At 64.9% G+C, this 55,712-nt stretch carries 54 protein-coding genes; 26 read left to right on the forward strand and 28 right to left on the reverse strand.

The features are described 5' to 3' along the window. Window positions 1–23: 23 nt before the first annotated feature. On the reverse strand, window positions 24–539 hold the full coding sequence (gene tsaE, locus AC07ZH_RS01520) for a tRNA (adenosine(37)-N6)-threonylcarbamoyltransferase complex ATPase subunit type 1 TsaE (RefSeq protein WP_119108039.1): 516 nt from the start codon (window positions 537–539) through the stop codon (window positions 24–26). Window positions 540–551: 12 nt separating this feature from the next. Here tsaE and queG point away from each other — a divergent pair, with 12 nt between their 5' ends. Beyond that, a complete protein-coding gene (queG, locus tag AC07ZH_RS01525) occupies window positions 552–1,598 on the forward strand; it encodes a tRNA epoxyqueuosine(34) reductase QueG (protein WP_495198476.1) in 1,047 nt (348 codons plus the stop codon). A gap of 46 nt (window positions 1,599–1,644) precedes the next feature. Here queG and AC07ZH_RS01530 read toward each other — a convergent pair whose 3' ends face one another. Continuing rightward, window positions 1,645–2,565, reverse strand: a complete 921-nt coding sequence (locus tag AC07ZH_RS01530) for an AEC family transporter (protein WP_495198258.1) — start codon at window positions 2,563–2,565, stop codon at window positions 1,645–1,647. Window positions 2,566–2,655: 90 nt separating this feature from the next. Between AC07ZH_RS01530 and xerD the strand changes: the two genes are divergently transcribed. Then, window positions 2,656–3,561: a site-specific tyrosine recombinase XerD gene (gene xerD / locus AC07ZH_RS01535; protein ID WP_495198259.1), complete on the forward strand. Its 906-nt coding sequence runs from the start codon at window positions 2,656–2,658 to the stop codon at window positions 3,559–3,561. A gap of 22 nt (window positions 3,562–3,583) precedes the next feature. Here xerD and AC07ZH_RS01540 read toward each other — a convergent pair whose 3' ends face one another. The 3 genes from AC07ZH_RS01540 to AC07ZH_RS01550 all read right to left on the reverse strand — a co-directional run bounded on the left by AC07ZH_RS01540 (window position 3,584) and on the right by AC07ZH_RS01550 (window position 7,107). Next, entirely contained in the window at window positions 3,584–4,861 is a 1,278-nt protein-coding gene (locus tag AC07ZH_RS01540) for an EAL and HDOD domain-containing protein (protein WP_495198260.1), read from the reverse strand. 78 nt (window positions 4,862–4,939) lie between these two features. Further along, window positions 4,940–6,202: an EAL and HDOD domain-containing protein gene (locus tag AC07ZH_RS01545; protein ID WP_119108035.1), complete on the reverse strand. Its 1,263-nt coding sequence runs from the start codon at window positions 6,200–6,202 to the stop codon at window positions 4,940–4,942. Window positions 6,203–6,276: 74 nt separating this feature from the next. After that, window positions 6,277–7,107 (reverse strand): ferritin-like domain-containing protein, encoded by an 831-nt coding sequence (locus AC07ZH_RS01550; RefSeq protein ID WP_495198261.1) that lies wholly within the window; start codon window positions 7,105–7,107, stop codon window positions 6,277–6,279. A 59-nt stretch (window positions 7,108–7,166) separates the two neighbouring features. Here AC07ZH_RS01550 and AC07ZH_RS01555 point away from each other — a divergent pair, with 59 nt between their 5' ends. Further along, window positions 7,167–7,697, forward strand: coding sequence for a gamma carbonic anhydrase family protein (locus AC07ZH_RS01555; protein ID WP_119108033.1), 531 nt, complete (start codon window positions 7,167–7,169; stop codon window positions 7,695–7,697). A 12-nt stretch (window positions 7,698–7,709) separates the two neighbouring features. After that, window positions 7,710–8,693, forward strand: a complete 984-nt coding sequence (gene hslO, locus AC07ZH_RS01560) for an Hsp33 family molecular chaperone HslO (protein WP_495198262.1) — start codon at window positions 7,710–7,712, stop codon at window positions 8,691–8,693. A gap of 22 nt (window positions 8,694–8,715) precedes the next feature. Here the strand turns inward: hslO and AC07ZH_RS01565 are convergent, their stop codons facing one another. The 7 genes from AC07ZH_RS01565 to pyrG all read right to left on the reverse strand — a co-directional run bounded on the left by AC07ZH_RS01565 (window position 8,716) and on the right by pyrG (window position 14,976). Next, on the reverse strand, window positions 8,716–9,558 hold the full coding sequence (locus AC07ZH_RS01565) for a lysophospholipid acyltransferase family protein (RefSeq protein ID WP_495198263.1): 843 nt from the start codon (window positions 9,556–9,558) through the stop codon (window positions 8,716–8,718). Continuing rightward, window positions 9,555–10,310 carry a GNAT family N-acetyltransferase gene (locus AC07ZH_RS01570; RefSeq protein ID WP_495198264.1) on the reverse strand — a complete coding sequence of 252 codons (756 nt, stop codon included), beginning with the start codon at window positions 10,308–10,310 and terminating at the stop codon, window positions 9,555–9,557. The genes AC07ZH_RS01565 and AC07ZH_RS01570 overlap by 4 nt, the downstream gene beginning before the upstream one ends. A gap of 130 nt (window positions 10,311–10,440) precedes the next feature. Then, window positions 10,441–10,716, reverse strand: coding sequence for a cell division protein FtsB (ftsB, locus tag AC07ZH_RS01575; protein ID WP_495198265.1), 276 nt, complete (start codon window positions 10,714–10,716; stop codon window positions 10,441–10,443). Window positions 10,717–10,745: 29 nt separating this feature from the next. Next, entirely contained in the window at window positions 10,746–12,029 is a 1,284-nt protein-coding gene (gene eno / locus AC07ZH_RS01580; RefSeq protein ID WP_119108029.1) for a phosphopyruvate hydratase, read from the reverse strand. A 114-nt stretch (window positions 12,030–12,143) separates the two neighbouring features. Further along, the gene (locus AC07ZH_RS01585; RefSeq protein ID WP_119108028.1) at window positions 12,144–12,434 is read right to left on the reverse strand and encodes a DUF1330 domain-containing protein; all 291 of its coding nucleotides are present in this window, start codon (window positions 12,432–12,434) and stop codon (window positions 12,144–12,146) included. A 2-nt stretch (window positions 12,435–12,436) separates the two neighbouring features. Continuing rightward, window positions 12,437–13,294, reverse strand: coding sequence for a 3-deoxy-8-phosphooctulonate synthase (gene kdsA / locus AC07ZH_RS01590; RefSeq protein ID WP_495198266.1), 858 nt, complete (start codon window positions 13,292–13,294; stop codon window positions 12,437–12,439). Further along, window positions 13,291–14,976, reverse strand: a complete 1,686-nt coding sequence (pyrG, locus tag AC07ZH_RS01595) for a CTP synthase (RefSeq protein WP_495198267.1) — start codon at window positions 14,974–14,976, stop codon at window positions 13,291–13,293. Before pyrG ends, kdsA begins: the two co-directional genes overlap by 4 nt. Before the next feature lie 85 nt (window positions 14,977–15,061). Between pyrG and coaBC the strand changes: the two genes are divergently transcribed. The 4 genes from coaBC (at window position 15,062) to AC07ZH_RS01615 (ending at window position 17,886) form a co-directional block, all read left to right on the forward strand. Continuing rightward, window positions 15,062–16,288, forward strand: a complete 1,227-nt coding sequence (gene coaBC / locus AC07ZH_RS01600) for a bifunctional phosphopantothenoylcysteine decarboxylase/phosphopantothenate--cysteine ligase CoaBC (protein ID WP_495198268.1) — start codon at window positions 15,062–15,064, stop codon at window positions 16,286–16,288. Next, window positions 16,285–16,767: a hypothetical protein gene (locus AC07ZH_RS01605; protein ID WP_495198269.1), complete on the forward strand. Its 483-nt coding sequence runs from the start codon at window positions 16,285–16,287 to the stop codon at window positions 16,765–16,767. The genes coaBC and AC07ZH_RS01605 overlap by 4 nt, the downstream gene beginning before the upstream one ends. Further along, complete coding sequence (gene dut / locus AC07ZH_RS01610; protein ID WP_495198270.1) at window positions 16,764–17,210, forward strand: dUTP diphosphatase; 447 nt, start codon at window positions 16,764–16,766, stop codon at window positions 17,208–17,210. Before AC07ZH_RS01605 ends, dut begins: the two co-directional genes overlap by 4 nt. 175 nt (window positions 17,211–17,385) lie before the next feature. After that, a complete protein-coding gene (locus tag AC07ZH_RS01615) occupies window positions 17,386–17,886 on the forward strand; it encodes an outer membrane lipoprotein (RefSeq protein ID WP_119108023.1) in 501 nt (166 codons plus the stop codon). 27 nt (window positions 17,887–17,913) lie between these two features. Here AC07ZH_RS01615 and AC07ZH_RS01620 read toward each other — a convergent pair whose 3' ends face one another. Continuing rightward, on the reverse strand, window positions 17,914–18,438 hold the full coding sequence (locus AC07ZH_RS01620) for an FKBP-type peptidyl-prolyl cis-trans isomerase (protein WP_495198271.1): 525 nt from the start codon (window positions 18,436–18,438) through the stop codon (window positions 17,914–17,916). 51 nt (window positions 18,439–18,489) lie between these two features. Here AC07ZH_RS01620 and AC07ZH_RS01625 point away from each other — a divergent pair, with 51 nt between their 5' ends. The 3 genes from AC07ZH_RS01625 (at window position 18,490) to AC07ZH_RS01635 (ending at window position 20,741) form a co-directional block, all read left to right on the forward strand. Continuing rightward, window positions 18,490–19,617, forward strand: coding sequence for a JmjC domain-containing protein (locus AC07ZH_RS01625; protein WP_495198272.1), 1,128 nt, complete (start codon window positions 18,490–18,492; stop codon window positions 19,615–19,617). Window positions 19,618–19,619: 2 nt separating this feature from the next. Next, window positions 19,620–20,132 (forward strand): hypothetical protein, encoded by a 513-nt coding sequence (locus AC07ZH_RS01630; RefSeq protein WP_495198273.1) that lies wholly within the window; start codon window positions 19,620–19,622, stop codon window positions 20,130–20,132. A gap of 339 nt (window positions 20,133–20,471) precedes the next feature. Then, a complete protein-coding gene (locus AC07ZH_RS01635) occupies window positions 20,472–20,741 on the forward strand; it encodes a hypothetical protein (protein WP_495198274.1) in 270 nt (89 codons plus the stop codon). Window positions 20,742–20,832: 91 nt separating this feature from the next. Here AC07ZH_RS01635 and AC07ZH_RS01640 read toward each other — a convergent pair whose 3' ends face one another. From AC07ZH_RS01640 to AC07ZH_RS01665, 6 genes are all read right to left on the reverse strand, one after another. Further along, a complete protein-coding gene (locus AC07ZH_RS01640) occupies window positions 20,833–21,612 on the reverse strand; it encodes an MBL fold metallo-hydrolase (RefSeq protein WP_495198275.1) in 780 nt (259 codons plus the stop codon). An 11-nt stretch (window positions 21,613–21,623) separates the two neighbouring features. Beyond that, window positions 21,624–22,718, reverse strand: a complete 1,095-nt coding sequence (gene bamC, locus AC07ZH_RS01645) for an NlpB/DapX family lipoprotein (protein ID WP_495198276.1) — start codon at window positions 22,716–22,718, stop codon at window positions 21,624–21,626. A 32-nt stretch (window positions 22,719–22,750) separates the two neighbouring features. Continuing rightward, window positions 22,751–23,647: a 4-hydroxy-tetrahydrodipicolinate synthase gene (dapA, locus tag AC07ZH_RS01650; protein ID WP_495198277.1), complete on the reverse strand. Its 897-nt coding sequence runs from the start codon at window positions 23,645–23,647 to the stop codon at window positions 22,751–22,753. Window positions 23,648–23,712: 65 nt separating this feature from the next. Beyond that, complete coding sequence (locus AC07ZH_RS01655) at window positions 23,713–24,261, reverse strand: class I SAM-dependent methyltransferase (protein ID WP_495198278.1); 549 nt, start codon at window positions 24,259–24,261, stop codon at window positions 23,713–23,715. A gap of 63 nt (window positions 24,262–24,324) precedes the next feature. Further along, complete coding sequence (locus AC07ZH_RS01660) at window positions 24,325–24,486, reverse strand: hypothetical protein (RefSeq protein WP_495198279.1); 162 nt, start codon at window positions 24,484–24,486, stop codon at window positions 24,325–24,327. Continuing rightward, a complete protein-coding gene (locus AC07ZH_RS01665; protein WP_119108014.1) occupies window positions 24,483–25,700 on the reverse strand; it encodes an MFS transporter in 1,218 nt (405 codons plus the stop codon). Before AC07ZH_RS01665 ends, AC07ZH_RS01660 begins: the two co-directional genes overlap by 4 nt. A 99-nt stretch (window positions 25,701–25,799) precedes the next feature. On the opposite strand from AC07ZH_RS01665, the gene AC07ZH_RS01670 reads away from it, so the two are divergent. The 5 genes from AC07ZH_RS01670 to AC07ZH_RS01690 all read left to right on the forward strand — a co-directional run bounded on the left by AC07ZH_RS01670 (window position 25,800) and on the right by AC07ZH_RS01690 (window position 35,380). Continuing rightward, entirely contained in the window at window positions 25,800–27,782 is a 1,983-nt protein-coding gene (locus AC07ZH_RS01670; protein WP_495198280.1) for a DNA topoisomerase IV subunit B, read from the forward strand. 73 nt (window positions 27,783–27,855) lie between these two features. Further along, window positions 27,856–30,207: a DNA topoisomerase IV subunit A gene (gene parC / locus AC07ZH_RS01675; RefSeq protein WP_495198281.1), complete on the forward strand. Its 2,352-nt coding sequence runs from the start codon at window positions 27,856–27,858 to the stop codon at window positions 30,205–30,207. Between the two features lie 92 nt (window positions 30,208–30,299). Beyond that, the gene (locus AC07ZH_RS01680) at window positions 30,300–32,099 is read left to right on the forward strand and encodes a methyl-accepting chemotaxis protein (protein ID WP_495198282.1); all 1,800 of its coding nucleotides are present in this window, start codon (window positions 30,300–30,302) and stop codon (window positions 32,097–32,099) included. A gap of 44 nt (window positions 32,100–32,143) precedes the next feature. After that, window positions 32,144–32,725: a prepilin-type cleavage/methylation domain-containing protein gene (locus tag AC07ZH_RS01685; protein ID WP_495198283.1), complete on the forward strand. Its 582-nt coding sequence runs from the start codon at window positions 32,144–32,146 to the stop codon at window positions 32,723–32,725. Next, entirely contained in the window at window positions 32,726–35,380 is a 2,655-nt protein-coding gene (locus AC07ZH_RS01690) for a putative bifunctional diguanylate cyclase/phosphodiesterase (RefSeq protein WP_495198284.1), read from the forward strand. A gap of 157 nt (window positions 35,381–35,537) precedes the next feature. On the opposite strand, the gene AC07ZH_RS01695 is transcribed toward AC07ZH_RS01690, so the two are convergent. Continuing rightward, window positions 35,538–35,996, reverse strand: a complete 459-nt coding sequence (locus AC07ZH_RS01695) for a RidA family protein (RefSeq protein WP_495198285.1) — start codon at window positions 35,994–35,996, stop codon at window positions 35,538–35,540. 163 nt (window positions 35,997–36,159) lie between these two features. Here AC07ZH_RS01695 and AC07ZH_RS01700 point away from each other — a divergent pair, with 163 nt between their 5' ends. Then, window positions 36,160–38,586: a DNA internalization-related competence protein ComEC/Rec2 gene (locus AC07ZH_RS01700; RefSeq protein ID WP_495198477.1), complete on the forward strand. Its 2,427-nt coding sequence runs from the start codon at window positions 36,160–36,162 to the stop codon at window positions 38,584–38,586. Window positions 38,587–38,594: 8 nt separating this feature from the next. Here AC07ZH_RS01700 and AC07ZH_RS01705 read toward each other — a convergent pair whose 3' ends face one another. Together AC07ZH_RS01705 and bfr are read right to left on the reverse strand one after the other, a co-directional pair. Further along, window positions 38,595–38,867, reverse strand: coding sequence for a VF530 family protein (locus tag AC07ZH_RS01705; RefSeq protein WP_495198286.1), 273 nt, complete (start codon window positions 38,865–38,867; stop codon window positions 38,595–38,597). A gap of 124 nt (window positions 38,868–38,991) precedes the next feature. Further along, window positions 38,992–39,468 (reverse strand): bacterioferritin, encoded by a 477-nt coding sequence (bfr, locus tag AC07ZH_RS01710; protein WP_119108007.1) that lies wholly within the window; start codon window positions 39,466–39,468, stop codon window positions 38,992–38,994. A 189-nt stretch (window positions 39,469–39,657) separates the two neighbouring features. Between bfr and ahpC the strand changes: the two genes are divergently transcribed. The 5 genes from ahpC to AC07ZH_RS01735 all read left to right on the forward strand — a co-directional run bounded on the left by ahpC (window position 39,658) and on the right by AC07ZH_RS01735 (window position 46,981). Further along, the gene (gene ahpC, locus AC07ZH_RS01715) at window positions 39,658–40,221 is read left to right on the forward strand and encodes an alkyl hydroperoxide reductase subunit C (RefSeq protein ID WP_119108006.1); all 564 of its coding nucleotides are present in this window, start codon (window positions 39,658–39,660) and stop codon (window positions 40,219–40,221) included. 87 nt (window positions 40,222–40,308) lie between these two features. Beyond that, window positions 40,309–41,877, forward strand: coding sequence for an alkyl hydroperoxide reductase subunit F (gene ahpF / locus AC07ZH_RS01720; RefSeq protein WP_495198287.1), 1,569 nt, complete (start codon window positions 40,309–40,311; stop codon window positions 41,875–41,877). Between the two features lie 156 nt (window positions 41,878–42,033). Next, on the forward strand, window positions 42,034–43,104 hold the full coding sequence (locus AC07ZH_RS01725; protein WP_495198288.1) for an HlyD family secretion protein: 1,071 nt from the start codon (window positions 42,034–42,036) through the stop codon (window positions 43,102–43,104). Then, entirely contained in the window at window positions 43,068–45,842 is a 2,775-nt protein-coding gene (rbbA, locus tag AC07ZH_RS01730; protein ID WP_495198289.1) for a ribosome-associated ATPase/putative transporter RbbA, read from the forward strand. Before AC07ZH_RS01725 ends, rbbA begins: the two co-directional genes overlap by 37 nt. A 2-nt stretch (window positions 45,843–45,844) precedes the next feature. After that, on the forward strand, window positions 45,845–46,981 hold the full coding sequence (locus AC07ZH_RS01735; protein ID WP_495198290.1) for an ABC transporter permease: 1,137 nt from the start codon (window positions 45,845–45,847) through the stop codon (window positions 46,979–46,981). Window positions 46,982–47,108: 127 nt separating this feature from the next. Here the strand turns inward: AC07ZH_RS01735 and AC07ZH_RS01740 are convergent, their stop codons facing one another. The 5 genes from AC07ZH_RS01740 to pqqE form a co-directional block, all read right to left on the reverse strand. Next, on the reverse strand, window positions 47,109–47,297 hold the full coding sequence (locus AC07ZH_RS01740; RefSeq protein WP_495198291.1) for a hypothetical protein: 189 nt from the start codon (window positions 47,295–47,297) through the stop codon (window positions 47,109–47,111). Between the two features lie 21 nt (window positions 47,298–47,318). Then, window positions 47,319–48,074, reverse strand: a complete 756-nt coding sequence (locus tag AC07ZH_RS01745; RefSeq protein WP_495198292.1) for a dihydroorotate dehydrogenase — start codon at window positions 48,072–48,074, stop codon at window positions 47,319–47,321. Next, complete coding sequence (gene serC, locus AC07ZH_RS01750; protein ID WP_495198293.1) at window positions 48,071–49,216, reverse strand: 3-phosphoserine/phosphohydroxythreonine transaminase; 1,146 nt, start codon at window positions 49,214–49,216, stop codon at window positions 48,071–48,073. Before serC ends, AC07ZH_RS01745 begins: the two co-directional genes overlap by 4 nt. Then, window positions 49,194–49,700: a urate hydroxylase PuuD gene (locus tag AC07ZH_RS01755; RefSeq protein ID WP_495198294.1), complete on the reverse strand. Its 507-nt coding sequence runs from the start codon at window positions 49,698–49,700 to the stop codon at window positions 49,194–49,196. Before AC07ZH_RS01755 ends, serC begins: the two co-directional genes overlap by 23 nt. 107 nt (window positions 49,701–49,807) lie before the next feature. Continuing rightward, complete coding sequence (gene pqqE, locus AC07ZH_RS01760; protein WP_495198295.1) at window positions 49,808–50,953, reverse strand: pyrroloquinoline quinone biosynthesis protein PqqE; 1,146 nt, start codon at window positions 50,951–50,953, stop codon at window positions 49,808–49,810. A 388-nt stretch (window positions 50,954–51,341) separates the two neighbouring features. Here pqqE and pqqB point away from each other — a divergent pair, with 388 nt between their 5' ends. From pqqB to pqqD, 4 genes are all read left to right on the forward strand, one after another. After that, window positions 51,342–52,268, forward strand: coding sequence for a pyrroloquinoline quinone biosynthesis protein PqqB (gene pqqB / locus AC07ZH_RS01765; protein ID WP_495198296.1), 927 nt, complete (start codon window positions 51,342–51,344; stop codon window positions 52,266–52,268). Next, the gene (gene pqqC / locus AC07ZH_RS01770; RefSeq protein WP_495198297.1) at window positions 52,265–53,050 is read left to right on the forward strand and encodes a pyrroloquinoline-quinone synthase PqqC; all 786 of its coding nucleotides are present in this window, start codon (window positions 52,265–52,267) and stop codon (window positions 53,048–53,050) included. The genes pqqB and pqqC overlap by 4 nt, the downstream gene beginning before the upstream one ends. A 73-nt stretch (window positions 53,051–53,123) precedes the next feature. After that, complete coding sequence (gene pqqA / locus AC07ZH_RS01775; protein ID WP_081455968.1) at window positions 53,124–53,198, forward strand: pyrroloquinoline quinone precursor peptide PqqA; 75 nt, start codon at window positions 53,124–53,126, stop codon at window positions 53,196–53,198. Window positions 53,199–53,260: 62 nt separating this feature from the next. After that, window positions 53,261–53,542 (forward strand): pyrroloquinoline quinone biosynthesis peptide chaperone PqqD, encoded by a 282-nt coding sequence (gene pqqD, locus AC07ZH_RS01780; protein ID WP_495198298.1) that lies wholly within the window; start codon window positions 53,261–53,263, stop codon window positions 53,540–53,542. 500 nt (window positions 53,543–54,042) lie between these two features. On the opposite strand, the gene AC07ZH_RS01785 is transcribed toward pqqD, so the two are convergent. Beyond that, a complete protein-coding gene (locus tag AC07ZH_RS01785) occupies window positions 54,043–55,476 on the reverse strand; it encodes an IS4 family transposase (protein WP_495198299.1) in 1,434 nt (477 codons plus the stop codon). Window positions 55,477–55,712 lie beyond the last annotated feature (236 nt).

Below are 55,712 nucleotides of genomic sequence, written 5' to 3' on the forward strand. Positions count from 1 at the left end.
GGGCTCGGGGGGGATGGTGGGCTTCATGGGTGCAGTCCTTGCAGCAGTTGCTCGCCAAGCGCGGTGCCTGCCGCCAAAGAGGCGCGGCGCTCGGTGTCGTTCGTTGCTTCAATGTGGATAGCAAGATCCGCAGGCGGGAGCAGGCCTGCAGCCTTTTCCGGCCATTCTGCCAGTTTTAGGCCGGGGTTGGCAAACAGCTCTCGAAAACCCGCGTCTTCCCACTCGCGCGGGTCGCTGAATCGGTAGAAGTCAAAGTGCCAGATGGCCAGCGCCCCGGCCTCGTGGGGTTCCACCACCGCGTAGGTCGGGCTCTTGATGCGGCCCTGCACCCCGAGCGCACGCAGCAGATGGCGCACCAGCGTGGTCTTGCCGGCGCCCAGGTCGCCGTGCAGGCTGATGAAGGCGTTGGCAATTTCCGGCCGCGCGGCGAGTTGTTGCGCGAACGCCTCAGTGTCGGCTTCGTTCGTCCACACCAGTGAGCGGGTCTTGTGCGCAAGGGGCGTTTCTACAATCGGGCGATGGTGGTCAGCGGCAGTCAACTCATTCCTCAAATTACGCAATGGGCGCGCGAGTTGGGATTTTCCCAAATCGGCGTGGCCGGTGTGGATCTTTCGTCTGCCGAACCGGGTTTGCAGGGCTGGCTGGCGCAGGGCTTTCACGGCGACATGCACTACATGGAAGCGCACGGCATGAAGCGCGCGCGCCCGGCCGAGCTGGTGCCGGGCACGGTGAGCGTGATCACCGTGCGCATGGATTACCTGCCGCGTGACACGCCGGCTGGCTGGCAGGCCATCGAGTTTGCGCGCCTGGCCGACCCAGAGCAGGGCGCCGTCTCGGTCTATGCCCGAGGGCGCGACTACCACAAGGTGCTGCGTGCGCGCCTGCAAAAGCTCTGCGACCGCATTGCCGAGGCCGTCGGGCCGACGGGCTACCGCGTCTTCACCGATTCGGCGCCGGTGCTCGAAGCCGAGCTGGCCGCGCGCAGTGGCCAGGGCTGGCGCGGCAAGCACACCTTGGTGCTCAACCGCGAGGCCGGGTCGATGGCCTTCCTGGGCGAGATTTATATCGACATGGAACTGCCGGAGAGCACGCCGGTGACGGCGCACTGCGGCAGTTGCCAGGCCTGCATCGACGTCTGCCCGACGCAGGCCATCGTCGCGCCGTACCGGCTCGATGCGCGGCGCTGCATCTCGTACCTGACGATTGAAAACGCCGGGCCGATCCCGGTCGAGTTTCGCCGCCCCATTGGCAACCGCATTTACGGCTGCGACGACTGCCAGCTCATTTGCCCGTGGAACAAATACGCGCGTACCAGCCCCCTGGCAGACTTTGACGCGCGTGCCGGTCTCAGTGGTCAGCAACTGGTGGATTTGTTTGCCTGGGACGAGGCAACGTTCCTGCGCATGACCGAAGGCGGCCCGATCCGCCGCATTGGCCACGAGCGCTGGCTGCGCAACGTCGCGGTGGCGCTGGGCAATGCGCTGGCGAAGACGCACGCGCCCGAACTGCGCGCCGCCCTGCAAACCCGCGCTGCGCACGAGAGTGCGCTGGTGCGCGAGCATGTTGCCTGGGCACTGGAAAACGAAAATATTAAATGAAATAGGCCTCTAGCGCTTATCCCTAAAGCGCTGGCAGCTACCAAAATCATAGTTTCAAGGCGGGCCCCAGAACCCCCAGTGCCAGCGACAGGCTAACCGGTCCCAGCAGGGTGGAGAGCGTCACCAGCCCCGCCACATACGGTCCGTTGTAGCCCATGCGGGCGGCCAGCACGTAGCAGCTTGATGAGGTGGGCAGAGCCGAGAAAATCAGCAGCACCGTGGTTTGCAAGGCGTCCAGTCCCAGCAGGCGCGAAGCCAGCCAGGCAATCAGCGGCTGCAGCAAGTGGCGAATGGAGAGCACCGACACCGTCAGCACCCCGTCGCGCCGGAGCGAGCCGAATTCGAGCCCTGCGCCAGCCGCCATCAACCCCAGCGCGATGGCGGCGGCCCCGATACGCGAGACGCTGGGCACCAAAATATCCGGAATGTGCAGCCCCGCCAGATTCGCGGCCAGGCCGGCGGTGGTCGCCAGAATCAAGGGGTTTTGCAGCAGCTCGCGGGCAAAGTGGTGTTCCCCCTTCCGCGCCATGGGCCAGACGGCCGCCACGTTGAAGAGCGGCACTGAAATACCGATCAGCACGGCGATCAGTTGCAGGCCGGGAGTGCCCGCCAGTCGCTGCGCCATGGCAAGGCCAATGAACGAGTTGAAGCGAAACGCCACCTGCGCTGCGCCGGCATGCGCACGTGGTTCGATGCGACTGCGCAGTCCGGGCAGACAGGGCAGGCCATAGGCCAGCGCGATGCCAGAGACGCCGCTGAGCAAGCCAGCGGCCATCAGCCCCGAGGTGGCGCCCAGTTCGATGGGGCTGCGCACAATCGACTGGAACAGCAGCACCGGAAACAGCAGGTAGTACACCAGCGCTTCCACCGGCTGCCACACCGAGCGGTTGAGCGCGGTGAAGCGGCACACCAGGTAGCCGAGCAGGATGAGGGAAAAATCGGGAAACAGAATTTGCGCGTACACCACGGCGTGCAGAATACCTGCGCTGGCCTGGTTGCGCTGCCATGTCCCGTGTCGCCCCGTGTCACCGAGCGCATCGCTCTGCTATCGTTTCGCATGCCCTTTTTTGAAACCAGCCAGACAGCCATCGACCAGTTCGCCGATGCCTTGTGGCTCGAAGACGGTCTGTCGCGCAACACGCTGGCCGCCTACCGCAGCGACCTGCGGCATTTCGCCGCGTGGCTGGCAGTGCAGCAGCCGCCCCTGGCGTTGGACGCAGCGGCCGAGCACCACATCCAGGCCTGGTTTTCCGCGCGCCACCAGGGCACGCGCGCCACCACCGCCAACCGGCGCCTCACCGTGCTGCGGCGCTACTTTCACTGGGCGCTGCGCGAGCGCCGCATCACCGCCGACCCCAGCGTGCGCCTGCAGGCGGCCCGCCAGCCACTGCGCGTGCCCAAGACGCTCTCGCAGGGTCAGGTCGAGGCACTGCTCGCGGCCCCCGATGTGCGCACGCCGCTCGGCCTGCGCGAGCGCAGCATGTTGGAGCTGATGTACGCCAGCGGCCTGCGCGTCTCTGAGCTGGTGCAGCTCAAGACCTGGAACCTGGACCTGGGCGCCGGCGTGCTGCGCGTGCTGGGCAAAGGGAACAAGGAGCGGCTGGTGCCGTTTGGCGAAGAGGCCGGCGCCTGGCTCACGCGCTACCTGGGCGAGGCACGCCCGCTCATTTTGGCGGGCCGGCAGAGCGAGGATTTGTTTGTGACCGCGCGCGGCAGCGGCATGACGCGCGTGCGCTTCTGGGGCATCGTGCGCGAGCATGCGCTGCGCGCGGGCATCACCGCGCCGCTCTCGCCGCACACCTTGCGCCATGCGTTTGCCACCCATCTGCTCAACCATGGCGCCGATCTGCGCGTGGTGCAGCTGCTGCTCGGCCATGCCGACATTTCGACGACCACCATTTACACGCACGTGGCGCGCGAGCGCCTGCGCGAGCTGCACGCGCGCCACCATCCGCGCGGATAGCTTGCTTTTGGGTGTTGGTGGCTTACTCGCCCAGACTCTCGGCCCAGGCAAGGGCCTGAAGGTGTGCCCAGTTGACCTGGTGGTTGGAGAGCTGCAGTTGCCCGGCGTTGTAGGCAAATGCGGCTTCGTCGCCACTTTCGCAGGCCTTGGTGAGCGCCAGGAAGGGTGCAAACACCCCGCGGTCGTGCAGCAGTGCGTCGACCACGGATTCCGGCAATGCCACCGAGCTGAGCGCGCTCTCCAGCGGCATGCCCAGCATGGTGTCGAGCATGGAAAAAACGCCGACCACGAAGGCGTTGTCGCACTCTTCCTGTGGCAGCAGTTCCTGGGCAAGCAGTTCCATCAGCCGCCCGCGCACCACGGCCATGGTGCCCACGGCCGGTGGCGAGCCGCCGGCGCGCGAAGTGGTGAGCAAGAGCGCTGCCCAGCGGAACAGCTTCTTGAGCCCCAGGATCATCACCGCATGGCGGAACGAGGTGATCTCGCATTGCAAGCCGAACCCCGACGAGTTGATGAAGCGCAGCAGGTTGAAGGAGAGCGTCGGGTCTTTTTTGAGCAGATCTTCAATCTCCGCGCTGCTGGCCTGGCGCCGCACCAGGTTGATGAGCTGGATGATGATGGCCTGCGAGGGCCGGACTGTCTTGGCCTGCACCATCGACGGCTTGGCAAACCAGTAGCCCTGGAACAGCTTTACGCCCAGGTCGGACATGCGCTGAAACTGCTCGGCCGTCTCGACCTTTTCGGCAACGAGTTCGGCCTGGCTGTAGTTGCGCGCGAACTGCACCAGCGGGGCCGCCAGTTCGGGCTTGAAAGCCGACATGTCGAACTTGATGTACGAGGCCATGGGCAGCCAGCCCGCGTACGGCCGGCGCAGCACCTGCTGGTCAAAGGCCAGTTTGAAGCCGCGTGTCTTGAGGCCTTCAAAGGTGCCGATGCAGGCATCGATGGCTTCTGGTGTCGCACCCTCGGGCAAGGTCGGCACTTCCAGTACGACCTTGTCGGGGTGGACCAGTTCCAGGTGGCCCCCTGCGAGGCTCTCGTGGGTGCAGTTGATGAACACCGTGAGCTTGCCCACCAGCGCTTCGGCGCCGCCGTAGGACAGCGCGTTGAACAGCAGGGCTGCATCGCTGGCAGCCGTGTGGGCGTCGTGCGCGGTCGAGCGGTCAAACAGTTCGTAGCCCACAACCACGCGCTTGGCGTCAACGATGGCCTGGCGGGCGATCACCGCCATATCGCTGGCGGCTACCGCTTCCGGGGAGGCTGTAGCGTCTTCTGGGGCATTGTCTGGTGGCTGGGACATGGGCGATAAGGAAGAGGGGAAAAAGGCGTGCGCGGGATGCGTGTTCCCAGCGATTCTAGGCGCGAGGCCGCCCTTTTCTCAGTCTTCTACCTGGTCGGCCCAAGCCAGGGCCTGCAGGTGCGCGCCGTTGATCTGCGAGCTGGAGAGCCCCAGCGCGTGCGCTGCGTGGTCGAACGCCCCGTCGTCACTGCTCTCGCAGGCCTGCGCCAGCAGGAGCAGCTTGCCCAGCGGGCCTTCGCGCCGCAAGAGCGCAGCCGAGACCGGTTCGGGCACGGTGATGAGCTGCAGCGCCGATTCCATGGGCATGCCCAGCATGGTGTCGAGCAGCGAGAAGATGCCGGCGACGAAAGCTTCGTCGGCCAGTTCCTGGTCGAAAATCTCCAGTGCCAGCAGCTCCATCAACCGCCCACGTACCACGGCCGTGCTGCCCACCGAAGGGGGTGGCCCGCCGTTGCGCGAGAGGGTGAGCAGCAGCGCGGCCCAGCGAAAGAGCTTTTTGAGGCCCATCAGCATCACCGCCTGGCGGAACGAGGTGATCTCGCGTGTCATGCCAAAGCCAGAAGAGTTGATGAGGCGCATGAGGTTGAAGGCCAGCCCAGCGTCCTTTTTGAGCACTTCTTCAATGGCGTCTGTGCTGGCCTGCTTGCGCACCAGGCTTATCAGTTCCAGGATCGCTGTCTGTGAGGGCGTGACCAGCCGTGCCTGCACCAGCGAAGGTCGGGCAAACCAGTAGCCCTGGAACAGGGCAATGCCATGGCTCGACGCCATGTCGTACTGCTGCGCTGTTTCCACTTTCTCTGCCACCAGCTCGGCCTGTGAGTGCCGCCCGGCGTAGCTGATGAGCACCGCCAACTGGTCCGGCGCCAGCACCGAGAGGTCGAGCTTGATGTAGTCCGCCAGGGGAAGCCAGGCCGCGTAGGCGGACTGCAGCACAGTGTGGTTGAAGGCCAAATGGAAGCCGCGCTCACGTAATACAGCGAGCATGGGCAGCCGGGTGCCGACCTCGTCGGTGGCCACGTGGCCGAGTGGTGGAATCTCCAGCACCACCTTGTCCGGGTCGATCAGCTCCAGGTGACCTCCTGCCAGGCTTTCGTGCGTGCAGTTCACGAAAAGCAGCTTCTTTCCCACCAGGTCTTCGGTGCCGGCATGCGAGAGGGCGCTGAACACCAGCGCAACGTCAGTGGCTGCCGTGTGTCCGGGTCCGGTGCGCGAACGGTTGAACAGCTCATAGCCTATGACGGCCTGCTGGGAATTGACAATCGCCTGGCGCGCAATCATGGCCACCGACGGCTGGGGCGTTGGCGGCGGGCTGAGGGGGTCAAGCGAATCAGAACTGGACATCGGATTGGGTCATAAAACTACAACATCAGGCTGGCGGGCCCGTGTGGGCATGCAGCAGCGCGTTGGGCACCATTCTAGAAAGCATCGTCCCTACTTGGCTCTGTATCTCCATACGCAAGCCAGGCCAACTCGGATTCGGTGAATCCGGCGCGCCGCCGGGCCTCGGTATTCAGCGGCGGCCTGGGGCGCGGCGCCGCGTAGCGCTCTGCCAAATGTGCATAGTGCACGTGTGGATCGAGTTGCGCGCGCTCGCACAGCCACCGATACCAAAAATTACCAATGGCCACATGGCCGATCTCCTCGCGCAGGATGGTGTCCAGAATATTGGCGGCGGCCAGGGCGTCGGCCGCACCCGTCTGGCGGAGTTTGCGCTGAATCAGCGGTGTGGCGTCCAGGCCGCGCGCCTCCAGCGTGCGCGGTACCAGGGCCATGCGTGCGATGGCATCGTGGGCCGTTTTTTCGCACATGGTCCACAGGCCTTGGTGGGCCGGAAAATCGCCGTAGTCGTGGCCCAGCGTGCGCAGGTGCTCGCGCAGCAGGCTGAAATGCCGTGCTTCTTCTCCGGCAACTTTGAGCCAATCGAGGTAGTAGGCGCGCGGCATGTCCGAGAAACGCCAGATGGCATCCAGCGCCAGGTTGATGGCGTTGAACTCGATATGTGCGATGGCGTGCAGCAGTACGGCCCGGCCCCCGGGTGTGGCAGGCGAGCGGCGTGCCACTGCGCTGTGGGCAAGCAACTCGGGCCGATCAGGCCGGCCAGGCAAATCGACGGGTTCGGGTGGTGCCGCTTCCGCTTCCGCTATGGAAAGCGAAGCTGCTTGGGCATGCAGTTCGAGTGTTTCCGCCACCTTCTGGTCTACATCGGCGAGGCAAAGCACCTCCAGGGCGCGGTGTCGGAGTTCCATCCCTACAATTGTAAAAAGTCCCCGCCTTGCGTTGGGAAACACTGAACTTAAGGACGAATATGGCCCTGTATGCATTGGACGACAAAGCCCCGCAGATCGCTCCCAGCGCCTGGGTGGCCGACAGCGCGCAGGTGATGGGTGCCGTGGTGCTGCACGACGACACAAGTGTGTGGTTTGGCACGGTGGTGCGCGGCGACACCGAATCCATCACCATTGGTGCTGGCTCCAACGTGCAGGATGCGAGCGTGCTGCACGCCGATTTCGGCCAGCCGCTGGTCATTGGCGAGCGCGTTACCGTGGGCCACAAGGTGATGCTGCACGGCTGCACCATTGGCGACGAGAGCCTGATCGGCATTGGCGCCGTGGTGCTCAATGGCGCGAAGATTGGCAAGAACTGTCTGGTCGGTGCCGGCGCCTTGGTCACCGAAGGCAAGGAATTCCCCGATGGCTCGATGATCATCGGCAGCCCGGCGCGCGTGGTGCGCCAGCTCACACCCGAGCAGATGGACGGACTGCGTGCCAGCGCGCAGCATTACGTGGAGAACGCCCGGCGTTTTCGCGGCGGCTTGCGCCGTATCGACCAAGATTAAGGGAACGTGCACGTGTCTGAACTGCACAAATTTATTTTTGAAGGCATACCGGTACGCGGCGCCATCGTGCGCTTGGACGGTGCCTGGCGCGAGATGTTGGCGCGCCGTGCCGCCAACACCACGAGCGGCGCCTACCCGGTGCCCGTGCGCGAATTGCTTGGCGAGATGGCGGCGGCCGGCGTGTTGATGCAGTCGTCCATCAAATTCAACGGCACGCTGGTGCTGCAGATTTTTGGCGACGGGCCGCTGCGCCTGGCCGTGGCGGAGGTGCAGTCTGACCTGGCATTGCGCGCCACGGCGGCTCTTACGGGCGAGGTGCCGGAAGGGGCACGGTTGGCGGAGATGGTCAACGTCGCCGGCGGCGGGCGCTGCGCGATCACGCTTGACCCGAAAGACAAGCTACCGGGCCAGCAACCCTACCAGGGTGTGGTGCCGCTGGTAGACGCACAGGAGCGGCCGCTTTCCAGTATGAGTGAAGTGCTGGCGCATTACATGCGCCAGTCGGAGCAGCTCGAAGCCATGCTGGTGCTGGCGGCCGACGATCAGGTGGCGGCAGGCCTGCTGATCCAGCGCATGCCGATGCAAGGCGTTGCCAACCTGGGCGGTAGCCAGGACGAATTGGTGGGGCAAGGTGCCGATGAGGAATACAACCGCATCGCCACGCTGGCCGCCAGCCTGACGCGCGAGGAGCTGCTGGCGCTGGATGTGGATACCGTGCTGCGTCGCCTGTTCTGGCAGGAAAACCTGGCGCGCTTTGCGCCGCAGCAGGGTGCGCTGGGCCCGCGCTTTGCCTGCACCTGCAGCCGCGAGCGCGTGGGTCGCATGCTGGAAACCCTGGGGCGAGAAGAGGCCGAAAGCATCCTGGCCGAGCAAGGGCAGATCGAAGTGGGCTGCGAATACTGCGGCCAGCAGTACCGCTTCGACGCGGTGGATGCCGCCCAAATTTTTGCTGCCCCCAGTGTCTTCCAGCCTCCCCCGCCCAAGGGTGCACAGTAAGCAACGCAGGAACGCAGGCGACTCAGGTGGTCGCGACGTCGGCTTGGAGAGGGTGCTCCCCAGCGGGCATCCGGTGCGGTGGGTTCGGTTGCGGGTGGGGCGAAAGCGCCATGTGTGCCGCCACGGCTTGGCGCGCGGCCAGCGCCAGCACGCGCCGGTGCCCAGATTGGGTGGGCAGCGGCGGCGCCGCTCTGACGCGAACGACAAGGCTGCGGCAGGCGAGGATCGCCGCCAGGCACTCACGCAGGCTCGTATCCCCCGCATACGCGGCCGCGCCACTGCGCCGGCCGTGGCGGTCGTGGTACGTGATGGCGACGGGTTGGATGGGGCGACCGGTGGCGATTGCCGGCTGCAGCAGGGCGGCATGAAAGTCCAGCAGCGTGCTGCCATCGGTGGTGGTGCCTTCTGGAAACACGGCTACGTCCTGGCCGGCTTGCAGCAGGGCCGCAATACGGGCGTTGGCGTCGCGCGCGTCGGCGCGCAGGCCGCGTCGCAGGAAAACAGTGTCCGTACGCGCCGCAAGCCAGCCCACCAAGGGCCAGGCGCGCACGTCCGCCTTGGCCACGAAGGCCATCGCATGCGTGGCATTGAGGGCATAGATGTCCAGCCACGACACATGGTTGGCCACCACCAGACTGCCTGCTGGCGCGTTGTTCCAGCACACGTCCAGCCGTATGCCCAGCATGCGCAGCAACTGGCGCGACCAACGGCGCTTGAGTTGCAGACGCACCGAGGTGCTGGCAAGTGGGTAAACGCTGGCAATGGTGGCCGCCCCCCACAACAGGTGCAGCCCCAGCCGCACGCAGCGCAGCACCTGCAGTGCACGTGGAGCGGGCGTCTCGTTCACGCGGGTCGGCGGGTTCATCCCAGGAAGTGTTTGGCGTAGCGGCTGTCCAGGCGCGCGATCGGCATCAGGAGGGGCAGGTCGGCGGTGTTGAAATCAGGGTCCCAGGCGGGGTCTCCACACACCCAGGCGCCGGCGCGCAGATAGCCCTTGATGAGCGGCGGCAGCGTGCCGGGCAAGTTCTGGTCCAACGCCTCCAGCGGTAGCCTGCAACGGGGAAACACACGGTATTCCAGCGGGCTCATGTGCTCGTGCAGCCCTCGGTAGGCGCTGGCAGCGGCATGCCCACCATCTGCCATGCTCATGCTGGCGCAGCCTATCAGGTAGTCATAGCGGCGCTGCAGCATGTAGCGTGCCAGGCCCGCCCACAGCAGGGTGATGGTGGCGCCGCTGCGGTAATCGGCGTGCACACAAGACCGCCCGATTTCCACCATCCGCGGACGCAGGTGCTGCAGACGTGTGAGGTCAAACTCGCCTTCCGAGTAGTAGCCGCCAATCTTGACGGCCTGCTCCGGCGACAGGATGCGGTAGGTGCCGACTACCGCTCCGGTATTTTCGTCGCGCACCACCAGGTGCTCGCAATAGGGGTCGAAGATGTCGTGGTCAACCTGCGGCATGCGGGTGCGCAGCCGGGCGCCGAGTTCGCCTGCGAACACGCTGTAGCGCAGCTTTTGCGCTTCCAGAATTTCGCGCGGGGTTTCGGCGAGGCCCACCGACATGTTGCGATGGACAGAACGCGCCGCGATACGGGCGCTGGTGGAGGCAGTGGTCATCGTGTGTTCCAGAGTTACCCTGAAACACAATTTAGGCAGCGTCCATGTCAGCGCCGTGACGGCTCTGTGAAAGTTTCAAGTGCGCGGGTTGGCGCGCACCACCCGCTGGTTGGACCCGACTGCGGGCGGGTTATGGCAGGTACTGCACGAAGATCTCGTTGGGCTTGACCATGCCCAATTCGCTGCGCGCCTTTTCTTCCACCATGTCCAGGCCCTCGCGCAGGTCTTGCACCTCGGAGGTCAGCCGCTGGTTCGATTCTGCCGCTGCCTCGTTGGCGTCCTGCTGCGAGCGCAGTTGCTGCTGCATGCTGGCCACGCGCGGCACGCTGCCGCGTCCTAACCACAGCTGGCCCTGAAGCGAGGCCAGCAATACAAGCAGCACCACGGTGACGATGCGTGAGCCCATGGCGGGAAGCTTCGCGGCCCAGGTGGGGATTAGCGCAGGTTGTAGAACGCGCGGCGGCCGGGGTAGTGGGCGATGTCGCCCAGGTCTTCCTCGATGCGCAGCAGTTGGTTGTACTTGGCCATGCGGTCCGAGCGGCTCAGGCTGCCGGTCTTGATCTGCCCGGCGTTGGTGCCCACGGCGATGTCGGCAATGGTGCTGTCTTCGGTCTCGCCCGAGCGGTGGCTGATCACGGCGGTGTAGCCCGCGCGCTTGGCCATCTCGATGGCGGCAAACGTCTCGGTCAACGTGCCGATCTGGTTGATCTTGATGAGGATCGAGTTGGCAATGCCCTTGTCGATGCCTTCCTGCAGGATCTTGGTGTTGGTGACGAACAGATCGTCGCCCACCAACTGCACGTTCTTGCCCAGGCGGTCCGACAGGATCTTCCAGCCGTCCCAGTCGCCCTCGGCCATGGCGTCTTCAATGCTGATGATGGGGTATTTGTCGACCCAAGTGGCCAGCATGTCGGTCCAGGCCTGCGCGCTCAGTGCCAGGCCTTCGCCGGCCAGGTGGTACTGGCCATCCTTGAAAAACTCGCTGGCGGCGCAATCGAGGCCAAGCGCAATCTGCTCGCCTGCGGTGTACCCGGCGGCATCGATGGCTTGCAGGATCAGTTCAATCGCCGCTTCGTGGTTGGCCACGCTGGGGGCAAAGCCGCCTTCGTCGCCCACGGCCGTGCTCATGCCTTTGTCGTTGATGATCTTCTTGAGCGCGTGGAATACCTCGGCGCCCCAGCGCAGCGCTTCGCGAAAGCTCGGCGCGCCCACCGGGATGATCATGAATTCCTGGATGTCGAGCGTGTTGTTGGCGTGTGCGCCGCCGTTGATCACGTTCATCATCGGCACTGGCAATTGCATGCCGCCCATGCCGCCCAAATACCGGTACAGCGGCAGGCCCGATTCTTCGGCCGCGGCGCGGGCCACGGCCATCGAGACAGCCAGAATGGCATTGGCGCCCAGACGGCTCTTGTTGTCGGTGCCGTCGAGGTCGATCAGGGTCTTGTCGAGGAAGGCCTGCTCGGAAGCATCCAGGCCGAGCACGGCTTCGGAGATTTCGGTGTTGATGTGTTCGACGGCCTTGAGCACGCCCTTGCCAGCATAGCGGCTCTTGTCGCCATCGCGCAGCTCAATGGCTTCGCGCGAGCCGGTGGAGGCGCCGGACGGCACGGCCGCACGGCCCATCACGCCCGATTCGAGCAGCACGTCGCATTCGACGGTGGGGTTGCCGCGGCTGTCGAGAATTTCACGGCCTACGATGTCAACAATGGCACTCATGGGGTTCCTTGCAGGGTTTCAATCCGGGGTGGGGCGCCAGGGCGCAAAATTCAAGCAAAATTGGCTTCCAGCGCTTATTGGATATGCGCAGGCAGCTATTCTATTCAGAGCGAATCACACGCCTTCCACGCAGACCATGCGCATGATGGCAGCGCCTTCACGCGCGGCGCGGGCCTTGCGGTACTCGGGCGAATCGTGGAAGGCGCGTGCGGCATCAAAGCTGGGGAACTTGAGGACCACGGTGCGCCCTGGGGTCCAGTCGCCTTCCAGCACGTCCACCTTGCCGCCGCGGATGCAGACTTCGGCGCCGTGCACCCGCATGGCTTCACTGCTCCATTTTTTGTATTCTTCGTACTGCTCGGGGTGGGTGACTTCGACCGAGGCAATGATGTATCCACTGGCCATGCTCAGGCTCCAAAGTTGTTTTCGAGAAAACCGTTCTTCTTCGTGACGGTGTCCAGCGCCAGCAGCGTCTCCAGCAGCGCGCGCATGTGCTTGAGCGGCACCGCGTTGGGGCCGTCGGAGAGGGCATTCGCTGGGTCCGGGTGCGTTTCCATGAACAAACCCGCCACGCCCACGGCCACGGCAGCGCGCGCCAGCACCGGCACCATCTCGCGCTGACCGCCGCTGCTGGTGCCGTTGCCGCCCGGCAGTTGCACGCTGTGCGTGGCGTCGAACACCACCGGCGCATTTGTCTCACGCATGATGGCCAGGCTGCGCATGTCGCTCACCAAGTTGTTGTAGCCGAAGCTGGCGCCGCGCTCGCAGGCCATGAAGTTGTCTTCGTTCAGCCCCGCCTCTTTGGCGGCGGCGCGCGCCTTGTCGATCACGTTCTTCATGTCGTGTGGCGCGAGGAACTGGCCTTTCTTGATGTTCACCGGCTTGCCCGACTGGGCGACGGCGCGGATGAAATCGGTCTGGCGGCACAGGAAGGCCGGTGTTTGAAGCACATCGACGACAGCCGCCGCCTCGCGGATGTCGTCCTCGCTGTGCACGTCCGTCAGCACCGGCACGCCAAGCTCGCTGCGGATGCGGCCGAGAATCTCCAGGCCTTTTTCACGCCCAGGGCCGCGAAAGCTGGTGCCAGACGAGCGGTTGGCCTTGTCGAAGCTGCTTTTGAAGATGAAGGGAATGCCCAGGGCTGAGGTGATCTCCTTGAGCTGGCCTGCCACATCCATTTGCAGCTGGGCCGACTCGATCACGCAGGGCCCGGCAATCAGGAAAAAGGGCCGGTCCAGGCCGACGTCAAAACCGCACAACTTCATGCCGTGGTCTCCTCGGGGGCGGGCGCAGCGGATGCGGCCGTTTCGCCGTGGCGCGCGATGGCAGCGCGGATGAAGGCGTTGAACAGCGGGTGGCCGGCCCAGGGTGTGGATTTGAACTCCGGGTGGAACTGCACACCCACAAACCAGGGGTGCACGCTGCGCGGCAGCTCGACGATTTCCGTCAGGTGCTCGCGCTGGGTCAACGCCGAAATCACCAGGCCGGCAGCTCGCAGGCGGTCCAAGTAGTGCTTGTTGGCCTCGTAGCGGTGGCGGTGGCGCTCGGTGACCACATCGCCGTAAATCTCGTGCGCCAGCGTGCCGGGCGCGACGTCCGAGCTTTGTGCCCCCAGGCGCATGGTGCCGCCCAGGTCGGAGCCCGCATCGCGTTTCTGGATGCTGCCGTCCTTGTCCTGCCACTCGTTGATGAGGGCGATCACGGGGTGCGGCGTGGCCGGGTCGAATTCGGTGCTGTTGGCGCCGGTCAGGCCTGCCACGTGGCGCGCGTATTCGATGGTGGCCACTTGCATGCCCAGGCAGATGCCCAGGTAGGGGAGCTTGTGCTCGCGGGCGTACTGTGCCGTGCTGATCTTGCCCTCCACACCGCGCTGGCCAAAGCCTCCGGGCACCAGGATGCCGTCAAAGCGCCCCAGGTTCTCGACCTCGGCCGGGGTCAGCGTCTCGGAATCGAGGTACTCGATCTTCACGCGCACATGGTTCTGCATGCCGGCGTGGCGCAGCGCCTCGTTGACCGACTTGTAGCTGTCGGACAGATCGACGTACTTGCCCACCATGGCAATCGTCACCTCGCCCTGCGGGTTGGCGGTTTCGTGCACCAGCGCGTCCCAGCGCTTGAGGCTGGTGGGCGGGGTGTTCAGGCGCAGCTTGTCACAGATCAGGCCGTCCAGCCCCTGCTCGTGCAGCATGCGCGGCACCTTGTAGATGGTGTCCACATCCCACATGCTGATCACGCCCCATTCGGGCACATTGGTGAACAGCGAGATCTTGGCGCGCTCTTCGTCGGGAATGGCGCGGTCGGCGCGGCACAGCAGGGCGTCGGGCTGGATGCCGATCTTGCGCAGCTCCTGCACCGTGTGCTGGGTGGGCTTGGTCTTGAGCTCGCCCGCTGCTGCTATGAAGGGCACGTAGGTCAGGTGCACAAATGCCGCGTTGTTCGGGCCGAGTTTCAGGCTGAGCTGGCGCACGGCTTCAAGGAAGGGAAGCGACTCGATGTCGCCCACGGTGCCGCCGATCTCGACGATGGCCACGTCCACGGCGTCGGGCGTGCCCACGCCAGCGCCGCGCTTGATGTATTCCTGGATTTCGTTGGTGACGTGCGGGATGACCTGCACCGTCTTGCCGAGGTAGTCGCCGCGGCGTTCTTTCTCCAGCACGCTCTGGTAGATACGCCCTGTGGTGAAGTTGTTAGTCTTCTTCATCCGCGTTTCAATGAAACGCTCGTAGTGGCCCAGGTCGAGGTCGGTTTCTGCGCCGTCGTCGGTGACGAAGACTTCACCGTGCTGGAACGGTGACATGGTGCCCGGATCCACGTTGATGTACGGGTCGAGCTTGATGAGAGTGACTTTGAGGCCCCGCGATTCGAGGATCGCGGCAAGGGAGGCTGAGGCGATTCCCTTGCCCAGGGAAGACACCACACCGCCGGTGACGAAGACAAATTTGGTCATGTCAATGAAGGTGGTGGGAAATTGCAATTATAGGCACTGGGCCTCGCGCCGCTGGCGCCGCCAGACCCTCTGCTACATTGCCGCCATGACCGATCTGGCTGGCAAACACATCGTCCTTGGGCTTACTGGTGGCATCGCCTGTTACAAGGCGGCCGAGTTTTGCCGCGCCCTCGTCAAAGCCGGCGCCACCGTGCAAGTGGTGATGACGCAGGCGGCCGAGCAGTTCATGACGCCCGTTACCATGCAGGCACTGAGCAATCGGCCGGTTTTCACTTCGCAGTGGGACGCGCGGGCGGACAACAACATGCCGCACATCAACCTCAGCCGCGAGGCCGACGCCATCGTCGTCGCGCCCTGCAGTGCAGATTTCGTGGTCAAGTTGGCGCACGGGGCGGCAGACGATCTGCTGGCACTGATGTGCCTGGCGCGGCCCGTGGAGCGGGTGCCGCTGCTGCTTGCCCCTGCCATGAACCGCGAGATGTGGGCGCACCCCGCCACGCAGCGCAACCTCGCGCAGGTGCAGCAGGACGGCGCCGTGGTACTGGGCGTGGGCTACGGCGACCAAGCCTGCGGCGAAACCGGCGATGGGCGCATGCTCGAACCCCAGGATCTGCTCGAAGAAGTGGTGGCATTCTTTCAGCCCAAGCGGCTGGCCGGACAAAAGGTACTCGTCACCGCCGGCCCCACCTTTGAAGCCATCGACCCGGTGCGTGGCATCACCAACCATTCGAGCGGCAAGATGGGTTTTGCCATCGCCCGCGCTGCCCGCGAGGCGGGTGCCGAGGTGACCCTGGTCGCCGGCCCGGTGGCGCTACCGACGCCGCGCGGCGTGCGCCGAATCAATGTGGTTTCTGCACAAAATATGTACGACGCGGTGATTCCGCTTGCGCAGGAAGCTACTATTTTTATAGCAACGGCTGCGGTGGCCGACTGGCGACCTGCCAGTGCATCGCAAGAAAAGGTCAAGAAAGACGGCAGCGGCACTGCGCCCACGCTCGCCTTTGCCGAAAACCCCGACATTCTGGCCACTGTGGCGCAGTCGGAACGTGCCCACAGCGGCGCGCTGTACTGCGTGGGCTTTGCCGCCGAAAGCCACGATCTGCTGGCCCATGCCACGGCCAAGCGCGCGCGCAAGCGGGTTCCGCTGCTGGTCGGCAACATTGGTCCGGCCACCTTTGGGCAGGATGACAACGCCCTGCTCTTGGTGGACGCGCAGGGCCACAGCGAACTGCCGCGCGCCAGCAAGCGTGTGCTGGCGCAGCAACTGATCGAGCAGATTGCCGTGCGGCACCCTGACGGAGCCAAGCCATGAACCCGTTTTCCGGTGCCACGGGGCTGAAGCCAGAATGGGATGCGCCCAAGGATGGCGATTTCGCACGCTATGTAGAGCGCCTCACCGCCGCCCACATCGTGCCATTGCCAGAGGAACCGGGGCGTGTGCCGCACGCGGGCGAAGCAAGGCGGCGGCCCCAAGCGGTCGCCGCCAGCCCGGAGAAGCCGGACGCGCTGTCGCCGACAAAGCCGACACTTGCGACTGTATTGGGCTTGCTGCTTGTCGGGGTGGTCCTGCTGGTGCTGCTGCAACTGTTCGGGCGCCATCAGGCCAGCCTGGGCCCTGTTCTGGCGCTCGCAATGGCCGGACTTGCGTGGTGGGTGGTGGGGCGCTGGAGGCGCGCCCTTGGAGCCTTGCGCAAAGCGGGCCTGCAGTCATCCCTCCCATCGCTTCCAGAGTTGCAACGGCAGTTGCAGGCGCTGGCGCAGCAAAAAAGCAAAGCCATCAGAGACAAATGAACATTGATATCAAGGTGCTCGACGCACGCATGGCCGGTTGTCTGCCGGCGTACGCCACCCCGGGAAGTGCCGGCCTGGATTTGCGGGCTTGCCTGGACACGCCGCTCACGCTCGCTCCTGGAGCGTGCGAACTGGTGCGCACCGGGCTGGCCATTCACCTGGCGGATGCGGGCTTCGCCGCCCTGATCCTGCCGCGCTCAGGCCTGGGGCACAAGCATGGCATCGTGCTGGGCAATCTGGTGGGCCTAATCGACAGCGACTACCAGGGCGAGTTGATGGTCAGCGCCTGGAACCGCAGTCCGGTGAGCTTCACGATCGCTCCCATGGACCGGCTTGCGCAACTCGTGGTGGTGCCGGTGGTGCAAGCGCAATTTACGGTGGTCGATACGTTTGCGCCGAGCTTGCGGGGTGCGGGTGGCTACGGGTCTACTGGCAAGGATTGATGCGATTGCGCCCATTGGGCCTCGTAGTCCCCCGACTACGCACGGGGTGCCCGGCCGCCGACTCGTTGCAGACACCAATTCTTGCAACTTTGTCCCGCATCCGCCCCTCTAATAGCGCCATCACGCACGCTTTGCTCCCTGTGGCGCAAGCGTCCAGCAATTTCAGGAGAACACTATGAATGTTTTGCGCTTTCAACGCGTAGGCCTTTTGACCGCAACGGCCATCCTCACCGCCGGTTTGACGGCATGCGCAGCACCGCGCCAGCACTATGCGGACAGGGGCTACCAACAAGGGGGCTACCAGCAGGGAGCCTATGCCGCCCCTGCGCGCGGTACCGAATACGGGCGCGTGGTCAATGTCTATGCACTGCAGGAGCAGCGTTCCGGCCAGACATCGGGTGCGGGCGCCGTGTTGGGTGCGGTCGTGGGCGGTGTGCTCGGCCACCAGATTGGCGGCGGCAGTGGACGCGCCGCCGCCACGGGTGTAGGGGTGATTGGCGGCGCGTTGGCGGGCAACGCCATTGAAGCGCGCAATAACAACGCAGGCCCCAGTGGCTATCGCATCGTCATCAGCCTGGATCAGGGCGGCCAGCGCGACTACGATGTCAGCTCGCCCGGTGACTTGCGCGTGGGCGATCGGGTGCGTGTGGTCAACGGCCAGATTTCCCGGTACTGACCTCGGTACCAAGCTTTGCGCCGTGTCTCAGTGCACGCTATTGCTGCCAGGGGCTTGCGGCTGTACCCGAAAAAAGCCCGTCCCTGCACTTTTTCGCTCGATCTCTTCGTCGGTTGCCGGTCGAACCGACTTCACTTCGAGATGCAGCCGCAGGGCAATGCCGGCCAATGGGTGGTTGCCGTCGAGCACGACATGCTCAGGGTAGATTTGTGAGACGGTATAGAGCCCATCGCGGGGCGCTTCGCTGCTGACCCCCTCTGGCAAGGCCGACCCTTCGAAGCTCATGCCCTCCTCGGTTCCTTCCGGGAAGAGGTCGAGAGGCTCCAGAAAAAGAAGCTCCTCATCGAATTCGCCAAAGGCGTCTTCCGGCTCCAGATGTAGGTCGAGTGTCGCGCCCGCGCTGTGGCCCTGTAGCGCTTCTTCTATCCGTGCCAGCAGATCGCTGCCACCGACAAGGAATTCCACGGGCTCATCCAGTACGTCGAGTTCCTCCCCCAAAGTATCTTTTAAGACCCAGGTGAGGGCGACGACACATTGTTCTGTAATTTCCATAGGAGAATTCTCGCATCCCGGCCAATTTGCTGCCGGCTGCACTGGGATTGCATGCAAACCGACCTTCCTCTTGTCTTGCTTGGCGGTCTGACTGCGCAGCAGTTCATGCGCCGTCACTGGCAGAAAACGCCCTTGCTGGTGCGCCAGGCCATCCCTGATTTTGCACCGCCTGTGCTGCGGCCGCGTTTGTTTGAGCTGGCAGGCCAGGAGGGTGTGGAGTCACGGCTCGCCCAGAATGTGAATGGAAGTTGGTCCTTGCGCAAGGGGCCAGTGCCGCGCCGCTCGCTACCGCCGCTCTCGCGGCCCAATTGGACGCTGCTGGTGCAAGGGGTCGATTTGCACGACGATGCCATCCACACGCTGATGAGCCGCTTTCGTTTCATACCGGACGCGCGGCTTGACGACCTGATGATCAGTTTCGCGACCGACGGCGGCGGTGTAGGCCCGCATTTCGACAGCTACGATGTGTTTTTGCTGCAGGCGCACGGCCAGCGGCGCTGGCGCATTGGTCGTCAAAAAGACCTGCGGTTGCGGGACGATGTGCCGATGAAAATCCTGGCGGACTTTCAGCCGGAGCAGGACTATGTGCTGGACCCAGGCGACATGCTGTACCTGCCACCTGGCTGGGCGCACGATGGTATTGCGCAAGGCCAGTGCATGACCTATTCCGTGGGCTTTCGGGTGCCCGAGCGCAGGGAGTTGGCGCGGGAGCTACTCCCACGTCTTGCCGACGAAGATGGCGTTGATGACCTCCGCCGGGTGCTGTACCGCGATGCGCAGCAGCCCGCCGTCCAGGCGCCGGCGGAAATACCTGCCACGCTGACCGCGTTTGCCCGCGACGCTCTGGAGCGCGCGCTCGCTGAGCCGCTCGCGCTTGAGCGCGCCCTAGGCGAGGTGTTGACCGAGCCCAAACCTCATGTATGGTTCGACCCGGGCCAGTGCACGGGGCTGGAGCGGGGCATCGTTCTCGACCGGCGCACGCGCATGCTGTTTGACAGCCAGCATGTGTTCATCAATGGCGAGAGCTACCGCGCCAGCGGCAGGGACGCGGCCTTGGTACGCAAACTGGCGAATGACCGCTGTCTTGGCACGCGAGAACTGCGAAAGGCCAGTGCCGACGCCATGGCCCTGCTGGCGTCCTGGGGCGATGCAGGCTGGCTGCATACCACGGAGAACTGACGATGGAAGCTTCCGATTCAGCCGCGCCAGGCGCTTTGCTCGAAGGCCGCTTCGAAGGCTGTAACGCATTCGCACAATTGGTGCGCGATGCCCTTGCGCATGCTGGGCAGGCCGGCTGGCGTGAAATCATCCTGAGCGACGCCAGCTTTTTCGACTGGCCGCTGGGGGAACGCGCTGTGATCGCCTCGCTTGATGCCTGGGCGCGCAGCGGACGCCAGCTCACCATGCTGGCCAAGAATTATGACGAGGTGGTGCGCCGCCACCCGCGTTTTGTGCGCTGGCGCTCTACCTGGGACCACATCATCCAGTGCCGCGTCAGCCCGAATGCCGATGCGCTCGATTTACCGAGCATGCTGTGGTCGCCTGCATGGGTGATGCACCGGCTGGATCCGGTGCGATCCGTAGGTGTTGCAGGGGCCGAGCCAGGCAGGCGGGTGGCCGGCTACGAATTGCTGCGTGAGTGGATACAGACGAAAAGCAGCCCAGGATTTTCTGCCAGCACCCTGGGGCTGTAAGTCTCTCGGCTGCCATTCATGCGCCTGCGCACGGGTGGGGGGCCTGCTTTCAAGCTCTGGAGAAATATTTTTCTGTGGTGTCAACCGCGCATGAGGCCGCTTCGTTGACGGCCCATGCGACCGCAGATGTATCTTGCGATGCAAATGGTGTGATAGCCGATATCTGCGATTTCTAGTGTGTGTCAATAAGTAAAAACCACAATTGACAAACACTCTTTATAATTCTGCGAGAGTCAAATATTGCGCTATCGCAAAAAACTCTACCAAAGCGTAGCCTGGCTGCAAGAGGCTGGACGTTTTGGCAACTTTGTCTATAACTGTCCCCTGAGGAGAATCCTAATGAACAAGTCTTTCATCATCGCTTCGCTGATCGCTGCTGCTGCCCTGGCCGCTTGTGGCAAGAAGGAAGAGTCGGCTCCTGCACCCGCACCTGCACCGGTTGAAGCACCTGCACCCGCCGCAGCGCCTGCTGAACCTGCTGCTCCTGCTGCTGCACCTGCTTCCGATGCTGCGCCTGCTGCCGGCGAATCGTCTGCTGCACCTGCCGCCGATGCAGCCAAGGAAGCCGCCGACAAGGCTGCCTCCACTGCTGCCTCTGCCGCCAAGTAAATTGCTGGCGATGCCTGCGGGATTCCGCAGGCGATGCATACCGAGCCCTGCGCCTATGGACAGGGCTTTTTTGTTGGTGGGCGTCTGCGGGTCAGCCGACGCATATCCAGTCTGTTCCCGTGCGCTGCTGCGCAATCACGATCGCGTCTGCGCCCCAACCCAAGGCTTGGGCGAAGAGTTCACGCACGGTGTCAGGCCGGTTGTTGCGTTCGCTGAGGTGGGCTGCCACGACATGCTTGAGGCCCGGATGCGCGAGAGCTGTCAGCATAGCCGCCGCAGCCGTGTTTGACAGATGGCCCCAGTCACCCCCAACACGGCGCTTGAGAAAATCCGGGTAGCTCGACTGCGCCAGCATCTCCGGGTCATGATTGGCTTCGAGCAACAGTGCGTGGCACCCTGCCAGCTGTGCCAGCACATGCGCCGGGGTATGCCCAAGATCGGTCGCCAGCCCCAGATGGTTCACGCCATCGCTGCAGCGCAATTGCAGTGGCTCACGGGCGTCGTGCGGCACCGTGAAGGGGCGGACCTCGAAAAGGTCCAGGTCGATGGTGTCTCCGTCCTGCGCCAGGTGCAGTAGTGCCCCCAGCGGCGGACTGCCTATGGCGGCGTAGGTGCCCTGGCTCATCCACAGAGGAATAGCGTGCTGCTGTGCCAGGGCGATGGCGCAGCCGACATGGTCGGAATGCTCGTGGGTGATGAAGATGGCGTCAAGGTCTTCGCAGGCCAGACCCGCATGCGCGAGCCGCTTTACAAGCTGGCGCGGCCCAAAGCCGCAATCGACCAGCAGGCGCCGCGTGGCCGATCTGCTACCGGCTTCGACCACCGTGCCATTGCCGGAGCTGCCGCTGCCCAGGCTACAAAAGCGCAGCACTGCAGGCGTGCTTATTTCATGTCGTCCGCAAGGATGCGCACGATGCGCTGAGCGTTCTCTGAGCTCTCGGGTGTTCCACTGGCGTTGAGCACCGATGCCACGCTGGCGTTGCCCTGGCTTCGCACCACGATGCGGTACTGGAGCGGTGGGGTTGCCGATTTGGCGCGGCTGAACAGCTTGCCAAAGAAACCAGGCTCTTTTTGGTCGGTGCCAGGCGCCACATAGCGCACAAAATAAACGCCCTGGCTGCGGTCGCGGTCTTCGACAGTGAAACCCGTTCGGTCCAGCGCCAGGCCGACACGGCGCCACGCACGCTCGAAGCCTTCGTCGATCTGCAGCACCGGCACGCCGTCCTGGTTGGCTACACGGACGCCAGCGGCCTTGGGAGCGGAGGCTGTGGCAGCTTTGGCCTGCTCAGCCGGAACCCCCAGCTTGATCATCAGGCGGCGCAGGAATTCAACCTCCAGCTCCGGGTCGGTCGGGCGCGGCTGCCACACGGTGGAGTCTTTGTTCGCAGTGTTGTAGACCTCTTCCATCCCGCGGTGGCTGACGTAAATCTCGGTGCTGCCGTCAGGCCGGCGCTCAAGCCGCGTGCGGAACTTGTCGCGCTCGCCAGTGGAGTAGAGCGAGTCAAACACCTTGCCCAGCGTGGAGCGAATGAAGTCCTGTGGAATCTTGGCGCGGTTTTCCGCCCAGTCGGTTTCCATGATGCCCAGGTCGATTTGGTCGAGGGCCAGCGTAAAGCCGTTCTCAAGCCAGAAATCGCGCACCGGGTCCCAAAGCTTGTCGACGGGGCGTTGCACCACCAACCAGCGCTGATCGCCGTTGCGCTCAATACGCACATCACCCATGTGGTTGGCAGCCGCCTGGCTGTCCGGTGTTTGGGTCGCCTTGCCCGCCTCCATGGCATTGGCGGAAACCACTCCCCCCGGCAGGGCGTAGCGCGAATCGCGCGAGAGCTGCTTGAGGTCCGGCGGAACTTCCAGCGTCTGGCCCTTGCTGGCACTTTTGTAGTCGATTTTGTCGCTATCGAGAACCGAACAGGCCGACAAGGCAATGGTCAGGCCCAGCAGGCCAAATCGTGCAGCAGTTTTCACGCGGAACATCCTCTTGAATTCGATAAGCGGCTGAGCCGCAATCAGAGCAGGCCGCTGGCGCGCAGCGCGCCTTCAACGGCAGCCTCATGGGCAGAGCTGAGCGGGGTCATGGGCAGGCGCATGGTCCCACCGCACAGGCCCAGGCGGGCCATGGCCCACTTGACGGGAATCGGGTTGGCTTCGATGAACAGGTTTTTGTGCACCGGCATCAGGCGAAACTGGATGTCCATGGCGCGGCGGATGTTGCCCGCCAGTGCGGCCTCGCACAGCTCGTGCATCAGGCGCGGCGCCACGTTGGCCGTGACGCTGATGTTGCCGTGGCCACCGCAGAGCATCAGGGCGACGGCTGTGGGGTCGTCACCGGAATAAATGGCGAAATCCTTGGGCAGATCGCGAATCAACCACTGCGCGCGCTCGATGTTGCCCGTGGCTTCCTTGATGCCGATGATGCCGGGCACCTGCGCCAGACGCAGCACGGTGTCGTGCAGCATATCGCTGACCGAGCGGCCGGGCACGTTGTAGAGCACGATGGGCAGTTCGCCCGTGGCTTCGGCGATCGCCTTGAAGTGTTGGTACTGGCCCTCTTGCGTGGGCTTGTTGTAGTAGGGAACGACTTGCAACTGGCTGTCGGCGCCCACGCCCTTGGCAAAGCGCGCCAGTTCAATCGCCTCTTTGGTGGAATTGGCGCCGCAGCCTGCCATCACCGGCACGCGGCCTGCCGCTTGTTCGACGCTGACGCGAATGATTTCGCAGTGTTCCTCGACGTCCACCGTGGGCGATTCGCCGGTGGTGCCGACGACACCGATGCAGTCAGTGCCTTCGGCAATGTGCCAGTCGATGAGTTTTCGCAGGCTCTCATAGTCCACGCTGCCGTCTTCGTGCATGGGCGTGACGAGGGCGACGATGCTGCCGGTAAGGAGAGGGCGGGGAGAAGTCATATCGGCTGGAAAAAAACGCAAAGGGGCATTCTAGCGGGCGGCACTCGCCGATCGTGGGCTCAATTTCATTGGGGTGCCTGAAGCGCCCGGCGGCCCGATGCGGCGGCGCCCGCCGACACGCGCAGTGCAGCGATGCGCTGCACAAAGCGCTTGGGGTTGTCCAGGGTGCCATCTTCGTACGCCACCACGTACAGACCCTGGCAGGCGTGCAGCAGTTCCCCAGGCGCCAGAAGAAAATCAGGATTCGCCGGCCGACCCACCGTTTCGTTGCCCTGCGCAAAGGTCTCGTAAAGCAGCAGGCCGCCGGGCGCCACGCTGGCCACGATGCACGGCAGCAGCGCACGCCACAGGTAGTTGGTGACGACCACGGCGCCGAACCTGCGCTCGGGCAGTGGCCAGGGCGCGGCTTCAAGGTCGCAGGCCAGCACCTCGCCAAACGCGGCGGCGCTTTGCAAGGCCTCGGGAGCGCGATCTACGCCGAGGACCGTATGGCCACGTTCCGCGAACCACCGCATATGCCGGCCGGCGCCGCAGGCGAGATCGAGCACCTGCGCGTCCGGTGGCACCAGGTGCGACCAGCGGCGTACCCATTCAGAAGCGTCGGTCGAAGGCATGGAGGTTATCAAAAAATATAGCTGGAAGCGCTTATGCGGTAAGCGCTAGAGGCTGATTTGGCATCAAAAGCAGGACCAGGCCTGATCGGCCAGCATCACCAGGAAGTCGGGCCGCTGGTAGAGCGCAAACACGGCTGCGAGCGCCAGCAGCGCCGCCGTCCAAGCGGCGCGGCGGCGCCAGGGCCTGCGCGGCAAGGCGCTGCCCGGTGCCGGTGCTTCGGTCATGCGGGCTGCGCGGCACCGCGCGCAATCGGGTGCTCGCGCACGGGGAGGTTGATGAGGCCGGCGAGCACGCCAAAGGCAATCGCCAGCATCCAGACGGTGTCGTAGCTGCCGGTACGGTCGTACAGGTAGCCGCCCAGCCACACCCCCAGGAAGCTGCCGACCTGGTGGCTGAAGAACACGAAGCCGCCGAGCATCGAGAGGTGTTGCACGCCAAAAATCTGTGCCACGGCGGCGTTGGTCGGCGGCACGGTGGACAGCCACAGCGCGCCCATCACCGCCGAGAAGAGGTACACCGACGTGGGCGTGAGCGGCACCAGCAAGAACACGGTGATGACCACCGCGCGGGTGAAGTAGATGAAGGCCAGGATATGGCGCTTGGCCATGCGCTGGCCCAGCGTGCCGGAAATATAGGTGCCGAACACGTTGAACAAGCCAATCAGCGCCAGGGAATAGCTCGCCACCTGGGGTGAGAGGCCGTGGTCGCGCAGGTAGCTCGGCATGTGCACGGCGATGAACACCACCTGGAAGCCGCACACGAAGTAGCCAGCGGTCAGCATCAGAAAGCTCGGGTAGCGCAGCGCCTCGGAGAGCGCTTCGCCAATGCCCTGGCTGTGCTGCACGGGTGCTGCGCTGGCGAAGCGGGGTTCGCGCAGCCAGAAGGCGAGCGGCACGATGACCAGCACCATGGCGGCCAGCACCAGCAGCGCTTCTTTCCAGCCCATGGCGGTGATGAGGAAGCCTTCCGTCGGCACCATGAGGAACTGGCCGAACGAGCCCGCCGCCGCCGCCACGCCCATGGCCCAGGAGCGCTTTTCAGCCGGGACCTGGCGGCCAATCACGCCGTAGATCACGGCGTAGGTGGTGCCCGCCTGCGCCGCGCCAATCAGCACGCCGGTGGTCAGGGCAAACAGTGTTTCGGTGGGAGAGAGCGCCATCCCCACAAGGCCCAATGCGTACAGCGCCGCGCCGCCAATCAGCACGCGGAAGGCGCCAAAACGGTCTGCCAACATGCCGGCAAAGACGCCAATCAGGCCCCACGAGAGGTTTTGAATGGCCAGCGCCAGGGCGAAGGACTGGCGCGTCCAGCCCATCTCCTGCGTGATCGGTTGCAGCCACAGGCCAAAGCCGTGGCGAATACCCATGGAGAGCGTCACCACGGCAGCGCCGCAGGCGAGCACCTGGAACATGGAGAGTTTGGGCGGCGTAGTGTGCATTGCAACAAATATAGCCAAACGGCCGGCACCGTGCTGGCGCCTGGGCGTCATGGCCGGTCGGGCAGACTGGATTTTCATACAGTCCTACAATCCGCGCCCATGGCAGCCAAACCCTCTCCTGTTTCAAATAGCGACTATTCCGAAAGCTCGATCCGCGTGCTCAAGGGCCTGGAGCCCGTCAAGCAGCGGCCGGGCATGTACACCCGCACCGACAACCCCTTGCATGTGATCCAGGAGGTGCTGGACAACTCTGCTGACGAAGCGCTGGCGGGCTACGGCAAGAAGATCAAGGTCGTCCTGCATGCCGATGGATCGGTCAGCGTGGAAGACGATGGGCGTGGCATCCCGTTCGGCCTGCACCCAGAAGAAAAGGCGCCGGTGATCGAGCTGGTCTTCACCCGCTTGCACGCGGGTGGCAAGTTCGACAAGGGCAAGGGCGGGGCCTACAACTTCTCGGGTGGCCTGCACGGTGTGGGCGTGAGTGTGACCAATGCGCTCTCCACCCGGCTCGAAGCCACCAGCTACCGCGAAGGCCAGGTGGCCCGCCTGGCGTTCTCGGCAGGGGATGTGATTGAACCGCTCACCACCCAGGCCCGAAGCGAGGGCGACCGCAAGCAGGGCACCACGGTGCGCGCCTGGCCCGACGCCAAATACTTCGAATCAAGCAACCTGCCCTTGGGCGAACTCACGCACCTGCTGCGCAGCAAGGCGGTGCTGATGCCGGGGGTGAGCGTCTCGCTGGTCAACGAAAAAACCCGTGACGCCCAGACCTGGCAGTACAAGGGTGGTCTGCGCGACTATCTGCAGCAGACCCTGAACGGCGAGCCGGTGATCCCGCTGTTCGAGGGCGAGGGCTTTGCCGACAGCGGCCACGAGAGCTTTGCCGAAGGCGAGGGCGCCTCGTGGTGTGTGGCGTTCACCGAAGACGGCCAGCCGGTGCGCGAGAGCTATGTCAACCTGATCCCCACCAGCGCGGGCGGCACGCACGAGAGCGGCCTGCGCGACGGCTTGTTTACCGCCGTCAAAAGCTTCATCGAGCTGCACAGCCTGTTGCCCAAGGGCGTCAAGCTGTTGCCCGAAGACGTGTTTGCCCGCGCCAGCTACGTGCTCTCGGCCAAGGTGCTCGACCCGCAGTTCCAGGGCCAGATCAAGGAGCGGCTGAACTCGCGCGACGCCGTGCGGCTGGTGTCGAGTTTCGTGCGCCCGGCGCTCGAACTCTGGCTGAACCAGCACGTGGAATACGGCAAGAAGCTCGCCGAACTGGCCATCCGCGCGGCGCAAACGCGGCAAAAGGCCGGCCAGAAGGTGGAAAAGCGCAAGGGCTCTGGCGTGGCGGTGCTGCCCGGCAAGCTGACCGATTGCGAGAGCCGCGACCTGGCGCACAACGAAGTGTTTCTGGTCGAGGGCGACTCGGCCGGCGGCAGTGCCAAGATGGGGCGCGACAAAGAGAGTCAGGCCATCCTGCCGCTGCGCGGCAAGGTGCTCAACACCTGGGAGGTGGAGCGCGACCGGCTGTTTGCCAACAACGAAATCCACGACATCTCGGTCGCGCTTGGCGTGGACCCGCACGGGCCGGACGACACACCGGATCTCTCGGGCCTGCGCTACGGCAAGGTGTGCATCCTGTCGGACGCCGACGTGGACGGCTCGCACATCCAGGTGCTGCTGCTAACGCTGTTTTTCCGGCACTTTCCCAAGCTCATCGAAACCGGTCACATCTACGTGGCGCGCCCGCCGCTGTTCCGTGTGGACGTGCCGGCGCGCGGCAAAAAACCCGCCGCCAAGCAGTACGCGCTGGACGACGGCGAGCTGCAGGCCATCCTGGACAAAGCCGAAAAAGACGGCGTGGCGCGCGACAAGTGCCAGATCAGCCGCTTCAAGGGCCTGGGCGAGATGAACGCCGAGCAGCTGTGGGACACCACGCTCAACCCCGACACCCGTCGCCTGCTGCCAGTGCAATTGGGCAGCATGGACTTTGCCGCCACCGAAGGCCTTATCACCAAGCTGATGGGCAAGGGCGAGGCTGGCTCGCGGCGCGAGTTGATGGAGCTGCACGGTGACAGCGTCGAGATTGACGTCTGATTTTCAAGCCAAATTGGCCTCTAGCGCTTATCTGTCAAGCGCTGATAGCTATCAATAAGTTAGTGATTGACCCATGAGTGAGCAACCCGACCTCGCCTTTTCTGCGCCCGAGACCCCCGACGAACCGGGCCTGGGTACTTACGCCCAGCGCGCCTACCTCGAATACGCGCTCTCTGTCGTCAAGGGCCGTGCCCTGCCCGACGTGTGCGATGGTCTCAAGCCCGTGCAGCGGCGCATTCTGTATGCGATGGACCGCATGGGCCTGTCCTACAGCGGCCCCACGCGCAACGCGGCGGCCAAGCCCGTCAAGAGTGCGCGCGTGGTGGGCGACGTGCTGGGGCGCTTTCACCCGCACGGCGACCAGTCGGCCTACGACGCGCTGGTGCGCATGGCGCAGGACTTTGCCCAGCGCTACCCGCTCATCGACGGCCAGGGCAACTTTGGTAGCCGTGACGGCGACGGCGCTGCCGCCATGCGCTACACCGAGGCGCGGCTGTCGCGCATCACCAGCCTGCTGCTCGATGAAATTGACGAAGGCACGGTCGATTTCATGCCCAACTACGACGGCAGTACCGAAGAGCCGCGCCAGTTGCCCGCGCGCCTGCCGTTCGCTCTGCTCAACGGCGCCAGCGGCATTGCCGTGGGCCTGGCCACCGAAATCCCCAGCCACAACCTGCGCGAGATTGCCGACGCCTGCATCGCGCTCATCAAGACGCCCTCGCTCAGCCAAGAAGAACTGCTGGCCATCGTGCCCGGCCCCGACTACCCCGGTGGTGGCCAGATCATCAGCAGCGCTGCCGACATCACCGACGCCTACCGCACGGGCCGGGGCAGCCTCAAGGTGCGCGCACGCTGGAAGATCGAGGACCTGGCGCGTGGCCAGTGGCAACTGGTGGTGGGCGAGTTGCCGCCCGGCGTGAGCACCCAGCGGGTGCTCGAAGAGATCGAAGAAATCACCAACCCCAAGGTCAAGGCCGGCAAAAAGGCCCTGAGCCAGGATCAGGTGCAGCTCAAGGCCAGCGTGCTTGCCGTGCTGGACGTGGTGCGCGACGAATCCAGCAAGGACGCCCCCGTGCGCCTGGTGTTCGAGCCCAAGACCAGCAAGACGCCGCAGCAAGAGCTGATTACCGCGCTGCTGGCGCACACCAGCCTGGAGACCTCGTCGCCCATCAACCTGACCATGGTCGGGCTCGATGGCCGGCCGGTGCAAAAATCATTGCGGCTGATGCTGGAGGAGTGGATCGCCTTCCGCCAGACCACCATCATGCGGCGCTCGCAGCACCGTTTGAGCAAGGTGCTGGACCGCGTTCACATCCTCGAAGGGCGGCAGATTGTGCTGCTCAACATCGACGAAGTGATCGCCATCATTCGCCAGGCCGACGACCCCAAGGCGGCGTTGATTGCGCGGTTTGCGCTGAGTGACCGGCAGGCCGAAGACATCCTCGAAATCCGCCTGCGCCAGCTCGCGCGGCTCGAAGCGATCAAGATCGAGCAGGAGTTGAAAGAACTGCGCGAAAGCCAGGGCAAGCTCGAAGACATTCTGAACAACCCCGGCACGCTGCGCCGCACCATGATCAAGGAGATCGAAGCTGACGCCAAAACATTTGCAGACCCGCGCCGCACGCTGATCCAGACCGAGAAGAAGGCCGTGGCCGAAGTCAAGGTGGTGGACGAGCCTGTGACGGTGGTCGTGTCACAAAAAGGCTGGGTGCGCGCACGCAGCGGCCACGGGCACGAAGCAGCCAGTTTTGCCTTCAAGGCGGGCGATGGCTTGTATGGCACGTTTGAATGTCGCACGGTCGATACCTTGCTCGCCTTTGGCAGCAATGGCCGGGTGTACTCCGTGGCCGTGGCCTTGCTGCCAGGCGCGCGGGGCGACGGCCAGCCGGTGACCACGCTCATCGAACTGGAGGCCGGCACCCAGGTGCTGCACTACTTTGCCGGCCCGGCGGGCGCCACGCTGTTGCTGTCGGGCTCGGGGGGCTACGGTTTTCTGGCGGCGGTGGAGAACATGGTCTCGCGCCAGAAGGGCGGCAAAGCCTTTGTCACGCTGGGCGAGGGCGAGACGCTGTGCGCCCCCTCGCACGCAGCCGGTAGCTCGGGCAGCAAGGGCCTGCCACCCGCCACCCATGTGGCCTGCGCCTCCACGGGCGGGCGCATCCTCACCTTCGAGATCACCGAGCTCAAGACCATGGCCAACGGTGGCCGGGGGCTCATGCTGATCGACTTGGAAGACAAGGACCGGTTGGCGGGTGCGGCCGCCTATACCCGCAGCATCCGCCTCGACGGTATCGGCCGGGGCGGCAAGCTGCGCGACGAAACGCTGGAAATCCGCTCGCTCAACAATGCCCGTGCCGCGCGCGCGCGCCGGGGCAAGGTGGCGGATCTGGGGTTCAAGCCGCAGGCCGTGACGCGGGTGGAATAGGGAGTCGGCCCTAGCGAATTTCTTGCCTGGGCGGCTGGATTTGGTAGTACGCTCGCGGGAGCAAAAGCTTACATTTCCATACATAAGGGTCGATGATGCAGCTCCGAATTGCTCACAAGCTTTGGTTGGCCGTCCTTGTCATCGTTCTCATGCTGGCGGGTGTGGTGGGGTTCGCCGGCCTGCGGTCGGCCAGGGCGCAGGTCGAGAGCGACGCGGTCACTGCCGCCATGAAGTTGCGCGTGGACTCGGCCACGCGCTGGGTCGGCCTCACGGAGAGCAACGCGGCGCGTACCCAGGCCGTCATTGTCAGCAGCGACCCGGCGGTGGAGGACGCGTTGAAGGGTGTGATGGCCGCAACGACGCAGCAAGTCAGCGAAGTGCAAAAGACAATCGAGGCCCTTCCATTGTCCGATGCCGACCGTGCGCAGATGGCGAAGATTGCGGCGGCCCGCCAAGCCATGCTGGATGCGCGCGCGCAGGCGCGAAAGCTCAAGGCCGATGGGCAGCAACAGGAAGCCGTCGCGTTCGTCGAAAAAAGCTATAGCCCGGCGTCCGACGCCTACTTGAAAGCCCTGCACGATTTCGTGGAAATGCAGCAGCAGGCGGAGCGTGACCAGTTGCAGAGCATTGCTGCTTCGCGTGTCACGACGATCCGGGTCGGTATTTCTGCCATGGTGTTGGTGATACTGGTCATTGGCGCGGGCGCCTTTCTGCTTATCCGCAGCATCCAGCGTCCGCTGCGACAGGCCAACGAACTGGCTGCGCACATTGCGGCCGGCGATTTGAGCCAGCGCGCAGACATTCAGCGCCAGGACGAATTCGGCGATCTGCTGCGCTCGCTCTACGCCATGAGTGCATCGCTGGCCGGCACCGTGCAGCAAGTACGCCACAGCACCGACAGCATTGCCACCGCCAGCGCCGAGATTGCCAGCGGCAACCACGACCTCTCGGCACGCACCGAGCAGACGTCAAGCAACCTGCAGGAAACCGCTGCCGCCATGGAGCAGTTCACCAGCACCATTGCGCAAAGCGCCAGCAGCGCCCAGCAAGCCAGCAGTCTGGCTGCCAGCGCCACCGGTGTGGCGCGCCGAGGCGGCGAAGTGGTGACGCAGGTGGTCGCCACCATGGACGAGATCAACCACAGCAGCAAGAAGATTGCCGACATCATTGGGGTGATCGACGGCATTGCCTTCCAGACCAATATCCTGGCGCTCAACGCCGCTGTGGAAGCCGCAAGGGCGGGTGAGCAGGGCCGAGGCTTTGCCGTGGTGGCCAGCGAAGTGCGCAGCCTGGCCGGACGCAGTGCCGAGGCGGCCAAGGAGATCAAGCAGCTTATCGGCACCTCGGTGGAGAAAGTCGAGGCCGGCTCGCGTCTGGTGCAGGATGCGGGTACCACCATGCAGGACATCGTGCAGTCGGTGCAGCGCGTCAACGACATGATTGGCGAAATCACGGCGGCGTCCACCGAGCAGAGCTCGGGCATCGCTCAGGTGAACCAGGCCGTGGGCAACCTGGACCAGATGACGCAGCAAAACGCCGCACTGGTCGAGCAAAGCGCGGCGGCAGCGCAAAGCCTGCGCGAGCAGGCCGAGCAGCTGGCGCAGGTGGTTTCGACCTTCCGACTGGGCAGCGAGGCTGTGGCCGTGCGCGTGGCGCCGCCGCAGGTGCCGCATGCCACCCCTCGCCAAGCGCCGCGTACGGTGGCTGCCCCGGTGCGACCTGCTGGCGTTGCCGCCAGCCCACCGCGCCTCAAGGTGGCCACAGCGACCCCGAAACGAGCGTCGACAGCCCCTGTTCCCAGCCGTGCGGCGCTGTACGCGTCGGCGCCGCCCTCTGCGCACAAGGCCGCATCGGCGGCGCCTGGGGGCGAGGGCGACTGGGAGTCTTTTTAGCATTCCCCCGCGTTGATCGTGCGCGTTTTTCCTATCATGCAGCAATGAAACAAGCGGTTTTAGCTGGTAGCCGTGCACAGGGAAATCGGGCGTTGGCACTTCGGGCTGTAGGTTCTGCAACGCTGGTGATCGACTTGTGGCGGAAACGCCTGCTTGACAGGGGCTGCAGCAGCAAGCGCCGTGGCAGGCGGACGCTTGGCGTGACACTGGTGGAACTGGCGTTCGCCGTGCTGTTGGTGGGGTTGTTGGCGGCTATAGCAGTACCCAGCTATCAGGCGTACCTGCAGAAGGCCAAAATCAGCGTGGCAAAGAAGGACATTCTGGAACTCAGCCTGCGGCTTGAGACGTTTCTTATGTTTCGCAGCGCGTACCCCAAGAGTCTGGCTGAGCTGGGCGACATGCGCCTGGACCCATGGGGCGCGCCCTACCAGTACCTGTCCATGGACGGCGCGACCGTGGGCCAGAAACGCAAGGACAAATCGCTTCATCCGCTCAACAGCGACTACGACCTCTACAGTATGGGACCCGATGGCCAGAGCCAGACAGCTTTGACGGCGAAGGTAAGCCGCGACGACATCATCCGTGCCAACAACGGCGGCTTCATCGGAGTGGCAGAGGACTACTGAATGCGCTTGAGTGCGGCAAGCGCCTTTCTGCAAAGCCGTGTCGGGCGCAGGCTCTTTACGGCCTTTTTTGTGCTCGTAGCCGTGCCAGTGGGCGCCGTGTCGCTGTTGGCTTACCAACTGACCGAATACATCGTGCGCCAGTCGGCGACCCAACTCAGCAGCGAGATGGCCAAGGCGGTTGGAATCAATCTGATCGACCGCCTGCGCTCGGCAGAGAGCCTGCTGCGCGTCTATGCGCAAAGTCTGAAAGACCGCCCGCCGCCCGCGGCGCTGAGTGACAGGCTCGCGCTCGTGTTTTCCAGCGTGGAGATGGCACCTGTGTCGTTGGCTTCGTCGCCAGGCGCCAAGCCGCTCACCGCTCTGCGCGTGGCAGGCGGCGCCGCTGTCGGGCTGCCGCCTTCGGTGGAAATGGAGGTGCCTCTGGGGCCGTTGGTGGCGCGCGGCAGGTTCAACCCCGAGTATCTTTGGGAAAATGCCCAGTCGGGTAGCCACCGCATCTGCTTTTCGGGTGCAGCTTTTTCCCGGCCCTTTTGCCAGGGCGTGCAGGGTACGGAGCAAGACGTTATCCGCACCGTGCGCGAAATATTTTTCCTCCCCTATTTCGACGCACCCACATGGACGGTCACCACCACATTCAAGCCCGAGGTGGGGCGCTACCTGCCTATTGGAATCGCCGCGCTGGTGAGCAATGTCGCTGGCATCGCATTTCTGCTGGCTGTGGTAGGCAGCTCCGTGCTGCTGCGCAAGCTCACCCGGCCACTTGATGCGCTGACATCGGGAACGCGTGCGGTGCTGCACGGCGATTTCAGCCGCCGGGTGCGCATCGCGGGGCCGCGTAGCGAGTTCACCGACCTGGCCGATTCCTTCAACGCCATGACCGAGGAAGTGGGGCGCGATCTCCAGCTGTTTCAACTGCTTGCGCAGATCGATCGCGCCATCATGGACCAGCGCCCCTTTGAAGAGGTGGTGCAGCTGATGTTGGCGCACCTGGATGTTGCCGCCTGCGGCGGTCAGGTCCATGTGCTGCAGTGGCGACGTGGTGCCCTTCACCCATGGGCGCTCTCGCTTGCGGGGGATGGCACGCTCCAGAAGCGTCCAGCCTCTGCCCCCTGCGGCTCCGAATGGCCCGTGGGAAGCGATCCCGCCAGAAAAGAAGACCCGCAGTACACCGACCTGCCCATCGCGCAGACGCTGACCCAACGCGTGTGGTTGCGGGTGGCGCGTGTGCCGGTTGCCCCCGAGCGGGCAGAGCGCGAACTGGGCGCCTTTCGCCAGCGGCTGGCCGTGGCGCTGCATGCTGAGCAGCGCGAGCAGCAGTTGCGCGAGCGCGCCACCCGCGACAGCTTGACGGGCCTGCTCAATCGACTCGGAATCGTCGAGGCCATCGACCAGCTCGCGCGCCAGAACGCCACGCAAGTGCCCGGTAGCGTGCCGGGCTTTGCCGTGGTTTACATGGATCTGGACGGTTTCAAGGAAATCAACGACGCCTATGGACACGACGTGGGCGACTGCGTGCTCAAGGAAGTCGCCGGGCGGCTGCTGCACCGCGTTGGCACCAGCGCGCTGGCCATCGGCCGCCCGGGCGGCGATGAGTTCGTGTTTGTGCTGCCCGCCGACGCGCACGGCGCGTTTCGCCGCGACGTCGAGGCTGTCATGCTGGCGGTGCGCCAGCCGTTCATCGTCCCGCCGCGCAAGCTCCATTTGGCCGCAAGTCTCGGTCTGGCCCTGTTCCCCGAGCACGGCCTGGCGCATGATGAACTGCTCAAGCATGCCGATCTGGCCATGTACAGCGCCAAGAGTGCCGGGCGCAACATGCTGGTGCAGTTCGACCATGCGCTCAACGCAGAGTTGGCTGAGCGCATGGCGCTGCGGCGCGACTTGCGTCAGGCACTGGTTGAAGGGCAGATATTCGTGGTGTTCCAGCCGCGCGTAGGGGGCTGCAGCCGCCAGATCGCTTCGGTCGAAGCCCTGCTGCGCTGGCGCCACCCCGACAAAGGGTTTGTCTCGCCCGAGGTCTTCATTGCGCTGGCCGAGGAGTCAGACTTCATTCTCGAACTGGGGCGCTGGGTGTTGCGTCAGGCGCTGCAGCAGTTTCGGTTGTGGCGAGCCGACCCGCACCATCCGGTGCGCTACCTCTCCGTCAACCTCTCGCCCCTGCAGTTGGACGACCCGGCGCTGCCGGATGAGCTGCAGGCCCTGCTGCGGGAGTTTGACATCCAGCCGGGCGAACTGGAGCTCGAGATTACCGAAGGGGCGCTTATTCGCGACGTTGATTCCGCGGTCGTCCGCCTGGCGGCGCTGCGCGCGTTGGGCGTGGCGATTGCGCTGGACGATTTCGGCGTGGGCTACTCTGCCATGAGCTACCTCAGCCGGCTTCCGTTTGACACCCTCAAGATCGACAAGAGCTTCGTATTTGCCTTTGGTATCGAGCGCCCGGCGCTGGCCATCGCCACGGCCATCGTGGCCCTGGCCAAGGCGCTGGACAAGCGCGTGGTGGCGGAGGGCGTGGAAACGTCCACGCAGGCCGCCCTGCTGCAAGGGCTGGGCGTGGACGAACTGCAGGGTTACCTGTATGGCAAGCCACAGACTGCAGCCGAGCTCGAGGCGCTTTGGGCAACCGCACCACCGCAGGGCGACAACACCACGGGGTGGTAGCTCCCTGGCATGCCCTGGCGCAAGCCCAAGGATTCTCCTGCACTGGAACGCATGAGCGGAGTGCGCAGGTCATGGTGGTCCCGGCCGTGTCGGTTTCGGGCCGGTTCGACTTGGCGTACAGCAGAGTTGCCCACGGGCACTTCTGGCACTGCTCGCCTTATTCCAGTTCGGCAATCAGTTCAATTTCCACACAGGCGCCCAAGGGAATCTGCGCCACGCCGAAAGCGCTGCGCGCGTGCACGCCGGCTTCGCCAAACACCTCGCCCAGCAGTTCGCTGGCGCCATTGGTCACCAGGTGCTGCTCGGTGAAGCTTCCCGTGGAATTGACCAGGCTCATCAGCTTCACGATACGCTTGACGCGGTTGAGGTCACCGCCGGCTGCGGCTTGCAGCGTGCCCATCAGGTCAATGGCCACGGCGCGCGCGGCAGCCTTGCCGTCTTCCGTTGAAATGTCTCGGCCAAATTGTGCCGCCCAGGGCTTGCCATCCTTGCGTGCAATATGGCCGCTCAAGAAGACGAGCTTGCCGGTCTGCACGTAGGGCACGTAGGCTGCAGCAGGCACCGAGACCGGTGGCAGGGTGATCTGAAGTTCTTTGAGTTTGTCGTAAACGTTCATGGCAGATTCTTGCTGTAGGGAAACCGCGCATGGTACACAGGCAGAAACCCAACATTCCACCCATCCGGCAATGACCCCGGCGCCAGCCTCTGTGATGACCTCTGCGCCGGATTCCAGTCCAGCACCGCCAGCACCTGTTCCGTCGCAACGGCAAGGGCTGCGCATGGCGCCGATGCGGCTTGTCGTGCTGGTGCCGGGGCTGCTCGGCGTGGTGGTGGGGTCTGCGTTGCAAATCCAGCAGCCCACTTTATGGACGGCAGCGGGGTATGCCGCCACCGGCGCCGCTGGTGTCGCGCTGGCGTTGGGCGCCCTTAGCTGGCGGGCGACATCCAGGCCGCGCAGGGTATTTTTTCTCGTGCTGGTGGCACTTGCACTTGCCGTGTTTTCCCTCTGCGGCTTGCGCTCCCTGCACTACGCGCGCACTGCGCTGAACCCGGCGCTGGAGGGGCAAGACATCATGGTGACCGGCACTGTGGCAGGCTTGCCGGAAGCCATGGAGACGGGTGTGCGCTTTCGCTTGCAGGTCGATTCCGCCAGCCTGCAGGGAAAGTCTCTGCAAGTGCCGCCGCTCATCGACCTGGCCTGGTACCACGAGGCCGGTGCGAGCGGTGCGCAGCCCCGGCAAGCCGGCGCGCCGCACGCTGGCGAGCGCTGGCGCATGGTGGTGCGGCTCAAGGCGCCGCATGGCGCGCGCAACCCGAACGGCTTTGACTACGAGCTCAGGCAGTGGGAACAAGGCGTGCAGGCGGTGGGCTATGTGCGGGCCGGACCGAAGGACGAGCCCCCCGAGCGTCTCGACGCCGCGCTGCGCTACCCGGTGCTGCAACTGCGTGAGCAGGTCCGAGACGCGATTCTGACCCGACTGGCCGCAGCCGCCGAGGAGCCGGCCGAGGTGCGTGCCGCAGGCGTGGTGGCGGCACTGGTGACGGGCGACCAGCGTGCCATCGACCGCAGCGACTGGAACGTGTTTCGGGCCACGGGGGTCGCGCACCTGGTCAGCATCTCAGGCCTGCACATCACGCTCTTTGCCTGGCTGGCCGCACTGGCCGTCGGTGGGCTGTGGCGGCGCGCGCCGCGCCTGTGCCTGGCATGGCCGGCGCAGTCTGCGGCTCTGCTCGGTGGTTTGCTGCTGGCAACGGTGTATGCGGTGTTCAGCGGCTGGGGCATTCCTGCGCAGCGCACCGTGCTGATGCTGGCCGTGGTGGTGGGCCTCAAGCTTGCCGGGCGGCGCTGGCCTTGGCCGCTCATCTGGCTGATGGCCTGTGCAGTCGTGGTGCTGTTCGACCCTTGGGCCCTGCTGCAGGCCGGGTTTTGGCTGAGCTTTGTGGCCGTCGGGGTGTTGTTTGCTCTTAATCCGATAGCTGGTAGCGCAGGTACCATAAGCGCCAAGGCCAAATTTCTCTCCTTATTGCGTGAGCAATGGACGGTGACCGTGGCGCTCACGCCGCTCAGCCTGCTGCTGTTTGGCCAGGTGTCGCTGGTCGGGTTTTTTGCCAACCTCGTTGCCATTCCTTGGGTCACGCTGATCGTCACGCCACTGGCCTTCGCTGGCGTGCTCTGGCCGCCGCTGTGGCAGGGGGCGGCCTGGTGCGTGCAACTGCTGGGCATTTGGCTGGGCTGGCTGGCAGCCTGGCCGTGGGCGCAGTTCGATGTGGCGGCGGCGCCGCTGTGGGCGGGGCTGGCTGCGGTGATCGGCGGCGTGTTGCTGGCTGCGCGCCTGCCCGCATCCCTGCGCTTGGCCGGCGTGCCGCTGCTGCTGCCAGCGCTGCTGTGGCAGGCGCCGAGGCCGCTGCCGGGCAGTTTCGAGTTGCTCGCAGCCGACATTGGCCAGGGCAACGCGGTGCTGGTGCGTACCGCGCGGCACGCGCTGCTTTACGACACTGGCCCACGCTACAGCCTGGCAAGCGATGCGGGTGACCGGGTGCTGGTGCCGCTGCTGCGCTCGCTGGGTGAGCGGGTGGACACCGTCATGCTCAGCCACCGCGACAGCGACCATACCGGTGGCGCGAGCGCTGTACTGGCCCAGCAGCCCCGGGCTGCGCTGACCGGGTCGATTGCTGGTGAGGCCGCGCTGCTCGCATTGCGTGCCTGGGCGCCCTGCGTCGCGGGGCAGACCTGGACGTGGGACGGCGTGCAGTTCGATGTTCTGCACCCGTTGCAGGCGGCGCCTGCCGTGTTGCCACGTGGCGAGAAGCCGAATGCACAAAGCTGCGTGTTGCGAGTGCGGGCTGTGAGCGGCGCCAGCGCGCTGCTGGTCGGTGATATCGAGCGGCCGCAGGAGCTGGCGTTGGTGGAGGCCGGAGCGCCATTGGCTGCCGATGCGCTGCTGGTCCCGCACCATGGCAGCAAAACCTCGTCAAGCGACGCTTTTCTTGCTGCGGTGCAGCCGAAAATTGCGCTGGTACAGGCCGCCTACCGCAGCCGCTTTGGCCACCCCGCGCCGATCGTGGTGCAGCGCTTGCGCGAGCATGGTGCACGGGTGGTTGATTCGGCACATTGCGGCGCCGCGACCTGGCAATCGGACGCGCCCGAGGCGGTGCGCTGTGAGCGCGAGGTCGGGCGGCGCTACTGGCAGCACGACCCGCCTTAGGTGAATGCCTACTGCGCCGCCCGGCGCTGCTCGCGCAGCATGAAGAGGTACAGGCTCTCGACCTTCTCACGCGCCCAGGGCGTTTTGCGCAAAAACTTCAGGCTGGAGTTCACGCTGGGCTCGTGCTGAAAGCAGCGCACTGGTATCTGTTCGGCCAGGCCCGGCCAGCCGTAATGCTCGGCGAGCGCGCGCACCATGGCTTCGAGCGTCACGCCGTGCAAGGGGTTGTGCCGCTGGGTGGCAGGCGGCGCAGTTGGCTCAGGCGGAGGTGTTTCGTGCATGGGGGCGAAAGGGCAGGCGGGGGTGCAGGCATTGTCGCAAACCGCTGCGAGGATGGGCGCAAGCTCGCATGCGCAATAAAAAAGCGGGCGCCTGGCCCGCTTCGGTTGCGCAGCCGCCTGCGGCCTATTCAAGTTCGCTCATGTGCGACTGCAGGTAGTTTTGCACGCCGACCTTGGCGACCAGTTCAATCTGGGTTTCCAGAAAATCAATGTGCTCTTCGGTGTCGTCGAGAATGGTTTGCAGCAAATCGCGCGAAACGTAGTCGCGCACCGATTCGCAGTGCGCCATGCCTTCCTTGACCGTCGCTTGCGCGCCGCGCTCCAGGCCCAGATCGCAGGCCAGAATTTCGGGCACGTCCTCGCCAATCATCAGCTTGCCCAGGTCTTGCAGGTTGGGCAGGCCGTCGAGCATGAAAATGCGGTCCATCAGCATATCCGCGTGCTTCATCTCGCCCATGGACTCCTCGTACTCCTTCTTGGCCAGCTTGCCAAAGCCCCAGTGCTTGAGCATGCGGTAGTGCAAAAAGTACTGGTTGATGGCGGTCAGCTCGTTCTTGAGCTGGGCCTGGAGGTAGCCAATGACCTGTGCGTCGCCTTGCATAGCGGGACTCCTTATCGTGTGCGGCAATGAAGGCGCCATTGTGCGTCCAGCGCCGGCCACTGTGCGCTGATCGGGGTATTGAAATAGTTAAAAGGCATCGATACTATGAAATGAATTGATTGGTTTTATTGATTGATTGTGTCTAGACTTGCCTTCGTGTTCAGTTCATCACCCGAAAGGAAAGCAGCAATGTCCCTCATCAATACGCAAGTCCAGCCGTTCAAGAACCAGGCCTTCCACAACGGCAAGTTCGTTGAAGTGACCGACCAAACCATCAAAGGCAAGTGGTCCGTGGTGATCTTCATGCCCGCCGCCTTCACCTTCAACTGCCCGACCGAAGTTGAAGATGCGGCCGACAACTACGCAGAATTCCAGAAGGCCGGTGCCGAGGTCTACGTTGTCACCACCGACACGCATTTCTCGCACAAGGTCTGGCACGAAACCTCGCCCGCCGTCGGCAAGGCCAAGTTCTTCCTGGTCGGCGACCCAACGCACCACCTGACCCGCGCCTTTGACGTGCACATCGACGAAGAAGGCCTGGCGCTGCGCGGCACCTTCATCATCAACCCCGATGGTTTTATCAAGACCATGGAAGTGCATTCCAACGAAATCGCCCGCGACGTGAAGGAAACCCTGCGCAAGCTCAAGGCCGCCCAGTACACCGCGGCGCATCCTGGTGAAGTGTGCCCGGCCAAGTGGAAGGAGGGCGAGAAGACCATTGCCCCTTCGCTGGACCTCGTCGGCAAGATCTAAGCGCCCCCTTTAAGCGCTCCAAGACGCCCGGGTGCCTGGCGCCCGGGCTTTTTTACGCCCAAAAATTCAAATTTCAGGAGTTCCGCAATGCTCGACGACACCCTCAAGACCCAGTTGAAAGCCTACCTGGAGCGCCTGCAGCGCCCGGTGGAACTGGTCGCCACGCTGGACGACAGCACGGCGTCGAACGAGCTGCGCGAACTGCTGCAAGACATCCGCGCCCAGTCCGACAAGATCACCGTGGTCGAGAAGAACGACCTGGATGTGCGCAAGCCCTCGTTCCTCATCACCAACCCTGGGCAAGACAGCGGCGTGCGCTTCGCTGGCGTGCCGCTGGGCCACGAGTTCACCTCGCTGGTGCTGGCGCTGCTGCAGGTCGGCGGGCACCCGTCGAAGGAAGCGGCCGAGCTGCTGGAGCAGGTCAAGGGCCTGGACGGCGACTTCCATTTCGAGACCTACTACTCGCTCTCCTGCCACAACTGCCCCGACGTGGTGCAGGCGCTCAACCTGATGAGCGTGCTGAACCCGCGCATCACGCACACCGCAATCGACGGCGGCGTGTTCCAGAACGAGATCGAGTCGCGCGGCATCATGGGCGTGCCCACCGTGTTCCTGAATGGCGAGCGCTTCGGCCAGGGCCGCATGGAGCTTGCCGAAATCGTCGCCAAGATCGATACCGGCAGCGCCGCGCGCGACGCCGCCAAGCTCGGGGAGAAGGCGCCGTTCGACGTGCTCATCGTCGGCGGCGGGCCGGCCGGCGCGGCGGCTGCCGTGTACGCGGCGCGCAAGGGCATCCGCACCGGCGTGGTGGCCGAGCGCTTTGGTGGCCAGGTGCTCGACACCGTGGGCATCGAGAACTTTATTTCGGTGCAGCACACGGAAGGCCCGCAGTTCGCCGCCGCCATGGAGCGCCACGTGCGCGACTACGAGGTGGACATCATGAACCTGCAGCGCGCCAAGGCCTTGGTGCCCGCCACCGAGGAAGGCGGGCTCATCGAGGTGCAGCTGGAAAATGGCGCCAGCTTGAAGAGCCGCACCGTCATCGTCTCCACCGGCGCGCGCTGGCGCAACATGAACGTGCCGGGCGAGGAGCAGTACCGCACCAAGGGCGTGACCAACTGCCCGCACTGCGACGGCCCGCTGTTCAAGGGCAAGCACGTGGCCGTGATTGGCGGCGGCAACTCCGGCATCGAGGCGGCCATCGACCTGGCCGGCGTCGTGGCGCGCGTGACAGTGCTGGAATTCGCCCCGGAACTCAAGGCCGACGCGGTGCTGCAGAAAAAGCTGCTCAGCATGCCCAACGTCACCGTTATTACCAACGCGCAGACCACGGCGGTGCTGGGCGACGGCAGCAAGGTGACGGGCCTGGCCTACACCGACCGCACCATGGGTGAGGCGCAGGACATTGCGCTCGACGGCGTGTTCGTGCAGATCGGCCTGCTGCCCAGCACCGAGTGGCTCAAGGGCCCCGTGGAGCTCTCGCGCTTCGGCGAGGTCCAGGTGGACGCCCACGGCCGCACCGACGTGCCCGGCGTGTTCGCCGCCGGCGACTGCACGACCGCGCCGTACAAGCAGATCATCACCGCGGCGGGCGATGGGGCGAAGGCGGCGCTGGCCGCGTTCGATTACCTGATCCGTACCCCGGTGCCGGCCTGAATTTGTAGTAAAAATGGCCTCTAGCGCTTATCCAGTAAGCGCTTACAGCTATCAAAATAAGACCACCCGGCGCTGTCCGGGTGGTTTTTCTTGATCGCGGGCAAACAGGTGCCGGGTGGCGTCCGTGCGGCCCGGCCGCCAGCGGACAATGGCGGCATGAAGATCGCTTGGAAATCGGTTCTGACGGCCGGCGCATTGTTGCTGGTCGGCGCGGCGCTGCTGCTGGCCTGGGCGCCCTGGCGCACGGCCGACCCGCAGGCTGGCCTGGTCGGCGGCAACGGCCGCATCGAGGCGACGGAAATCGCCGTTGCCAGCAAGCAGCCGGGCCGCTTGAGCGAGCTGCTGGTGTCCGAAGGAGAGTTCGTCAAGGCCGGACAGGTGCTGGCCCGCTTGCAGCTCGATGGCTTGCAGGCGCAGCGCGATGAAGCCCTGGCACGGCTGCAGCAGGCGCGCCAGGCGGTGCCCACCAGCCAGATGCAGGTGGCACAGGCCGTGGGCAACCACCAGGCCGCGCTGGCCCAGGTGGTGCAGCGCGAAACCGATTTGCAGATGGCCCAGCGCCGCCTGCCGCGCACCGAGCAGTTGGCGCGCGACGGTTTCCTGTCCGACCAGGTGCTGGACGACGACCGCGCCCGGGTGCGCAACCTCCAGGCGGCGCTGAATGCGGCCAAGGCCCAGGCGCGTGCGGCCGAGGCCGGGGTGGATGCAGCACGCGCCCAGGTGCCCGCCGCCGAGGCCAGCGTCCAGGCCATGGAAGCCACGCTGCAGCGCATTGATGTGGATCTGGCGGAGAGCGAGCTCAAGGCCCCGCGCGATGGCCGCGTGCAGTTTCTCATTGCACACCCTGGTGAAATCGTGGCGGGGGGCGCCAGGGTGCTGAGCCTTGTTGACCTGTCCGATGTGTACATGACCTTCTTCCTGCCGGAGGCGGTCGCAGGCCGGGTGGCATTGGGCAGCGAGGTGCGTATCGTGCTCGATGCCGCGCCGCAGTTCGTGATTCCGGCGCGCGTGTCCTTTGTGGCCAGCACGGCCCAGTTCACCCCCAAGACCGTCGAAACCGCGAGCGAGCGGCAAAAACTCATGTTCCGCGTGCGCGCGCAGATCAACCGCGATCTGCTGCTGCGCCACATTGAGCAGGTCAAGACCGGGCTGCCCGGCATGGCCTGGATCCGCACCGACCCGCAGGCCGTATGGCCCGAGCACCTGGCCATCAAAGGGCAGCCGTGAGCGATGCGGGCTTGGCGCCCGTGGCGCGGCTGGCGGGTGTGGGGCTGCGTTACCGGCAGGTACAGGCCCTGGCCGATATCGACCTGGACGTGCCGGCAGGTTGCATGGTGGGCGTGATCGGCCCCGACGGGGTGGGCAAGTCCAGCCTGTTGGCGCTGATGGCAGGGGCCCGCGTGGTGCAGCAGGGGCGGGTGCAGGTGCTGGGGGGCGATATGGCGCGTGCCGGCCACCGGCGCCGCGTTTGCCCGCGCATTGCCTACATGCCCCAGGGCCTGGGCAAAAACCTCTACCCCACGCTCTCGGTCGAAGAGAACCTGCAGTTTTTTGCGCGCCTGTTCGGCCATGGCGCGCACGAGCGCCGCCGGCGCATCGACCAGCTCACCCGCGCCACTGGCTTGCAGCCATTTCTGGCGCGCCCTGTCGGCAAGCTCTCGGGTGGCATGAAGCAAAAGCTCGGGCTGTGCTGCGCGCTGATCCACGACCCCGACCTGCTGATTCTCGATGAGCCCACCACTGGCGTCGATCCGCTGGCCCGCGCGCAGTTCTGGGACCTGATCGAGGGCATCCGCCGGCAGCGCCCCGGCATGAGCGTGGTGGTGGCCACCGCCTACATGGACGAGGCGCAGCGCTTTGACTGGCTCGTCGCTATGGACGAGGGACGCATCCTGGCGCAGGGCACGCCCGGCGGCCTGCTGGAGCGCACGGGCGCCGCGGATCTGGAAGCCGCCTTCATCGGCCTGCTGCCCGAGGAGCGGCGGCGCGGGCACCGGGCGGTCGACATTCCGCCCTTGACCGACGCCCAGGCGCAGGAAGTTGCCATCGAGGCGCAGGGCCTGACCATGCGGTTTGGCGATTTCACCGCGGTCGATGCGGTCAGCCTGCGCATTTACCGCGGGGAGATTTTTGGTTTCTTGGGGTCGAACGGCTGCGGCAAGACCACCACCATGAAGATGCTCACGGGCCTGCTGCCCGCCAGCGAGGGCAGTGCGCTGCTGTTCGGCCATGCGGTGGACCCCAAGGACATCGCCACGCGCCAGCGCGTGGGCTACATGTCGCAGGGCTTCTCTCTCTATGGCGAACTGACGGTGGAGCAGAACCTGCTGCTGCACGCGCGCCTGTTCCATGTGCCCGAAGCGCAAGTCGCGGGCCGCGCCGCCGAGATGGCGCAGCGCTTTGGCCTGCAGGACTCTCTGGATCTGTTGCCCGAGAAACTGCCGCTCGGCCACCGCCAGCGCCTCTCGCTCGCCGTCGCCATGGTGCACAAGCCCGAGCTGCTGATCCTCGACGAACCGACCTCGGGCGTCGACCCGATCGCGCGCGACAACTTCTGGCGCCTGATGATCGAGCTCTCGCGCCGCGACGGGGTGACCATCTTCATCTCGACCCATTTCATGAACGAGGCGGCGCGCTGCGACCGTATTTCGCTCATGCACGCGGGCCGGGTGCTTGCCAGCGATACGCCGCAGGCCATTGTGGCGGCGCACGCAGCGCAGACGCTGGAGCAGGCCTTCATCGATTGCCTGGTGCAGGCCGGCGGCGGCGCGGCGGATACGCCCGAAGCCGCGCAGGACCCGCGCGCCACCACCGCTGCGCCGCCCCGCGAGCCCGCTTGGCGGCGCAGCCTGCGGCGCCTCTACAGCTATGCCTGGCGCGAGTCGCTGGAGTTGCAGCGCGACCCGGTGCGCGGCGCGCTGGCGCTGCTGGGCTCGTTGCTGCTGATGTTTGTGATGGGCTACGGCATCAGCATGGATGTCGAAGACCTGCGCTTTGCGGTGCTCGACCGCGACCAGACCGCGCTGAGCCGCGACTATGCGCTGCAGCTTGCGGGCTCGCGCTACTTCAGCGAGCAGCCGCCTTTGCGGGACGATGCCGACATGGACCAGCGCCTGCGCAGCGGCAAAATTTCGCTGGCGCTGGACATCCCCAGCGGCTTTGCCCGCCATGCGGAGCGCGGCGAGCAGGCCGAGATCGCCGCCTGGATCGACGGTGCCATGCCGCAGCGCGCGGAAACCGTGGCCGGCTATGTGCAGGGCATGCACCAGTACTGGCTGGTGCAGACGATCGCGGCGCGCACCGGCGCAGCGCCCGTGGGCAACGTGAACGTGGAAACCCGGTTTCGTTACAACCCCGACGTCAAGAGCCTGCCGGCCATGGTGCCAGCGGTCATCCCCATCCTGCTGCTCATGCTGCCGGCCATGTTGACCGCGCTGGCCGTGGTGCGCGAGAAGGAGCTGGGCTCGATCACCAACCTCTACGTCACACCGACCACGCGCACCGAGTTTCTGCTGGGCAAGCAGTTGCCCTATCTCGCGCTGTCCATGCTCAATTTCGCCATGATGCTGCTGCTGGCCGTGACCGTGTTTGGCGTGCCTGTCACCGGCAGCCTGGCCACGCTCACACTGGCGACGCTGCTGTTTGCCATCAGCGCCACCGGGCTGGGCTTGCTGGCGTCTGCCCTGGTGCGCAGCCAGCTGGCGGCCATGTTCTTCACCATGATCGGCACCATGCTGCCTGCCATCGAGTTTGGCGGCCTGATCAACCCGGTGTCGTCGCTGGAGGGCGCGGGGCGCTGGATCGGCGAGATTTATCCGGCCAGCCACATGTTCACCATCAGCCGGGGGGTGTTCAACAAGGCGCTGGGGTTTCACGACCTGGCCGCCTCGTTCTGGCCGCTGACCGTGGCGCCGGTGGTGATCTTGGGCGTGGCAGTGCTGCTGCTGCGCAAGCAGGAAAAGTGAGCATGCGCCGCCTGCTGCACCACCTGACCAACATCCGCCTGCTGGGCGTCAAGGAGCTATGGAGCCTGTGGCGCGACCCGATGATGTTGGTCCTGATTGTCTACACCTTTACCGTGGCGATCTACACCGCGGGAACGGCCATGCCCGAAACGCTGCACCACACGCCGATGGCCATCGTGGACGAGGACGATTCGGCCCTGTCGGCGCGTATTTTCAGTGCGTTTTACCCGCCTGCGTTCAATGCGCCGGTGCGCATCACCAATGCCCAGGTCGATCCAGCGCTGGACGCAGGCCATTACACGCTGGTGCTGGTCATTCCGCCGAACCTGCAGCGCGATGTGCTGGCCGGGCGCTCGCCCACTGTGCAGCTCAATGTGGATGCCACGCGCATGAGCCAGGCGTTTGCAGGCAGTGGCCTGGCCCAGCAGATCGTGGCGGGCGAGGTGGGTGAGTTCGTGCAGCGCAACCGGGGCACGCAGGCTCCCCCAGTAGAGCTGGTGACGCGCATGCGCTTCAACCCCACGCTCTCGAATGTGTGGTTTGGTTCCCTGATGGAACTGGTCTCGCAGGTCACCATGCTCTCGATCATCCTGACCGGCGCGGCGCTGATTCGCGAGCGCGAGCATGGCACCGTCGAGCACCTCTTGGTCATGCCGGTGACGCCCACCGAAATCATGCTGGCCAAGGTGTGGGCCATGGGGTTGGTGGTGGTGGTGGCAACGCTGCTGTCCCTGCACGGCGTTGTGCTGGGGCTGCTGCGGGTGCCGGTGGAGGGCTCGCTGTGGCTGTTCTTTGCTGGCGTGGTGCTGCACCTGTTTGCCACCACGTCGCTGGGCATCTTCATGGCGACGCTGGCACGCAACATGCCGCAGTTCGGCCTGCTGGTCATGCTGGTGATGCTGCCGCTGCAAATGCTCTCGGGCGGCATGACGCCGCGCGAGAGCATGCCCGAGTGGGTGCAAGCGGTGATGTCGCTCGCACCCACCACGCATTTCACCGAGCTGGGCCAGGCCATTTTGTTTCGCGGGGCGGGCCTGGCGGTGGTGTGGCCATCCTTCGTGGCGCTGCTGCTGATTGGCGCGGTGATGTTTGCCCTGTCGCTGCGCCGTTTTCGCCAGGCGATTGCGCAGATGGGCTGATGATCCGTGGGGTCGGTTCTTGCCGGAAATTTCAATAAGAATTGGCTTCTACGGCAATATCCACGGTCGCTTTTAGCTATCAAATTGAGAGCTTAGAGATTGCGGGAGAGGCGCCGCCGCTTTGTTCTCAAAGGGTGGCGACGAGGTCGAGCTGGCCGTTGGCGGCATTGTTGTGCGCGCCAAGCGGTATGACACCAGGGTTCACGGGATGGGGGCACCGCACTCGGCGCGCCATGCGGCGTTGCTCCCCTTGCAGGCACATGACCGGGCCGATGACATCCAGCGAAAGCGCCTGTGTGCTGCCAAGCCAGACCACGGTCGATCTGGCGTTGGCAACCTAGGCCTGAAGATCCAGATGGAGCAGATCCGGCAGGCAGGCAGCGCCGCGTTGTGCGAACACGGAATGGACTTGCACCGCGTTGGCGCCGGCTGCCAGTGCGGCGCGCACATCGCCCGCCGACCGTATGCCGCCGACGGCCACGATGGCGGCCTGGCCTTGCAGTTGTGAGCGCAGCAGGCGAAGCCGGTCGAGACGTTCGCTGCTGGCGGGCAGCACCGCCGTCACGGCATCGAAGCCGGCTGCGGCCGCTGCTTGAGCCAGCGCCAGTGGGAACCCGCCCGCCGGCCCCAGCGGCAGTTTGAGCGCCAGGGGAAGGTACCGGCCGCCAACGGCAGTGTGCTGTTGGCGTTCGTGGGTAACAGCGTCGAATGCCTGCAGCAGCAGCGGCCAATGCGCAGGCGTCAACAAGGCTTGGTAGCGGCGCGCACTCAAATTGAAGCTCAGGTAGTCGGCCACTTCGCAGGCGGCCTGGTACCCGCGGCACCATTCGGCGGCCAGGGTTTCCGGCGCGGCGTCGCCCCCCATGCCGATGCCGATGCCGACACGGGCAGCGCCTTGCGCGCGCGGGGGCAGCGCCCGCAGACGGGCAGCCAGCGCAACCACGCCGGGGTTGGCGCCAGGCTCAGGGCGGGGCGTTACCGTGCCGAACTCCACACTGCCGAACCCGGCGGCCAGCAATTCCGCTGCCCGGCTGCCATCGTTGTCGATTCCGCCGGCCAGCCCCGGCCGGGTGGGGAGCCAGGCGGTGCTCATCCGTGGCCTCGGGCAAATTCCGCCATGAAGTCGACCAGCGCAGCGACCCCCGCGTCCGGCATCGCGTTGTAGAGGCTGGCACGCAAGCCGCCGACCTGGCGGTGGCCGCGCAGGTGGTGCAAGCCGGCGGCTGCGGCGTCGGTCAAAAAGACCTCGGTCAGGCGCTCATCCGCCAGATGGAAGCGGACATTGGTGGTCGAGCGGTGCCCATGGGCGACCGGCGCCGTGTAAAAACCCTGGCTGTTGTCGATGGCGCCGTACAGCAAATCAGCTTTGCGCCGGTTGGCACTCGCCATGGCCACCAGACCGCCCGATTCAGCAATCCACGCGAAGACCAACGCCGCCAGGTGAATCGCCAGGGTCGGCGGCGTATTCAGGCAACTGTCCTGCGCCGCCTGCAGGCGATAGCACAAGGCCGAGGGGGCGGCCAAGGCAGGGCGCCGCAGCAGGTCTTCGCGCACGATGACCACCGTCAGGCCGGACGGACCGATGTTTTTTTGCGCGCTGGCATAGATCAGGCCGAACTTCGACACGTCGAGCGGCGCGCTGAGAAAGCACGAGGTCGCATCGGCCACCAGCGGCACGGCGCCGGTATTGGGCCATGCCGGGTAAGCGATGCCGTCCACGGTTTCGTTGGCCGTGATGTGGCAGTAGGCGCAATCTGGCGGCATCTGCCAGCCGTCCAGTGGCGGCGCGGTGAGCGGCAGCGCACCGGCATGTCTGGCAACCACCGCCACTTCGGCGTAGCGCGCTGCCTCCTGCATCGCCCGGCGCGACCAATAGCCCGAGTCGGCATAGGCGACGCGGCGCAGGCCCGATGCCGGGTCGAGCAGGTTCATCGGCACCATGGAGAACTGGTGCATGGCGCCGCCAGCGAGAAACAGCACGCGGTAGTGGTCGGGGACGCCGAGCAAGGCCGCCAGGCGTTGACGGGCGTCGGCCAGCACCTCGCGAAAGCCGGCCCCGGTGAAGGGGCGCTCGATGGCTGCCGCGCCATCGGCGCCGCGCTCGAACAGGGCGGCGCCGGCCCGTGCCAACACGGCATCGGGCAGCCGCGCCGGACCGGCGGCGAAATTCCAGGCCGCCCTCGCCGGGGCGTCGCGCTGTGCCATCGTGGTGTCAGCCCGCCAGGAGGCCGCCATGGGCGCCCGCTGCCATGAAGAACAGCAAGGGAATCGACAGCATGGTGTTGGTGCGCGAGGACAAATGCGTGATGCGCGAGCAGCGCACGCGTTCGGCGATGGAGGCCGGCTTGAGGCCGAGGACTTTTTGCTGATGCGGCCACAGCACCAGCCAGACGTTGGCCATCATCAGCGTGCCGATGTACATGCCGATCCCGATCGGCGCCAACGTCCCTTGCAACGCAATGGCGCCCATCAGCCAGCCGTAGCGCCAGAGCATCAGCATGCCGGCGGACCAGGCGACGACCGAGGCCCAGCGAAACGTGCCGTGCTCGCGGTGCAGCAGCGCCTGGAAGCGCGGGCTCTGGTCGTCAATCAGATCGGCTGCGTTCAGCGCACGCCAGTTGGGCCGCTGGATGACGCTGGAATAGTTGTGGCCAACCCAGATCACGCCGGCGATGAAATGACCCCAGCGCAGCAGCAGATCGATAGAGAGACTGTCCATGGTGCGCCTCAGGCGATCAGCAAGCGCGCCAGGGCGGCCAAGGCCCCAGTCAGCAGCAGGCCGAGCACGATCGTGCCGGCGGCCGTGTCGTAAGGATGGCGCATGGTTCATTCCTCCATGTAGGCGGTGGACACCGCGCTCTTGGTGCGCCGGATCAGGGGTTTGCGAAAGCGCAGCGCTTGCACCGTGCTGGCCACCGCCTGTTGCACCACATGGTGGTGCGGCGACAGGCTGCAGGCCGGGTCGGTATTGCCGGCGTCGCCGGTCAGCAGGAAGGCCTGGCAACGGCAACCGCCGAAGTCTTTTTCCTTCTCGGAGCACGAACGGCACGGCTCGGGTAGCCAGTCGATCCCCCGGTATTTGCGAAACAGCGGCGATTCGTGCCAGATCCACGAGAGCGGCTTGTCGCGCACCGACACGAACTCCAGGCCCGGAATTACGCGCGCTTCGAGGCAGGGCATCGCGACGCCATCTGGCGCGATGGTCAGGCTGATGGCGCCCCAGCCGTTCATGCACGCTTTGGGCCGGCCTTCGTAGTAGTCCGGAATGACGAAATAGAGCGTCATGCTGTCGCCCAGCTTGTCGCGCCAGCGCTGGATCGTGGCTTCGGCTTCGCGCACCTGCTCCAGGGTCGGCATCAGCTCATCGCGGTTGACCATGGCCCAGTTGTAGTACTGGATATTGGCAAACTCGATGTACTCGACACCGATTTCGGCGGCGAATGCGCACATGGCATCGATCTGGTCGATGTTCTGCTTGAACACCGGCATGTTCATCACCATGGGAAAGCCGTGGGCCTTGATCAGGCGCGCCGCCGCCAATTTGCGGGTGTGCGCCTTGGCGCCGACCAGTTCGTCCGTCAACGACGAGCGCAGCGCCTGCAGCGACAGTTGCACCTGCTTCAGGCCCGCCTCTTTCAAGGCAATCAAGCGGGCTTCGGTGAGCCCGATGCCGGAGGTGATCAGGTTGGTGTACAGGCCCAGGCCGTCGGCATAGGCCACCAGCTCTTCCAGGTCATCGCGCAACAAGGGTTCGCCACCGGTGAAGCCCAGTTGCAGCGTACCCAGGGCACGCGCTTCGCGCAGCGTGGCTTTCCATTCTTCGGTCGAGAGTTCGCGCTCGGTGTAATCCTCGAAATTGAGCGGGTTGCTGCACCATGAGCATTTCAGTGGGCAGCGGTAGGTCAGCTCCAGCGACAGCCAAAGCGGCTTTCCCTGGCCGTCCAGCGTGAGTCCTTGCGATTCTTTTGGCATACCCGTCTCCTGTATTTTCATGAGGCCGGTCGAAACGAAAGACCCCTTGGCGGCATTGTTGGCCCAGGCGGAAAGCGGCGCGACGCGATAGCGTGGAGAACTGCCTCAGGTTTGTACGCAAAGCTGGCTAGTGATTTTCTTGAGCGCAGGTCGTGGCCAGAGCCAGTGCTTGCAGCCTGGCGCTTTCCCGGATCGACGCGAGGTTGGCGACCAAAGTGCCGCCGTGAAGAGAGAGTCCGGCCAACCGGGCACGAGGCTCCCAGGTGCGCCCCAGTGCGCCTGCGCCCAAGTCGGAGGCAAGGGCGATGCCCCTGGCTCCAGAAAACCTTGACGGTGGTTTCACGAATCCCTGCATGCGGCGGCCGCAGCGCCGCCACACACTGGCGCCATGAAACTTCTGGTACTCGGCTCGGCCGCCGGCGGCGGCTTCCCGCAATGGAACTGCAACTGCCGCAACTGCGACGGCGTGCGGCGCGGCAGCGTGCGCGCCCAGCCACGCACCCAATCCTCGATTGCCGTCAGCAGCAACGGCAGCGACTGGGTGCTGTTCAACGCCTCACCCGACATCCTGAGCCAGATCCAAGCCAACCCTTGTCTGCAACCGGGGCGCGCCCAGCGGGACACCGGCATCGCCGGGGTGGTGCTGATCGATGCCCAGGTGGACCACACCACCGGCCTCTTCATGTTGCGAGAAGGAAAGCCCCTCGACGTGTGGTGCACCGCGCAGGTGCACGAAGACCTCACCACCGGCAACCCCGTCTTCAACGTGCTGTCGCACTTTTGCACGGTCCGCTGGCAAGCCTTGCAGGTGGAGCCGCCGACGCCATTCACCGTGCCCGCCGTCAGCGGCCTGCGCTTCACACCCGTGCCGCTGGCCAGCAAGGCGCCGCCGTATTCGCTCTACCGCCAGCAATCGCGCCCCGGCGACAACATCGGCGTGCTGATCGAAGACACGGCGAGCGGGAAAAGAATTTTTTACGCCCCCGGCTTCGGCGCCATGGAGCCGCACCTGGAACCCTACCTTGCCGATGCCGATTGGGTGCTGCTCGACGGCACGTTCTGGACCGATGACGAAATGATCCGCCTCGGCCTGTCGACCCATACGGCGCGCGCCATCGGGCACCTGCCGCAATCGGGGGCAGATGGCATGCTGGCGCTGCTGGCGCGCTTTGACAAGCCGCGCAAGGTGCTCATCCACATCAACAACACCAACCCGATCCTGGACGAGGACTCGCCGGAGCACGCTGCACTAAAGCGTGCTGGCGTCGAACTGGCCTGGGACGGCATGCTGATCGATACCGGAGACCAACCATGAACACACTGCAAGCCTGGAGCGGCCAGGAATTCGAAGAGCGCCTGCGCGCGATGGGCGGGCGCTACCACATCCACCATCCGTTTCAGGTCATGATGCACCGGGGGCAACTGCAGCAGCAGCAGATTCAGGGCTGGGTGGCCAACCGCTACTACTACCAGATCAACATTCCGATCAAGGACGCGGCAATTCTGGCCAACTGCCCGGAGCGCGAAGTGCGGCGCCACTGGGTGCAGCGCATCCTTGATCACGATGGCTGCCAGGGCGATGAGGGCGGTATCGAAGCCTGGATCCGGCTTGGCGAAGCGGTGGGTCTGGCACGTGCGGACACCGTATCGCAGCGGCTGGTGCTGCCCGGCGTGCGTTTTGCCGTCGATGCCTACGTCAATTTCGCGCGCCAGCGGCCATGGCAGGAGGCTGCCGCGGCTTCACTGACCGAGCTGTTCGCCCCAGGCATTCACCAGTCGAGGCTGGAGTTCTGGCCACAGCACTACCCGTGGATCGAGCCCGATGGCTATGCGTACTTTCGGCGCCGCCTGAGCGAGGCCCCGCGCGATGTCTGCAATGGCCTGCGCATCACGCTCGGGCATTTCAACACGCGCGAACTGCAGCAGCGTGCACTGGAGATTCTGCAGTTCAAGCTCGACATCCTGTGGGCCATGCTGGACACCATGATGCTGGCGTATAGCGACGTGCAGGTCAGCGGCTGGGGCCGCTACACACCGATGGAAGAGGGCGGCGCAGTTCATGATTTTCATGAGCCGCTTTTCGCGAAATGCGGCTAGTGGGCGCAAGGCACGAAACCCACAATCCATCAAGGAACAGCATGTTGCCGTTCCGCTACCAAGGAGACTTGTCATGACCTGGGAAACCCCTGCTTACTGCGAAATCCGCCTCGGCTTTGAAGTCACTGCTTACGTCTACGTGCGCTAAGCGGTGTCCGGGCGAAGGCCACAACCGCCTCCGCCCGGCGCCGTATTTACCGGGCCCTGATGATGGACACCACCGACAACCTTGGGCTTCAGCCGCGCCTCGCGCCGCACTACTTCTTCCGCTGGGAAGAGAGCCAGAACGCCTACATCCTGCTGTACCCGGAGGGGCTGATCAAACTCAATGACACGGCTGGCGAGATCATGAAACGCTGCGATGGCCAAGCCAGCGTCCAGGGCATCATCCAGGACTTGGAGAAAGTCTTTCCCGATGCCAACGCCGACATCGCCGCCGGTGTTCAAGCCTTCGTCCATGTCGCCAGGACCAAGGGCTGGCTGCGGGCCTGACACGGTGGCTGCCATTTCGGCGCACACGATCAACGTGGCACAAGCCGGATTTTTTGCAGCGTAATGAAGGGCTGGGCAGCGCAAGGGCCGTACCCACAGACCGTGATGGCTGCCGGCGATGGGCCGAAGGCTGCGCTCTCGGCCTTTGGCCACTTGATTCGGGCGGCGGCGCCGGTTGAATTTTAAGTGAAATAGGGCTCTAGCGCTTATGCAGTAAGCGCTGGTAGCTATTAAATTGGAAGTGGCGGGGCTGCGGGGAACTGTGCCGCCGTTTTGGGCTTTTGTCTTGTGCTCAGGGGAGCGAGGTTTCGGCCGGGAGTTGCCATAGAGCTGGGGCAGCCTTTCGGGCCATCGCTGCGCTCGGCTCCGGGGCGTTGGGGCGAACGCTGCGCAAGCAGTGGGGCCGGATTCAGGGCAGCGCAGGCATTGGGGGCGCAGTGCAACTGTCGGATCACGATGGAGCGCAGCGAAACTCGTGCTCAGACCCCCATGGCACTACCTTAAGCGCGTTGTGCCCGAATCTGCTCACGAGCGACCCACCGCGGCACGTTCAGAAGCGGTAACGGCTTTGGCCGGCGCTTCTTGGCTCGCGGCTCAATACGACCAGGGCGCTTTGGCAACAGGCATCGTGCAATGCTTCGGAGCAAAGCTTCGCCGAGCGCACTTTGCATTGGCTTGGCGCATTGGCGCTGGTGGCCAGTAAAAACGCGTATCAAGCGCTGCGCACCTGTAAAGGTCAGCTGCCTGGCAGGCCGGCTTGCCAACTGCGCAGCCTGGGCCATGACGCGGCGCACCAGGTTGTAGGTCAGCAGATAGACCGCAATTTCCTTTTGCACCATGGCAGGCGACTTGCAGCGCAAGACATCCATATGCATGTCCGCCTTGAGCGTACGAAAGTCCACCTCGATGTTCCAGCGCATGGCGTACAGCGCAGCGAGTTCGCGGGCACTGACCTGTGCGGGATCGAGCAGCGTAGTCATCAGGATGTGCCCACCTGCCTTGACCTCTCGCACCCATATGCCTTGGGGCATCTGCGCGTACTGCTCCTGGCTCATCCAGGGTGCGCGCAAGGGCCGAGGCCACCATGCCACGTGATCCGTGCTGCTGTGAATACGGCCTTGGGTAAAGTCAACGCTGCGCTTGCCGTCATGGGGCATGACCACAGAGACGCCGCGCAGGCTCAGCATGTGCACGGCCCACCAAGTGCTGTGCAGGGCATCGGCGAGCAAAAGATCGTTTTCCGCCAAACTGGCTGACAACTGGCGCAAGAGCGCCTGCTCACCGCTGCACTTGCCTTGCATAGGCCCCACGGCATAGTCGATGACGGCGCCACTCGATAAGCTGATGAGCGCGCCGATGCGGGCCAAAGGAAAGCCCAGGCCGCGCGCCTGACGGGAGTTTTGGGGCCATGCCTGTTGGTTCTGCACGGTATCGGGCATGGAAACTGTGGTGGCATCGAACAGTTTGACGCAGCGCCCGCGCCAGCCCCACTGCACACTAGCACTGCTCTCGATCTGCGCGCCAAGACGCTTGCCCAAGCGCTGGAGCAAGGCCAGCGAGAGCCTTTGCCGGGCCTTGCAATAAGGGCCTGTGCTCAGGCTGCAGTGCGCGCGCCCCTGCATCAAGCGAGCGAGAAGGTGCTGATTGACGGCCCCCTGGCAAGCCTGATCGCTTGAGAGTATCTGGTCGATGAACAGGCGCAGTGTTACCAGTGGCGGGTAGATGCGCTGGCGGTGGGGGCCTGTTTCTTCGATGAGGATTTGCTCCATCTCTGGCGCTGCGAGCGCCTCGCCGAGGGCATCTTGCCCTGATTGGGCAAGCTGCTGGCGCAATTGCCGAAGGTGATGTTGGAGGCTCTCTGGCTTGGTACGATGCACGTGGGCTGACTTGCTGCTGAAGCCGGTTGTAGTCTTTGAACAACCGCAGTCTGGCATCAGTTGGTGGTGTCAGCCCACCCGCATTTACTTTGCGCTCTTAAGGTAGTGCCATGGTGCTCAGACCCCAATCCCGGAAATGCGGGGCGCAGCGTGCGTTCTTTGCCATTCATCTCGAGGACATCGCATTGAAGTCCCAGATGATAAGCGGCTGTCGGCCATGAGCAGCCGGTGGCGAAACGGGAAAGCAGTCCGCTCAACGCCTAGCTCACGCGCCGATTTTGAGCCGCGAAGCG

Source organism: Simplicispira sp. GW247-4R2A, assembly GCF_059424465.1.

Coding starts and splice junctions, on each gene's coding strand:
- xerD (WP_495198259.1), top strand. CDS start 2,656: ATGCCCTTTTTTGAAACCAGCCAGACAGCCATCGACCAGTTCGCCGAT.
- AC07ZH_RS01540 (WP_495198260.1), bottom strand. CDS start 4,861: ATGTCCCAGCCACCAGACAATGCCCCAGAAGACGCTACAGCCTCCCCG.
- AC07ZH_RS01545 (WP_119108035.1), bottom strand. CDS start 6,202: ATGTCCAGTTCTGATTCGCTTGACCCCCTCAGCCCGCCGCCAACGCCC.
- AC07ZH_RS01550 (WP_495198261.1), bottom strand. CDS start 7,107: ATGGAACTCCGACACCGCGCCCTGGAGGTGCTTTGCCTCGCCGATGTA.
- AC07ZH_RS01555 (WP_119108033.1), top strand. CDS start 7,167: ATGGCCCTGTATGCATTGGACGACAAAGCCCCGCAGATCGCTCCCAGC.
- AC07ZH_RS01565 (WP_495198263.1), bottom strand. CDS start 9,558: ATGAACCCGCCGACCCGCGTGAACGAGACGCCCGCTCCACGTGCACTG.
- AC07ZH_RS01570 (WP_495198264.1), bottom strand. CDS start 10,310: ATGACCACTGCCTCCACCAGCGCCCGTATCGCGGCGCGTTCTGTCCAT.
- ftsB (WP_495198265.1), bottom strand. CDS start 10,716: ATGGGCTCACGCATCGTCACCGTGGTGCTGCTTGTATTGCTGGCCTCG.
- eno (WP_119108029.1), bottom strand. CDS start 12,029: ATGAGTGCCATTGTTGACATCGTAGGCCGTGAAATTCTCGACAGCCGC.
- AC07ZH_RS01585 (WP_119108028.1), bottom strand. CDS start 12,434: ATGGCCAGTGGATACATCATTGCCTCGGTCGAAGTCACCCACCCCGAG.
- kdsA (WP_495198266.1), bottom strand. CDS start 13,294: ATGAAGTTGTGCGGTTTTGACGTCGGCCTGGACCGGCCCTTTTTCCTG.
- pyrG (WP_495198267.1), bottom strand. CDS start 14,976: ATGACCAAATTTGTCTTCGTCACCGGCGGTGTGGTGTCTTCCCTGGGC.
- coaBC (WP_495198268.1), top strand. CDS start 15,062: ATGACCGATCTGGCTGGCAAACACATCGTCCTTGGGCTTACTGGTGGC.
- AC07ZH_RS01605 (WP_495198269.1), top strand. CDS start 16,285: ATGAACCCGTTTTCCGGTGCCACGGGGCTGAAGCCAGAATGGGATGCG.
- dut (WP_495198270.1), top strand. CDS start 16,764: ATGAACATTGATATCAAGGTGCTCGACGCACGCATGGCCGGTTGTCTG.
- AC07ZH_RS01615 (WP_119108023.1), top strand. CDS start 17,386: ATGAATGTTTTGCGCTTTCAACGCGTAGGCCTTTTGACCGCAACGGCC.
- AC07ZH_RS01620 (WP_495198271.1), bottom strand. CDS start 18,438: ATGGAAATTACAGAACAATGTGTCGTCGCCCTCACCTGGGTCTTAAAA.
- AC07ZH_RS01625 (WP_495198272.1), top strand. CDS start 18,490: ATGCAAACCGACCTTCCTCTTGTCTTGCTTGGCGGTCTGACTGCGCAG.
- AC07ZH_RS01630 (WP_495198273.1), top strand. CDS start 19,620: ATGGAAGCTTCCGATTCAGCCGCGCCAGGCGCTTTGCTCGAAGGCCGC.
- AC07ZH_RS01635 (WP_495198274.1), top strand. CDS start 20,472: ATGAACAAGTCTTTCATCATCGCTTCGCTGATCGCTGCTGCTGCCCTG.
- bamC (WP_495198276.1), bottom strand. CDS start 22,718: ATGTTCCGCGTGAAAACTGCTGCACGATTTGGCCTGCTGGGCCTGACC.
- dapA (WP_495198277.1), bottom strand. CDS start 23,647: ATGACTTCTCCCCGCCCTCTCCTTACCGGCAGCATCGTCGCCCTCGTC.
- AC07ZH_RS01655 (WP_495198278.1), bottom strand. CDS start 24,261: ATGCCTTCGACCGACGCTTCTGAATGGGTACGCCGCTGGTCGCACCTG.
- AC07ZH_RS01660 (WP_495198279.1), bottom strand. CDS start 24,486: ATGACCGAAGCACCGGCACCGGGCAGCGCCTTGCCGCGCAGGCCCTGG.
- AC07ZH_RS01665 (WP_119108014.1), bottom strand. CDS start 25,700: ATGCACACTACGCCGCCCAAACTCTCCATGTTCCAGGTGCTCGCCTGC.
- AC07ZH_RS01670 (WP_495198280.1), top strand. CDS start 25,800: ATGGCAGCCAAACCCTCTCCTGTTTCAAATAGCGACTATTCCGAAAGC.
- parC (WP_495198281.1), top strand. CDS start 27,856: ATGAGTGAGCAACCCGACCTCGCCTTTTCTGCGCCCGAGACCCCCGAC.
- AC07ZH_RS01680 (WP_495198282.1), top strand. CDS start 30,300: ATGATGCAGCTCCGAATTGCTCACAAGCTTTGGTTGGCCGTCCTTGTC.
- AC07ZH_RS01685 (WP_495198283.1), top strand. CDS start 32,144: ATGAAACAAGCGGTTTTAGCTGGTAGCCGTGCACAGGGAAATCGGGCG.
- AC07ZH_RS01690 (WP_495198284.1), top strand. CDS start 32,726: ATGCGCTTGAGTGCGGCAAGCGCCTTTCTGCAAAGCCGTGTCGGGCGC.
- AC07ZH_RS01695 (WP_495198285.1), bottom strand. CDS start 35,996: ATGAACGTTTACGACAAACTCAAAGAACTTCAGATCACCCTGCCACCG.
- AC07ZH_RS01700 (WP_495198477.1), top strand. CDS start 36,160: ATGGCGCCGATGCGGCTTGTCGTGCTGGTGCCGGGGCTGCTCGGCGTG.
- AC07ZH_RS01705 (WP_495198286.1), bottom strand. CDS start 38,867: ATGCACGAAACACCTCCGCCTGAGCCAACTGCGCCGCCTGCCACCCAG.
- bfr (WP_119108007.1), bottom strand. CDS start 39,468: ATGCAAGGCGACGCACAGGTCATTGGCTACCTCCAGGCCCAGCTCAAG.
- ahpC (WP_119108006.1), top strand. CDS start 39,658: ATGTCCCTCATCAATACGCAAGTCCAGCCGTTCAAGAACCAGGCCTTC.
- ahpF (WP_495198287.1), top strand. CDS start 40,309: ATGCTCGACGACACCCTCAAGACCCAGTTGAAAGCCTACCTGGAGCGC.
- AC07ZH_RS01725 (WP_495198288.1), top strand. CDS start 42,034: ATGAAGATCGCTTGGAAATCGGTTCTGACGGCCGGCGCATTGTTGCTG.
- rbbA (WP_495198289.1), top strand. CDS start 43,068: ATGGCCCGAGCACCTGGCCATCAAAGGGCAGCCGTGAGCGATGCGGGC.
- AC07ZH_RS01735 (WP_495198290.1), top strand. CDS start 45,845: ATGCGCCGCCTGCTGCACCACCTGACCAACATCCGCCTGCTGGGCGTC.
- AC07ZH_RS01745 (WP_495198292.1), bottom strand. CDS start 48,074: ATGAGCACCGCCTGGCTCCCCACCCGGCCGGGGCTGGCCGGCGGAATC.
- serC (WP_495198293.1), bottom strand. CDS start 49,216: ATGGCGGCCTCCTGGCGGGCTGACACCACGATGGCACAGCGCGACGCC.
- AC07ZH_RS01755 (WP_495198294.1), bottom strand. CDS start 49,700: ATGGACAGTCTCTCTATCGATCTGCTGCTGCGCTGGGGTCATTTCATC.
- pqqE (WP_495198295.1), bottom strand. CDS start 50,953: ATGCCAAAAGAATCGCAAGGACTCACGCTGGACGGCCAGGGAAAGCCG.
- pqqB (WP_495198296.1), top strand. CDS start 51,342: ATGAAACTTCTGGTACTCGGCTCGGCCGCCGGCGGCGGCTTCCCGCAA.
- pqqC (WP_495198297.1), top strand. CDS start 52,265: ATGAACACACTGCAAGCCTGGAGCGGCCAGGAATTCGAAGAGCGCCTG.
- pqqD (WP_495198298.1), top strand. CDS start 53,261: ATGGACACCACCGACAACCTTGGGCTTCAGCCGCGCCTCGCGCCGCAC.
- AC07ZH_RS01785 (WP_495198299.1), bottom strand. CDS start 55,476: ATGCCAGACTGCGGTTGTTCAAAGACTACAACCGGCTTCAGCAGCAAG.